General features: G+C 64.0%; 56 protein-coding genes and 1 pseudogene (2 of these 57 only partly in view). 31 read left to right on the top strand and 26 right to left on the bottom strand.

The annotated features are described in order from the left end of the window. The 10 genes from KRZ98_RS17180 to KRZ98_RS17135 form a co-directional block, all read left to right on the top strand. On the top strand, positions 1 to 264 hold the 3' portion of the coding sequence (locus tag KRZ98_RS17180) for a type-F conjugative transfer system protein TrbI (protein ID WP_217674653.1). It extends 330 nt beyond the left edge of the window; the window shows 264 of its 594 coding nt (coding positions 331-594); its start codon lies off the left edge, out of view; the stop codon is at positions 262 to 264. Further along, complete coding sequence (locus KRZ98_RS17175) at positions 245 to 769, top strand: S26 family signal peptidase (RefSeq protein ID WP_217674652.1); 525 nt, start codon at positions 245 to 247, stop codon at positions 767 to 769. Before KRZ98_RS17180 ends, KRZ98_RS17175 begins: the two co-directional genes overlap by 20 nt. Before the next feature lie 23 nt (positions 770 to 792). Then, a complete protein-coding gene (traW, locus tag KRZ98_RS17170; protein ID WP_302849129.1) occupies positions 793 to 1,410 on the top strand; it encodes a type-F conjugative transfer system protein TraW in 618 nt (205 codons plus the stop codon). Beyond that, entirely contained in the window at positions 1,410 to 1,685 is a 276-nt protein-coding gene (locus KRZ98_RS17165; RefSeq protein ID WP_217674810.1) for a hypothetical protein, read from the top strand. Before traW ends, KRZ98_RS17165 begins: the two co-directional genes overlap by 1 nt. Next, entirely contained in the window at positions 1,682 to 2,701 is a 1,020-nt protein-coding gene (gene traU / locus KRZ98_RS17160) for a conjugal transfer pilus assembly protein TraU (protein WP_217674650.1), read from the top strand. The genes KRZ98_RS17165 and traU overlap by 4 nt, the downstream gene beginning before the upstream one ends. An 8-nt stretch (positions 2,702 to 2,709) precedes the next feature. Next, on the top strand, positions 2,710 to 3,456 hold the full coding sequence (gene trbC, locus KRZ98_RS17155) for a type-F conjugative transfer system pilin assembly protein TrbC (RefSeq protein WP_217674649.1): 747 nt from the start codon (positions 2,710 to 2,712) through the stop codon (positions 3,454 to 3,456). Further along, complete coding sequence (locus KRZ98_RS17150) at positions 3,453 to 5,327, top strand: conjugal transfer protein TraN (RefSeq protein WP_217674648.1); 1,875 nt, start codon at positions 3,453 to 3,455, stop codon at positions 5,325 to 5,327. The genes trbC and KRZ98_RS17150 overlap by 4 nt, the downstream gene beginning before the upstream one ends. Before the next feature lie 135 nt (positions 5,328 to 5,462). Beyond that, positions 5,463 to 6,233 (top strand): conjugal transfer protein TraF, encoded by a 771-nt coding sequence (locus KRZ98_RS17145; RefSeq protein ID WP_254798642.1) that lies wholly within the window; start codon positions 5,463 to 5,465, stop codon positions 6,231 to 6,233. 87 nt (positions 6,234 to 6,320) lie between these two features. Then, on the top strand, positions 6,321 to 7,700 hold the full coding sequence (locus KRZ98_RS17140) for a conjugal transfer protein TraH (RefSeq protein WP_254798641.1): 1,380 nt from the start codon (positions 6,321 to 6,323) through the stop codon (positions 7,698 to 7,700). Between the two features lie 15 nt (positions 7,701 to 7,715). Continuing rightward, positions 7,716 to 10,559 (top strand): conjugal transfer protein TraG N-terminal domain-containing protein, encoded by a 2,844-nt coding sequence (locus KRZ98_RS17135; protein WP_217674646.1) that lies wholly within the window; start codon positions 7,716 to 7,718, stop codon positions 10,557 to 10,559. Positions 10,560 to 10,563: 4 nt separating this feature from the next. Here KRZ98_RS17135 and KRZ98_RS17130 read toward each other — a convergent pair whose 3' ends face one another. Then, on the bottom strand, positions 10,564 to 10,770 hold the full coding sequence (locus KRZ98_RS17130) for a hypothetical protein (protein ID WP_217674645.1): 207 nt from the start codon (positions 10,768 to 10,770) through the stop codon (positions 10,564 to 10,566). Between the two features lie 141 nt (positions 10,771 to 10,911). On the opposite strand from KRZ98_RS17130, the gene KRZ98_RS17125 reads away from it, so the two are divergent. The 5 genes from KRZ98_RS17125 to KRZ98_RS17105 all read left to right on the top strand — a co-directional run bounded on the left by KRZ98_RS17125 (position 10,912) and on the right by KRZ98_RS17105 (position 12,819). Further along, on the top strand, positions 10,912 to 11,121 hold the full coding sequence (locus KRZ98_RS17125) for a type II toxin-antitoxin system prevent-host-death family antitoxin (protein WP_217674644.1): 210 nt from the start codon (positions 10,912 to 10,914) through the stop codon (positions 11,119 to 11,121). Positions 11,122 to 11,335: 214 nt separating this feature from the next. Beyond that, a complete protein-coding gene (locus KRZ98_RS17120) occupies positions 11,336 to 11,617 on the top strand; it encodes a DUF1778 domain-containing protein (protein WP_217674643.1) in 282 nt (93 codons plus the stop codon). A 7-nt stretch (positions 11,618 to 11,624) separates the two neighbouring features. Continuing rightward, positions 11,625 to 12,158 (top strand): GNAT family N-acetyltransferase, encoded by a 534-nt coding sequence (locus KRZ98_RS17115; protein ID WP_217674642.1) that lies wholly within the window; start codon positions 11,625 to 11,627, stop codon positions 12,156 to 12,158. A gap of 110 nt (positions 12,159 to 12,268) precedes the next feature. After that, a complete protein-coding gene (locus KRZ98_RS17110) occupies positions 12,269 to 12,493 on the top strand; it encodes a type II toxin-antitoxin system ParD family antitoxin (protein WP_217674641.1) in 225 nt (74 codons plus the stop codon). After that, on the top strand, positions 12,490 to 12,819 hold the full coding sequence (locus KRZ98_RS17105; protein ID WP_217674640.1) for a type II toxin-antitoxin system RelE/ParE family toxin: 330 nt from the start codon (positions 12,490 to 12,492) through the stop codon (positions 12,817 to 12,819). The genes KRZ98_RS17110 and KRZ98_RS17105 overlap by 4 nt, the downstream gene beginning before the upstream one ends. Positions 12,820 to 12,953: 134 nt before the next feature. On the opposite strand, the gene KRZ98_RS17100 is transcribed toward KRZ98_RS17105, so the two are convergent. Continuing rightward, the gene (locus KRZ98_RS17100; RefSeq protein WP_217674639.1) at positions 12,954 to 14,153 is read right to left on the bottom strand and encodes a tyrosine-type recombinase/integrase; all 1,200 of its coding nucleotides are present in this window, start codon (positions 14,151 to 14,153) and stop codon (positions 12,954 to 12,956) included. A 231-nt stretch (positions 14,154 to 14,384) separates the two neighbouring features. Here KRZ98_RS17100 and KRZ98_RS17095 point away from each other — a divergent pair, with 231 nt between their 5' ends. Further along, positions 14,385 to 14,807 (top strand): DUF364 domain-containing protein, encoded by a 423-nt coding sequence (locus KRZ98_RS17095; protein WP_217674808.1) that lies wholly within the window; start codon positions 14,385 to 14,387, stop codon positions 14,805 to 14,807. After that, positions 14,800 to 16,011: an MFS transporter gene (locus KRZ98_RS17090; protein WP_217674638.1), complete on the top strand. Its 1,212-nt coding sequence runs from the start codon at positions 14,800 to 14,802 to the stop codon at positions 16,009 to 16,011. Before KRZ98_RS17095 ends, KRZ98_RS17090 begins: the two co-directional genes overlap by 8 nt. An 85-nt stretch (positions 16,012 to 16,096) precedes the next feature. On the opposite strand, the gene KRZ98_RS24230 is transcribed toward KRZ98_RS17090, so the two are convergent. Continuing rightward, positions 16,097 to 16,327: a helix-turn-helix domain-containing protein gene (locus KRZ98_RS24230; RefSeq protein WP_368389844.1), complete on the bottom strand. Its 231-nt coding sequence runs from the start codon at positions 16,325 to 16,327 to the stop codon at positions 16,097 to 16,099. A 422-nt stretch (positions 16,328 to 16,749) separates the two neighbouring features. Here KRZ98_RS24230 and KRZ98_RS17080 point away from each other — a divergent pair, with 422 nt between their 5' ends. The 13 genes from KRZ98_RS17080 to KRZ98_RS17020 all read left to right on the top strand — a co-directional run bounded on the left by KRZ98_RS17080 (position 16,750) and on the right by KRZ98_RS17020 (position 34,612). After that, positions 16,750 to 17,133, top strand: a complete 384-nt coding sequence (locus KRZ98_RS17080; protein WP_254798591.1) for a response regulator — start codon at positions 16,750 to 16,752, stop codon at positions 17,131 to 17,133. 202 nt (positions 17,134 to 17,335) lie between these two features. Further along, entirely contained in the window at positions 17,336 to 17,923 is a 588-nt protein-coding gene (locus tag KRZ98_RS17075; protein ID WP_217674636.1) for an RNA polymerase sigma factor, read from the top strand. After that, entirely contained in the window at positions 17,920 to 18,978 is a 1,059-nt protein-coding gene (locus tag KRZ98_RS17070; protein ID WP_217674635.1) for a FecR domain-containing protein, read from the top strand. The genes KRZ98_RS17075 and KRZ98_RS17070 overlap by 4 nt, the downstream gene beginning before the upstream one ends. A gap of 160 nt (positions 18,979 to 19,138) precedes the next feature. Next, positions 19,139 to 22,435, top strand: coding sequence for a TonB-dependent receptor (locus KRZ98_RS17065; protein ID WP_217674634.1), 3,297 nt, complete (start codon positions 19,139 to 19,141; stop codon positions 22,433 to 22,435). Between the two features lie 37 nt (positions 22,436 to 22,472). Next, positions 22,473 to 24,053: an alkaline phosphatase gene (locus tag KRZ98_RS17060; RefSeq protein ID WP_217674633.1), complete on the top strand. Its 1,581-nt coding sequence runs from the start codon at positions 22,473 to 22,475 to the stop codon at positions 24,051 to 24,053. A gap of 372 nt (positions 24,054 to 24,425) precedes the next feature. Beyond that, positions 24,426 to 24,923, top strand: a complete 498-nt coding sequence (locus KRZ98_RS17055) for a MucR family transcriptional regulator (protein WP_217674632.1) — start codon at positions 24,426 to 24,428, stop codon at positions 24,921 to 24,923. Positions 24,924 to 25,057: 134 nt separating this feature from the next. Next, a complete protein-coding gene (locus KRZ98_RS17050) occupies positions 25,058 to 26,218 on the top strand; it encodes a metallophosphoesterase (RefSeq protein ID WP_217674631.1) in 1,161 nt (386 codons plus the stop codon). A 51-nt stretch (positions 26,219 to 26,269) separates the two neighbouring features. Beyond that, positions 26,270 to 26,893: an NAD(P)H-dependent oxidoreductase gene (locus tag KRZ98_RS17045; RefSeq protein ID WP_217674630.1), complete on the top strand. Its 624-nt coding sequence runs from the start codon at positions 26,270 to 26,272 to the stop codon at positions 26,891 to 26,893. 140 nt (positions 26,894 to 27,033) lie between these two features. Next, entirely contained in the window at positions 27,034 to 28,491 is a 1,458-nt protein-coding gene (locus KRZ98_RS17040; RefSeq protein ID WP_217674629.1) for a CHAD domain-containing protein, read from the top strand. A gap of 107 nt (positions 28,492 to 28,598) precedes the next feature. Beyond that, positions 28,599 to 29,357 carry an ImuA family protein gene (locus KRZ98_RS17035; protein WP_217674628.1) on the top strand — a complete coding sequence of 253 codons (759 nt, stop codon included), beginning with the start codon at positions 28,599 to 28,601 and terminating at the stop codon, positions 29,355 to 29,357. Beyond that, positions 29,272 to 30,795, top strand: a complete 1,524-nt coding sequence (locus KRZ98_RS17030; RefSeq protein WP_217674627.1) for a DNA polymerase Y family protein — start codon at positions 29,272 to 29,274, stop codon at positions 30,793 to 30,795. Before KRZ98_RS17035 ends, KRZ98_RS17030 begins: the two co-directional genes overlap by 86 nt. Beyond that, positions 30,792 to 34,040: an error-prone DNA polymerase gene (locus KRZ98_RS17025; protein WP_217674626.1), complete on the top strand. Its 3,249-nt coding sequence runs from the start codon at positions 30,792 to 30,794 to the stop codon at positions 34,038 to 34,040. The genes KRZ98_RS17030 and KRZ98_RS17025 overlap by 4 nt, the downstream gene beginning before the upstream one ends. A 116-nt stretch (positions 34,041 to 34,156) precedes the next feature. After that, a complete protein-coding gene (locus KRZ98_RS17020; RefSeq protein ID WP_217674625.1) occupies positions 34,157 to 34,612 on the top strand; it encodes a hypothetical protein in 456 nt (151 codons plus the stop codon). Between the two features lie 43 nt (positions 34,613 to 34,655). On the opposite strand, the gene KRZ98_RS17015 is transcribed toward KRZ98_RS17020, so the two are convergent. The 5 genes and pseudogenes from KRZ98_RS17015 to KRZ98_RS17000 all read right to left on the bottom strand — a co-directional run bounded on the left by KRZ98_RS17015 (position 34,656) and on the right by KRZ98_RS17000 (position 41,554). Next, on the bottom strand, positions 34,656 to 35,168 hold the full coding sequence (locus KRZ98_RS17015) for a hypothetical protein (protein WP_254798590.1): 513 nt from the start codon (positions 35,166 to 35,168) through the stop codon (positions 34,656 to 34,658). Between the two features lie 482 nt (positions 35,169 to 35,650). Continuing rightward, positions 35,651 to 35,851: pseudogene (locus KRZ98_RS24225) on the bottom strand (hypothetical protein). A 44-nt stretch (positions 35,852 to 35,895) separates the two neighbouring features. Beyond that, on the bottom strand, positions 35,896 to 38,949 hold the full coding sequence (mobF, locus tag KRZ98_RS17010) for a MobF family relaxase (protein WP_217674624.1): 3,054 nt from the start codon (positions 38,947 to 38,949) through the stop codon (positions 35,896 to 35,898). Between the two features lie 3 nt (positions 38,950 to 38,952). Beyond that, positions 38,953 to 41,274 carry a type IV secretion system DNA-binding domain-containing protein gene (locus KRZ98_RS17005; RefSeq protein ID WP_217674623.1) on the bottom strand — a complete coding sequence of 774 codons (2,322 nt, stop codon included), beginning with the start codon at positions 41,272 to 41,274 and terminating at the stop codon, positions 38,953 to 38,955. Continuing rightward, positions 41,261 to 41,554: a ribbon-helix-helix protein, CopG family gene (locus tag KRZ98_RS17000; RefSeq protein WP_217674622.1), complete on the bottom strand. Its 294-nt coding sequence runs from the start codon at positions 41,552 to 41,554 to the stop codon at positions 41,261 to 41,263. Before KRZ98_RS17000 ends, KRZ98_RS17005 begins: the two co-directional genes overlap by 14 nt. A gap of 446 nt (positions 41,555 to 42,000) precedes the next feature. Here KRZ98_RS17000 and KRZ98_RS16995 point away from each other — a divergent pair, with 446 nt between their 5' ends. Then, positions 42,001 to 42,225 carry a DUF6437 family protein gene (locus KRZ98_RS16995; RefSeq protein ID WP_217674621.1) on the top strand — a complete coding sequence of 75 codons (225 nt, stop codon included), beginning with the start codon at positions 42,001 to 42,003 and terminating at the stop codon, positions 42,223 to 42,225. A gap of 135 nt (positions 42,226 to 42,360) precedes the next feature. Here KRZ98_RS16995 and KRZ98_RS16990 read toward each other — a convergent pair whose 3' ends face one another. The 18 genes from KRZ98_RS16990 to KRZ98_RS16905 all read right to left on the bottom strand — a co-directional run. Further along, entirely contained in the window at positions 42,361 to 42,795 is a 435-nt protein-coding gene (locus KRZ98_RS16990; protein WP_217674620.1) for a single-stranded DNA-binding protein, read from the bottom strand. Between the two features lie 65 nt (positions 42,796 to 42,860). Continuing rightward, complete coding sequence (locus KRZ98_RS16985) at positions 42,861 to 43,928, bottom strand: DUF2493 domain-containing protein (RefSeq protein ID WP_217674619.1); 1,068 nt, start codon at positions 43,926 to 43,928, stop codon at positions 42,861 to 42,863. Positions 43,929 to 43,998: 70 nt separating this feature from the next. Further along, positions 43,999 to 44,532: a DUF736 family protein gene (locus tag KRZ98_RS16980; protein ID WP_217674618.1), complete on the bottom strand. Its 534-nt coding sequence runs from the start codon at positions 44,530 to 44,532 to the stop codon at positions 43,999 to 44,001. Positions 44,533 to 45,329: 797 nt separating this feature from the next. Beyond that, complete coding sequence (locus tag KRZ98_RS16975; RefSeq protein WP_368389843.1) at positions 45,330 to 45,752, bottom strand: hypothetical protein; 423 nt, start codon at positions 45,750 to 45,752, stop codon at positions 45,330 to 45,332. 141 nt (positions 45,753 to 45,893) lie between these two features. Then, positions 45,894 to 46,136, bottom strand: coding sequence for a hypothetical protein (locus KRZ98_RS16970; protein WP_217674617.1), 243 nt, complete (start codon positions 46,134 to 46,136; stop codon positions 45,894 to 45,896). 59 nt (positions 46,137 to 46,195) lie between these two features. Continuing rightward, positions 46,196 to 47,857 carry an ATP-binding protein gene (locus KRZ98_RS16965; RefSeq protein WP_217674616.1) on the bottom strand — a complete coding sequence of 554 codons (1,662 nt, stop codon included), beginning with the start codon at positions 47,855 to 47,857 and terminating at the stop codon, positions 46,196 to 46,198. A 140-nt stretch (positions 47,858 to 47,997) separates the two neighbouring features. Further along, the gene (locus tag KRZ98_RS16960; RefSeq protein WP_217674615.1) at positions 47,998 to 48,432 is read right to left on the bottom strand and encodes a DUF4262 domain-containing protein; all 435 of its coding nucleotides are present in this window, start codon (positions 48,430 to 48,432) and stop codon (positions 47,998 to 48,000) included. A gap of 43 nt (positions 48,433 to 48,475) precedes the next feature. Continuing rightward, the gene (locus tag KRZ98_RS16955; RefSeq protein ID WP_217674614.1) at positions 48,476 to 48,973 is read right to left on the bottom strand and encodes a hypothetical protein; all 498 of its coding nucleotides are present in this window, start codon (positions 48,971 to 48,973) and stop codon (positions 48,476 to 48,478) included. Between the two features lie 63 nt (positions 48,974 to 49,036). Beyond that, a complete protein-coding gene (locus KRZ98_RS16950; RefSeq protein WP_217674613.1) occupies positions 49,037 to 50,698 on the bottom strand; it encodes an ATP-binding protein in 1,662 nt (553 codons plus the stop codon). A 140-nt stretch (positions 50,699 to 50,838) separates the two neighbouring features. Next, positions 50,839 to 51,528: a hypothetical protein gene (locus tag KRZ98_RS16945; protein ID WP_217674612.1), complete on the bottom strand. Its 690-nt coding sequence runs from the start codon at positions 51,526 to 51,528 to the stop codon at positions 50,839 to 50,841. A gap of 30 nt (positions 51,529 to 51,558) precedes the next feature. Then, positions 51,559 to 52,041 (bottom strand): hypothetical protein, encoded by a 483-nt coding sequence (locus KRZ98_RS16940; protein WP_217674611.1) that lies wholly within the window; start codon positions 52,039 to 52,041, stop codon positions 51,559 to 51,561. Between the two features lie 127 nt (positions 52,042 to 52,168). Further along, positions 52,169 to 52,738: a hypothetical protein gene (locus KRZ98_RS24220; RefSeq protein WP_254798589.1), complete on the bottom strand. Its 570-nt coding sequence runs from the start codon at positions 52,736 to 52,738 to the stop codon at positions 52,169 to 52,171. Beyond that, positions 52,735 to 53,178 (bottom strand): hypothetical protein, encoded by a 444-nt coding sequence (locus KRZ98_RS16930; protein WP_217674610.1) that lies wholly within the window; start codon positions 53,176 to 53,178, stop codon positions 52,735 to 52,737. Before KRZ98_RS16930 ends, KRZ98_RS24220 begins: the two co-directional genes overlap by 4 nt. After that, positions 53,175 to 53,420: a hypothetical protein gene (locus tag KRZ98_RS16925; protein WP_217674609.1), complete on the bottom strand. Its 246-nt coding sequence runs from the start codon at positions 53,418 to 53,420 to the stop codon at positions 53,175 to 53,177. Before KRZ98_RS16925 ends, KRZ98_RS16930 begins: the two co-directional genes overlap by 4 nt. 112 nt (positions 53,421 to 53,532) lie before the next feature. Further along, on the bottom strand, positions 53,533 to 53,766 hold the full coding sequence (locus KRZ98_RS16920) for a hypothetical protein (protein WP_217674608.1): 234 nt from the start codon (positions 53,764 to 53,766) through the stop codon (positions 53,533 to 53,535). A gap of 145 nt (positions 53,767 to 53,911) precedes the next feature. Continuing rightward, positions 53,912 to 54,517: a DUF1419 domain-containing protein gene (locus KRZ98_RS16915; RefSeq protein ID WP_217674607.1), complete on the bottom strand. Its 606-nt coding sequence runs from the start codon at positions 54,515 to 54,517 to the stop codon at positions 53,912 to 53,914. Positions 54,518 to 54,611: 94 nt separating this feature from the next. Beyond that, positions 54,612 to 55,034, bottom strand: coding sequence for a hypothetical protein (locus KRZ98_RS16910; protein WP_217674606.1), 423 nt, complete (start codon positions 55,032 to 55,034; stop codon positions 54,612 to 54,614). A gap of 253 nt (positions 55,035 to 55,287) precedes the next feature. After that, on the bottom strand, positions 55,288 to 56,375 hold the end of the coding sequence (locus tag KRZ98_RS16905) for a lactate dehydrogenase (RefSeq protein WP_217674605.1). Its footprint extends 4,060 nt past the window's final position; 1,088 of the gene's 5,148 nt are visible here — the last part of the coding sequence; the start codon falls outside the window, past its right edge — the gene reads right to left on this strand; its stop codon occupies positions 55,288 to 55,290.

Genomic DNA, 56,375 nt, shown 5'->3' with positions numbered 1-56,375 from the left:
AAAGGCCAGATCGTCCTTGTCGGCGAAGCGGTGCTGAGCCGCAACGTGCCGGACGTCACCGCAGAGCTGCGCCGGTCGGTTTACCAGTCGGGCATCGCCTTGCCGGATCGCGCCCCGGAGCCCCCGGCAACGCCCGTCGAGCCGCGGGCCGGCGCTGCGGCGGTGGTCCCGTCGCAGGCACCCGAAACGAATCTCGCATCGCCATTCGACGGCTTCGTCGGCGGCGGAGCGGAAGGAGCGGGCGATGCCGGCCCGGCCAATTGAGCGCTTCCGACCGCGGTGGCGCCTGTGGGGCATGGGAGGACTCCTTTGCGCGGCCCTGCTTGTCCTCGATGCGGTGGCGGCATGGCGCGACGATCATGCGCTCCTGATCAATGCCAGCGATTCCCTTCCGAACTGGGCGTTCTTCATCCATCGCAATAAGGCGCCGGCGCGCGGCGACTATATCTTTTTCGATCCGCCGGACTCGGACCTCGTGACGCGGCATTTCGGGAAGCGCGCCGTGCCGTTCGGCAAGCTGGTGATCGGTATGCCCGGTGAGCTGGTCGCGCATCGGGGGGCGCTCGTGCTGGTCGAGGGCAGGGCGGTCGCCCGCATGAAACCTCGAACAAAGGGTGGCGAACCACTTACGCCGGGCGCGACGGGGCGCATTCCCGAAGGCTGCTACTATCTGGGTACCGAGCATCCCGACGGTTTCGATTCACGCTACGCGGAGATCGGCTTCGTCTGTCGCGACCGAATCATCGGCACCGGGATCGCGATCCTGTGACCCGGGCCGGGCGTCTCCTTTGCCTGGGTGTCGTACTGGCGACATGCGGCTTGTCGTCGAGCGACGCGCGGGACTTCGGCGTTTTGGGCCAGACCTTTCCGATCGTCGAGCCGGACCTGCTGGCGACGATCGAGGCGCGGCTGCGCCATCTCGAGAAGAGCGGCGGGATTGATGCCGCCAATGCCGAATTCGCGCGCAGGGCGGAACAGAACATTCGGCGCCCAAAGCCTGTCGCCGGTATCGCCCGTGCGACACAGGCGCGCAGCTGGTCGTTCGATCCGACCATCACGGTCGAGAACGATGTTCGCGATCACAAAGGCAATCTGATCGCGGCGCGCGGCGCGAGGGTCAATCCGCTCGATTTCGTGACTGTCAGCCAGGATCTTGTCTTCGTCGATGGCGACGATCGCGAACAGATGGACTGGGCCACCGGCGCCTACAACGACAGCAAGGCCAAGATCATCATGGTGTCGGGCTCGCCGATCGACGCCATGACGGCACGCAAGCGGCGCTTCTATTTCGATCAGGAGGGCCGTCTAACCGAACGGTTCGGTATCCGTCATGTGCCCGCCATCGTCACCCAGGACGGCAAGGCGATGCGGGTGAGCGAGACTCCAATTAAGCCGAAGGGAGCGGGATGATGCCGCTCTGGCTCGACCTGCTGCGAACTCCAATGGCGGCGCCGGAAACTGCGGCGCTTCGTCGCTGGCGTCTCGCGTGGCTTGTCCTGTGCCTCGCGCTCGCGGCCTGCATCATGGCGCTGAGCCCTTTGCGCCGCCTGACGGGGCGGGTTGCCCCGGCGGCGGCGGGCGTTCTGCTTGTCGCGGTGCTGCTAGTCGGTCTGGTCTATTTCCGTCGGAAGAATGCCGCGGATCGCGCCTGGAACGACGGCGACGTGCGGGAGCCAGACGAATGAGCCGCCTGCGCATCCTCGCAATGGGCTTGCTTCTTGCACTTGGCGTCGCGTTGGCGTCGACGCGTGCCGAGGCGGCCGATCCGACCTGCAACGGCAAATTCGTGAACCCGATCACCGACGTCTGCTGGAGCTGCCTGTTCCCGCTGTCGATCGGAGGGTTGAAGATCTGGCCGAGCGGGCGCCCCGACACAAACAACCCCGCCTCGCCGATTTGCGCGTGCGCCGATCCCATCCCCCGGATCGGAATCTCGGCTGGTTTCTGGGAGCCGGTGCGGCTGGCTGATGTGACCATGAAACCGTGGTGCTTCGTCAATCTCGGCGGCATGCGTGTCGCGCCCGGCTTCGACATCGGCCAGGGCTATCTCGCGGGCCCCTCGATGGTCGGCGGCCGCTCGCAGTCGACGGCGAAATGGCATGTCCACTGGTATGTCTATCCGCTGCTTTACTGGATGGAGATCCTGACTGATTTCCTCTGCTTCGAGCAGGCGAGCTTCGACATCGCGTATATGACCGAGGTCGACCCCTTGTGGCAGGACGATACCCTGACCGCGCTCATCAATCCCGAGGCCGTGATCTTCGCCAACCCGCTCGCGGTTGCTGCCTGCGCGGGCGACTGCGTGGCCGCGACCGCCAATTTGCCGCTCGACAGCCTGTTTTGGTGCGCCGGCTGTCAAGGCACGATGTATCCGCTCAACGGCAATATTCCGGCCAGCATCGGGCACGTCCAGTCCTCGCGGCTCGCGCTGTCGCGCTTCGCCTACAAGATGCACCGCCAGGGTCTTGCCTGGGGAACAATGGGCTCTCGCGGCCTGTGCAACAAATATCTGATGCCGATCATGCGCAAGCAGCAATATCGCATCCAGATGGTCAACCCGATCCCCACCGTGAGCGGGCGTTTCGCCTGCTCCGGCATCGGGGCGTCCACCATGCCGCCCGATGCGGGTCGCGCCTATCCCGCCGGCGGCGAGGATATGGGCTACCTCATCTGGCGCAAGCGCAACTGTTGCGTGCTGTGAGGCGGCGTGTGCGGTTCCTTTTCGCCGGCCTGGCCGCGCTGACGGGCCTGGCGGGGCTGACCGCGTTGCTCGCGCAGACCGTGGACGGTCTCGACCTTGAAGCGGTGAAGCGCCGCGCGGCCGAAATGCAGGCCGATGCCGAGGCATTCGCCGAGCATGTTCGCAACCGCGGTGACGCTCATCGCGGCGAAGCCGAGGAGCTGCGTGTCGAGGGAATGGAAACCCTCCGCGAACTCGCGGGCACCGACCTGCCGGCGGGCGCGTCCGGTCCGATCGATTTCGACGAGCTTGTCTCCGGCGCCGGCGCCAATGCGTCCGGGCCGCGCGGGCAAGCGCCCCAGCTCATCGTCTTTGCATCCCTGTCGATGCCCGAGGCATCGCTCAAGCGCCTGATCGCCGATACGGCGCGCGCGCGGGGTGTCGTCGTCTTTCGCGGCTTTCCGGACAATTCCGCGCGGAAGTTTACCGCGGCAATCGCCAAGGTCGTCGAGGATGAAACCGCTGGCGCCTCGGTGGGGATCGATCCGCGGTTGTTTCGGGCATTCGACGTGCGCGCGGTGCCGACCTATGTCGCCGTGTCGAGCGACTTCGATCTGTGCGACGGCTTCGCTTGCAAGACGCAGGTGCCGCCCTTCGACCGGCTCGTCGGCAATGTGACGCTCGACTATGCGCTGTCGGCATTCGCGGAGGGCAGGGGCCCCGGTGCTGCCGTCGCCGGCGTGGCGCTCGCCAATCTGCGGCGGAACGAGCCATGAGGTGGTCGTCCTTCCTGGGTGCTGTGATCGCCATCATGCTCGCAATGCCGGCGGCAGGTCAGACGACGCGCGAAGAGGCGCGCGAGGAAGGGAAGGCGCTGGCCGAGGAAGCGCGGCGGAACAGCGCGCTGGTGCCGAGCGAGGAGAGCCAGGCCGAAGTCGTGCCCGGCTATGCTGGCACGACGGTCCCGCAATCATCCTATTTCGACGATCCCGACAGGCTGGTGTCCGACGCCAGCGCGGCTGCTTGGTCCAACGAAAGCTATCGCACGGTCACCGATCCCGACGGGGTCAGGCCGACTTTCAGCAATTCCGAGATTCTTGCAACAACGGCGCGGGCGACCGCGATCGAAGGCGATCCGTCCACCTATCTCGAGGGCGAGGCCTATGGCGGATCGGCGGGAAGCTGCACGCCGCTGCCCCCAGGCACCGCCACGGCCGGCTACTATGAAGCGAGCTGCAACGTCGGCGCGACTGTGGAGGAAGAACGTCGAACCTGCACCGTTACGCTCGATGTCAGGATCGAGCGCAGTGACGTATACACATATTATACGGGTCGAATGAACGGTTTGCCGGGCGATGGCGGGGTCTATCCCGCGCGCGCCGCCTTCGATGACGAGATCGCGGCAGGCATTTGCCGCGAGACGGGTTCGATAGACTATTGCGGGAATTTCGGGCCTTTCGGCTACACGCCTTCGCCCGATTGCCGGAGCCTTGGCCACACCGCCTATGAGGTCAAATGTTCGGCGCCAGCGACCGGTATCAGCCATGGCATTTATCATTCGGGCATCGTTCTAGCGACCGGCGAATATTGGCTGTCCCATGAAGAAGAAGCGGGAGCGCCGATCTTTACGCGCAACGATTCCGACTGCGCCTCGCTGGCGGCGGACAGCCAATGCACGGTGCAGACGGAGATCTGCCTCGAGAACGATCCGGTCACGCGCGACATCGACGGCGTATCAGTGTCGCAGGGCTGCTGGGCCTGGTCGCGCGCCTATATGTGTAACAGCATCGGCCATGACGATGACTGTTCGGAATTGGCGGGGAATGCGTCCTGCTCTCATGTTCGTGATGAGTGTCTCGACGAGGAATCTGATGGCGGTCCGTGCAAGGTTACGGAGAGGATTTATCGCTGCCCGGTTCCCGGCGGCGATGCCTCGACGGACCAGCAATATATTTGCGGCGATGATGTCTATTGCATCAATGGCGATTGCGAGCCGATCGTTCGGGAAGCCTCGACCGAATTCAAGGATGCCCTGGTCGCGCTCCATGCGCTCGGACAGGCAGGCGAGGAATTCAATCCCGATACATTGACCGTATTCTCCGGCGAACGTGACACATGCCACAAGCCGGTTTTCGGACTGATCAACTGCTGTGCGGGCAAGGTCAGCGGGCTGCTCACCGTCGGGGCCGGTCTTGGGGCGCTTGCCGGCGGTCCGACAGCGATCGCCGCGCTGGCAACGCCTTTCCTCACGCTGTTCGTCTGTTCGACGCAGGAGAAGATGCTCGACATCAAGGATCGGATGGGGTTCTGCCACAAGGTCGGATCCTATTGTTCGTCGAGCTTCCTGGGGATCTGCAAGACCCGACGCACAACCTATTGCTGCTTCGAAAGCAAGCTGTCGCGGATTCTTCAAGAGCAGGGGCGGACGCAGCTCGGGAGACCCTGGGGCACGCCCAAAAACGAACAATGTCGCGGTTTCTCAATCGACGAATTCGCAAGGCTCGATCTGTCGAGGATGGATTTCACCGAGGTCTATGCCGAGTTCATCGACGCTGCCCGCTTGCCGGATGAGGTCGAAACGATCGCCGACATCCAGCAGAAGATCAGCGATTACTATGAGCTGCATGGAGCGCCCGATGGTTCCTGACTTCGAGCTGACGCGATCTCCCGCGGGCGGATGGGCCGGCGAGCCAGTCCGGGCTAGCGGCGCGGCCCGCAGAAGGGAGAATCCGCGATGCGAATGATCTTCGCTCTAGTCGCCGCCTGGGCGGCCGCCTTCGCCATGACGCCCGCTTCTGGCCAGTCGGGATCGAGTTCGCGCGATGGCGTCGAGACGGAGCGGGCGGACGACGCCTTCTACTGTCGGGAACGGCGCCTCGGCACTTGGTTCTACTGCGGCACGCCGCGACCGGCGGAGACCGAGCGGTCCGCTCCGCCACCTGAGATGGCGGCGGCCGAGCGTCTGGCGGCTATCACGCGCCAGCTCGACGAATTGAAGGCGCAGGCGATCCTCGAGCCGAGTGAGGAGAATGTCATCGCCTATGTCCGCTTCCAGCGGGAGCAGCTCGATCGTGCTTCGACCTTCTCCGACACCTGGCAGCGTGCGTTGTGGCAGAATCCGGACCTTGACTACACATTGCAGCGTCCGGTCTCGACGCTTGGCAAGCGCGCCTGGCTCGACAATCGGCAGGCCGACCGATCCGCGGTGCTGACCAGGTTGGGCGAGCGTTACGGCATTTTCTATTTCTACGCGCAGTCCTGCGGGGCTTGTGACATCTTCGGTCCGATTCTGCGCTCGGTTGCGGACAGTCACAGGCTGGCGGTCATGGCCGTGTCGATGGATGGCGGACCGTCGCGCGATTTTCCCAACTATGTCGTCGACAGCGGACAGCGCGCGCGCATGGGCGTTCCCGGCAGCGAAACGCCGGCACTGGTCTTGTTCGATACCGCGACGCGCCGCACCGTGCCGATCGGCTTCGGCATCATGAGCGCCGACGAGCTGATGGACCGAATTTTCGTCCTCACCAATACCAATGTCGGGAGTGACTTCTAGATGAAAGGGAAGCCCTTTCCGCGCCTGCGCGCGCCTCTGCGTGGATCCGTCAATGTTGCGGGCATCGCCGCGGCGCTTCATCTTGCCATGGTGCCGACGGCGGCACGGGCCGACGTCGCCGGACAGATGAACAGCTTCTTCAACGATGCTGGTGGTGCGGCCAATGTGACCGGACCCACGGCATTTCAGGGGCAATCGGCGGGCTATTATTCGCTGGGCAATCTGTGGACCCGGTTTCCTCAGAAGAGCGTCTCGCCGTTCAACCTCCAATTGCCGAGCGCGCGCGCCGGCTGCGGAGGGATCGACCTGTTCTCCGGCAGCTTCTCGTTCATCAACGCGAGTGAAATCGTCGCTATGCTCAAGGCGACCGCGAACAATGCGCTCGGCTTCGCCTTCAAGCTCGCCATCGATTCTGTCAGTCCCGAGATCGGCAAGGTGATGGATGAATTCAGTCAGAAGGCGCAGCTGCTCAATCAGATGAACATCAATTCCTGCGAAACGGCGCAGGCATTGGTCGGTGGGATCTGGCCGCAGATGGACACCACCCGGGCGACGATCTGCGAGGCGGTTGGCAATAGCCAGGGCGTATTCAGCGATTGGGCGGCAGCGCGGCAGGGTTGCAATAACGGCAACCAGCGCGACAGCACGATCGCCGGCAACAGCGACGCCGCGATGGCGGACCATCTTGTCGGCGAGCCCCACAACTATACATGGGAGGCGTTGAAGAAGTCCGAGAAGTTCGGCGCGTTTGACCAGAATTTCAGCGAATATATCATGTCGCTCGTCGGCACGATCGTGACGCGCCCATCAAGTGATCCCTCGGTCGGCGGCAATGTCGTGATCTTTGGTCCCGCGGAGGATGCGGTAGTGACGGCCCTGCTCGACGGGACGGCCGATGCCCCGCCGGTGAGGATTCTGCGCTGCAATGACGATCCTTGTCTCGATATCGGCGAGCAGACGCTTGTCGTTCCCGCCTCCTCCGCGCTGCGGCCGCGGATCGCGACGATGATCCGCGACATCAGCCTCAAAATCAGGTCCGATACGGCCATCAGCCCGGCCGAGCGGCAATTGCTCAACCTGGCGACAATCCCTTTGTTCAAGATCCTCGCGGTCCAGGCGGCCGCCAAATATGCGCTGACCGATGGCGAGATCGAGACCCTCGCCGAGATTGTTTCGGTCGACATTCTGAACGCCATGCTCGACAATATGCTGGACCGCGTCGAACAGGCGAAGATCCACTTTCAGACGGCCGACCAGGCGACCGCCGATCAGTGGCGCCGGCAAATCGCAACCACGCGAGCGAGGTTCGCGCAGCGCAGCGTGCGGCTCGACCAGAAGCTGGCTGTCACGCTGCAGATAATCGACCGCAGCATCATGCTCGAATCGACGCTTCAAAACAGCATGACACCGGCGATGGGGGCCGCGCTCAACTTCTCGCGAGGGTTGAGCGCCCAGGGTCTTAACTGACGGTCGCCCGGGATCATGCTCGAGGTCTTCACGATCGGCGGCGGCGAGTATCTCGTCAATGTCTTCAACGCCGTGGCGGCGTGGTCGGGGGGCGGGGGCTATCGCGCGCTGATCCGCGTCGCGCTGGTGATGGGACTGATCTACGCGCTGCTCGTGGTCGCGTTCACGCTTAACTATCGCTCGTGGTTCAACTGGTTCTTGCAGGCGACCGCCATCTATCTGTGCCTGATGGTCCCGACGATCGACATCAAGGTGACGGACCGGCTCAACCCGGCCCTGGCGCCCGCTACAGTCGACAACGTACCGCTGGGGCTAGGCGTGCTGGCAAGTTTCACCAGCCAGGTCGGGGACTATCTGACGCGCACCGCCGAGACGGTGTTCAGCATGCCGAGCGAGCTGAACTACAGCGGCAACGGCATGGTCTATGGGTCGCGCTTGCTCGACGCGACGCGTAATTTCGAGATCCGGGATGCCGAGTTCGCGACCAATCTCGAGGAGCATTTCAAGTCCTGCACCTTCTACGACCTGATGCTCGGCTTCAAGTCGATGACCGATCTTTCGCGGGCTGCGGATCTTTGGGCGACGATCGGTCCTGGCTCGGAAGCCCGCTCGCAAAAATGGGTCGAGCGCCAATCCGACGGCTCCGTGGAAACGTCGATCCTGACCTGCCGCACCGCATACCAGGCGCTCGACGCGCAATGGACTCCGATGATCGAGGCGAACCTGCCGATATGGGGAAGGGAAGCCTTTCCACGGCTCAGCAATGCGCTCGCCGCGGACAAGCTGCGCCACGACGTGCCTGTCGTCGCGCAGGCATTTACCGGCGGGTCGCCGACCTATGCGAGTGTGCTACGGCAAAATACGGCGATCAATGCCTTCGCCCAGGCACGCAACGGCATGGCCGGCGGCAGCGGTGCGGCCGCGATCGACACCTTCGCGACGACACGCGCCGACATTCAGGCGCGCAACACCTATAACTCGATCGCGCAGCAGGCGATGGCTTGGGTACCGGTCCTGCACATCGTACTTACGGTCGTTTTCTACGCCATGTTTCCCGTCATTTTTCCGCTATTCCTCATGCCGCAGACCGGCGTCGCGGCGCTCAAGGGCTATGCGACAGGCTTCTTCTATCTGGCGGCATGGGGGCCGCTCTATGTCGTCCTCCATATGATCTGCATGACGCGCGCGGAGATGGCAGCAACTGGAATAGCGGGCGGCGGCGTCACGCTCGGCACCTTCGCCGGGATCGGGGCAGTCAACGCCGAGACGGCGACGATCGCCGGCTTCATGTTGATGTCGGTTCCGTTTCTCGCGGCAGGCCTCGCGCGCGGTGCGATGGGCATTGCCAGCCACAGCATGTCGATGTTGGCGCCAGCGCAAAATGCCGCCGAGCAAGCGGCAGCGGAGCAGACCACCGGGAATTACAGCTATGGAAATGTGAGCGCCGGAAACTGGACGTCCAACATGCGCCAGAGCAATCAGTGGCAGACGGCGGCGAGCTATATGTCGGGCGCCGCCGGGGTCAGCGTTCGCCAGGACAATGGCGCGACCGTTGGTGGGTTTGGCAACGGCAGGGACGTGATCGACACGAGCGCCGCCATTTCCAGGCTCCAGTTCACGCCGACAATGAACACAGGGACGGTCGCCGAGTGGCGCGAGCTGGCCAGCGAGGCGGAGCGCCAGGCGGAAAGCTTCCGCAATGCCGCCTCGTCGGTGCTGACCGCGCAGCATCGTAACGCGGTGTCGACGACGCTGTCGCACGAACGCACGTCGGGAAGCGAGGCGAGTGCCGGTGTTCAGTCGGGCACATCGGTCGAGCAGTTCGACCGCCGCACCACCACCGGCGGCGAGAGTATCGAGCAGCGGTCCAGCGAAAGCGAGCGGGCGGGTGTGACGGATAGCCGCGATCGGCGCGTCATTGTCTCTCGATCCGTTGGTGGATCGCTCAATGCCGGCACTGGCGCGGGCCGCGGTGGGCAGGGTCCCGCGCCACAAGCGCAGAGCGGTCAAGGAGGAGCTTCGCAAGGCCGCCCGCCCGCTCCTATCCGCGGCGCCGGCTCCGTTTCTGTAGGGGCAAACGCCGATCAACAATCAGCGCTCGGCCACCAGACCCAGAGGTCTCGCAGCGCCGAAACCCAAAACAGCTCGGGAAGCTCCGTGCGGGACGATCATGCCAGTGGGAGCGGCGCTTCGTCCTCCGAGGGCACCTATGAACGAGCAGGTTCGTTCAACCGGTCGTCGACGACAAGCTCGGATGCGAGCGTAAGCGAGGATTCGCTGGCCCTTGCGCATTCCTACACGCGATCGGCTGAGCGGCTCGATGAGATCGCTCGATCGCTCAACCGCGATGCGAGCTATGCCGAGAGCCACGGCATGCAGCTTTCCGAGAATCTGAGCCAGGACCTCGCGCAATGGTATCGCCGCGAACAGGCACGCAATCCGGGCATGGATGTTCCCGAACTGTGGGCCACGGATCTGTCCTATCATCAGCAGTCGGTCCGTGCCGAGATGATCGCACGGTGGATGGACGAACGCAGCGACGTCATCCGCGCCGAGATCGACGACTATCTGGTCCGGCCGAACATGGTCGACATCGAGCGCCCCGACGTCTCATCTTCGGCGGACGTTCGCGGACGGTATGCGCCGGCGCGTGTGGGAGGCGGCGGCGGAGCGCCGTCAGCACGGGGCATTGCGGATGCGGATGCGATCATCGACGCTGGAAGGGCCGAATTGGAGGATCGGCGGGCAGCTGCGCGTGCTGGGCGAAATCTGCATGTCGAAGCCGGGTCGCAGGTGCGCCAAGAAGTCCAGGACAATCAGGATATCGGCTTTTTCAACGATCCCGATCTAAGGAAATGACGCTTCAAAATACCAGATGATCGATCGCCAGAATCAGCCCACCGACGACACCGAGCAGTGCAATACCGATCGCTTTTCCCAGGCCCGAATATGGCGACTGAGAGCGATCGCCATATTCCAGCAGATCGCTTCCATCGTGGACGTAGCGCGAGATCGGACCGCCTTCGTGGTCGTGCGTCGCGTTGAAGGTGTTCCAGTCGAATTTTTGCATGGCGTATCTCAGCCGCAGGCTTACAGTGTTCGTGCAATGTTCGCAAATTGATTCGACGCGAGGATCCTCGGGGCGTCTCTCTTGCTCTCGCGGAGCGGTGCCGGGCGACCTTCAGGAAGCGATGTCAAAGGCTAGGGTTAAATGTCGGGATTTAGGCGAGGGCACCCTCCACTTATGATCACACAGAATGGCGAAGCCAAGGCCGTAATTCAGGGCGTGGTCAGCTATACGAGAACCCAGGAATTGCTCGCCTTGTTCAAGCTGTTGGCGATCGCGCGCGACGACGTGGCAGCAGGCCGGGTTCAGTCTCTTGCGGGGCTAAGGGAACGTATCCGCGGACGCATTCGATAAGGATACACGCCCGATCGGCAGGAAGGGAGACCCGGCTCGCGGAGCTGGACGCTTCGATCGCACGCGGCCTAGCCGACGCGGGCCGCACGGCGCCGGCGGAGGGCCTGAGCGATGCCGAGGAGGACCACAATCGCACTCGATCTGGCTCTCGATCCCTTGTCGCCCGCCCAATCCTGGCGTATATACAAATGCGTTACATAGAAGGATGACTCCAATGAACGTCACGGCTGTCCGGAAAGAGACACCGGTCTCGATGCGTTTTCGCAACGATGATCTCGCGATCATCGATCGAGGCGCTGCATCGGTCGGTCTGTCCCGTACGGAGTTTGTTCGCCGGGCAGCGCTGCATGATGCTCAACTCGCGATGCTCAACGAGCGCGTGGTTCGAGTTTCTGACGAGACGTTTACCGAGTTCCTTGCTGCGATCGATGCACCGGTGAAGCCGCTGCCGCCGAAAGCGCAGGAACGACTGACTCGCAAGGCGCCTTGGGCCTGAACATCGCGTGGCAATTTCATCAGTAGAACCACTTTCGGCTTCACATCATCTTGAGGAGTTCGAATGCGGAAAGCCTGCTTTAGACGACTGGTTGAAATCCTATGCGCAGGCCAATCAGCGCAACGATTTCACGCGTGTCATGGTTGTTCATGAGGAAGGCCGCGTAGTAGGTTATTATGGCTTGGCTCCAAGCGCGATTGATCCAGCGGCCGCCCCGCGCAGAATCCGCACAGGTCGCCCGCCGGATCCAATTCCCTGCCTTTTGATCGGTCAGCTGGCTGTGGATCAGCGGGAGCATGGTCGCGGAATCGGGTCTGCGCTCGTCACAGACGCGCTACGGCGGTGTCTAGCGGGTGCTGAAATCATCGGGGGTCGGGCAATCGTTGTACGCGCCATCGACGCCGATGCCGAGCGGTACTGGCAAAGTTGGGGGTTTGTTGCGGCCCGCGACGATGCTTCTGTGCTTATGCGAGCGATCGGAGACGTCCGTGCGGCGTTGACAGCCACAGATAGTCAGAAGGTGTCAGCGGCGGACCCGTGAAAGGACGCGCGCTGCAACATTGCTGCGCACGGCGAGCTTGCGGCCATTGCGATGGACTATCAATCTTGCCAATTTTTGCCAAAGCTACTAAATAGACAAGCATGAGCACAATGAACATCTCGCTGCCTGAGACGCTCAAGAGCTTCGTCGACGAGCAGGTCCTGGGCCGCGGCTATGGCACGAGCAGCGAATATGTGCGCGAGCTGATTCGCAAGGACCAGGAGCGGCAGCGGCTGCGCCGCCTGCTTCTGGACGGCGCGGAGTCCCCGCCTGGAGCCCCTGCTGACGGAGCATATTTTGAGCGGCTGCGCGCGCGGGCTCGCCGCACGGAATGACTGCGAGGCGGGTCGTCCCGCGCGACCAGGCTCAACGCGACATTGAGGAAGCTATCGACCATTATGCGCGCGAGGCCGGTGCGGATATCGCGCTCGGCTTTGTTGACGCGTTGGAGGCGACCTACCAGACCATCGCGGAGCATCCCGGCATCGGCTCGCCGCGCTATGCACATGAGCTGGACCTGCCGGGGCTGCGCCATCGCCGGCTCGAGCGCTATCCATGGCTTGTCTTCTATGCCGAACGGGACGACCATATCGATGTGTGGCGCGTACTCGATGCTCGTCGCGATATCCCTGCTTGGCTTGGCGAGCCCGGTGACAGCTAGCCTTCCAGGTCAAAGGCGACGGAGATGCGAGATCGCAACTGACCGTTGGGGTTTTGCGAATCTTTTGGAAAGGCGCCTATTGCAGCGACCGTCACGCACTTGAAGCAGACGAGCGCGCGCACTTTGTCACGCGGTTAACTGCGGACCCTTGAAAGGACGCGCGCTGCGACGTTGCTGCGCACGGCGAGCTTGCGGCCATAGCGTAGCGCGGTCGTCGGCGAGCTCCAGCGGAGCGCCTGCGCAATGCCGGCGCCGTCTTCCCCTGCCGCAAAGAGATCCTGGGTCAGGCCGACGCGCAGCGAGTGGGTGGACAAGGCTTGCACCGCATCGAGCAGCTTGCCTGCAGACAGCTCCACCAGTCCGATCTCATATGCCGCGATGGCTACACGGCGGTAGATGCCGTTGACGCCCTGCCGGGTGAGAGGCGCTGTCCCAATGGAATAAGTCGTTCGCGCCAGCGCGGCCTCTGGCTCCGCCTCGTGAGCGCGCCGTCGATCGACGCCGACGCGGCGAAAAAGCGGCCCCTCTTCGATGCCGCTTGCGTCACGCCACGCGCCGACCCGCCGCATGGTTTCGGCCGACAGCCACGCCCAAGCGCCCTCCTGCTCCTGATCGGTCTTGGAGAAGGGGATGAACAGGGTCGCCGAGCCATCCTTGTGCGGGTCGATATGCTTCGCTTCCACAACAGTGAGTTCGCTGACCCGTAGACCGGCATCATAGCCGAGTGATAACAGCGCCGCGTCCCGCAAACCCTGAAGATCGCCACCGCAGGCGTCGAGCAGCGCGGCAAGGGTGAACCCCTTTGCGGCATGGGGGTCCAGCGCCTTGCCCAGCCTCAATGGCGCTGCCTGGCGCTGCAATGCACCTCTACGCCGCCGGATGGCTTTAAGTGCCGCACGCACCATCGGCGCGTCGGTGGGCGCTGCATCGCTGGCCAATCCCATCAGGCGATGAACCGAGCCGAGGCTCGCGATGCGCCGCGCGAGCGTCGAGGGCTTCTTGCCCCTGGCGTCCAGCGCGTTCACGTAACGCACCATGTCCTCGGGATCGGCCGGGAGCGGGGACCGGCCTTCGTCGTCGCACCAATCGCGCCAGCAGTCGAGATCGGCAGCGATCGCCGCCTTGGTCGCATCGGCCATTGCCGTAAGCGCGGTCTCAAGCCCGAGCTGGCTGACCGGCGGGAGGTCGGTCGGAACGATGCCGCCGATCGTGCGAAGCAGCCGTATATCGACGGGTTCGGCGTCAGCGTTGCGTGATCGCATCGGAAGCGCCGCGTCATCTGTCCTGACGACGATGATCTCCGCGTCGGACCGGTCCAGAGGCTTCTCGATCATGTGCGTATTTTGCCCCTACCCTACCGTTTGCGCGACCCTATACTTACCATAATCTCCCATTATGGTAAGTGAGAAAATCAGGTGGGGAGGGGATGCTTCGTCGCATTTTTGGCGTGTGCTCAGCCCGAATCATTTTGGCCCTGAGGCTGGACCGATCCAACATGCCGACGCTGCAATGAGCCACACGCTGATCAAGATCCGCCGACGCGGGCCGTCGCACGCGACAAGGCCATTGCCAGCCTGCTCAGGATTGAACCCGGCCAGAAGGTCGGACTGATCGGCGTGGTTAATCCCCTGGTCGCCGCGATCGAGGAGCAGGGAGGGGTTTGTCTGCCCTGCGACTTCAACATGGAAACCACGCAGTTCGGTCATGCCGTGGCGTCGGATATGGAGCCGGTCCTGGCCGACGCCGACATGGTGATCGCCACCGGCATGACCATGAGCAACGGTTCGTTCGACCGGCCGCTCGCGGTTGCGCGCGAGCGCTCCATCCCGCTTTTGATCTATGCACAGACGGGCAGCGCCATCGCGCCTTGCTTCCTGGGCAACGGGATCGCGGCAATCTCCGCCGAACCCTTCCCCTTCTCGCAATTCAGCGGCGATCCCACCCCGGTCTATCTCTATCGTTCGACGGCCGAGGGTAGCGATGAGTGATGCGGCCTCCGCCGCCTATTCCGACGAAACGCGCCGGAGAGGTTTGCGCTCGCTGCTGATCTATACATTTTTCATGGTGATCGGGTTCACCATGGTCATGCCGTTGGTCGCCGTTCACTTCGTCGACCGCATCGGCATGGCGGCTGCCACCGTCGGGCTTGCCTTGGCGGTGCGGCAGCTCGCGCAGCAGGGCCTTGCGATCTTCGGCGGGCTATGGTCCTACCGGGCCGGCCCGCGCCGGATGATCGTGCTTGGGGTTCTGCTCCGCGCCGTGGGGTTTGGCGCGCTCGCCTTTGCGCACGACCTGCCCAGCCTTCTGCTGGCGATGGTCGTCTCGGCGCTGGGCGGTGCCTTGTTTGAAGCGCCTTACCAAGCTGCGATCGCGGCGCTGACGGCCGAGCAGAACCGCGCCCGATATTATTCGCTGAGCAACACGGTGAGCGGGATCGCCACGACGCTCGGACCTCTGATCGGTGTCGCCTTGCTCCGCTTCGATTTTCAGGCCGTATCACTCGCCGCCGGTGCCTGCTTCGCCTTCAATGCGCTCATCGCCATGAAGCTGCCCCATATCGAAGCGGGAGGCCCCGACAGCGGCTTCAAAGCCAGTTTCAGCCTGGTGCTGCACGACAGGCCGTTTGTGCTGATGACGCTCTTGATGATGGCATATTGGTTCGTCTCGGTCCAAATGAACATTACCTTTCCCCTCTTGGTGATGCGCCTTACCGGCTCCGAAACAGGGATCGGTATCATGTTCGCCCTGAGCGCAGGCATGTCGATCGTGCTCCAATATCCCTTGGTCCGATGGCTCGAAAAGCACCTTTCGACCGCGCAGATTCTCATTGCCGGCGTCGTCATCATGGCGGCGGGCGTCGCGGCAATGGCCCTCGTCTCCAGCTTCGCACCCTTCCTGGCCTGTGTCGCCATTTTCTCCCTGGGCGCGATCCTGACCCGACCGACACAGCAGAGTATCATCGCGAGCATGGCCAATCCCGCCGCGATGGGGACGTTCCTCGGCTTCAGTTCGCTGGCGCTCGCATTTGGCGGCGGTATCGGGAACGTGGCCGGGGGTTGGATGTTCGACCAGGCCACCACCTTGGGCGTGCCGGCGCTTCCATGGACGGTGTTTGCCGGAATGGCGGCGCCCTGCGCGCTGGGCCTTGCCATGCTGCTCAGAACAAAGAGCACGAACCAAGCCGGCGAATAGACGCCCGGCCGCTACCGACACCGACGGCATTATACTCCGTCCAAGATCGGCAGCTCCGCCACTGATGTCAATTCCGTGCCTGCACTTATGCGTCCGGCGAAGCTGCGCCGTCCTCGGCCAATCTGTCAGGCTGCATCAACAGGAGATGCGCGCTGACCTTCAGCCCGCGCGCTATTCGCTCGATATTGTCGATGGACACGTTGCGCTCACCCCGCTCAACGCCACCGAAATATGTCCGGTCCATCTCGATATCGTAGGCAAAGTCCTGCTGACTGACGCCGAGCGCCTTCCGATAGCGACGGACATTTGCCGCCACGATGCCACGTAAAAGTCCAGGGCAAGTGCGTTTCACCCTTCATAATTCGCCCGCAAGATGGTTATAAGGCGACGGGTTTTAAGTATCATTTTTTCCGTTACGATGAGAATCGGGTGTCGGCCGGAGATAGCGATATGTGCGCGCATGAATAGTCGTCTACCTGTCGACCGATCGCTCGATCGTCCTGGATTCCTGTTTAGATCTCGCGGCTTACACGATGATGCCGTCTGCCCACGCGCAAGTCGTCCTTGGACCTTTTCTGGACTGCCCTGCGGCGCTTTCTTCTCTCCTGCGGAAAGCTCCCGGCGGTTCGAGCCCGCCAGCTATAACAAAATCCGCTGGCGGGGAGGGCGGGGTCCAAGGCCCCGCCCTCATCGTTTCAACGCCAAAGGGATTGGCGCATAAATGGGAGTAAACGGTGCATGAGGACACAATCGGAAGGGATGGCCGATGACGGCGCTGCGATTCTTGTCGTCGAGGACGAGGCGCTCGTGCGTGCCATGGCGGCCGACATTCTTTTGGACGCGGGCTATCGCATCTTCCAGGCGGGCGATGCACCAGACGCGCTGGCCATCCTGGAGGAACGGGACGATATCGGAGCGGTGTTCACCGATATTGAGATGCCGGGAATGACCGGCCTCGCCCTGGCCGCGACGATACGCGATCGCTGGCCCTGCGTCGCTCTCCTCATAACCTCGGGCCGGCTGCGGCCAGGCGCTGGCGAGATGCCGACTGGAGCCGACTATCTCGCCAAGCCCTATCATCCCGACGAACTGGTCGCAGCACTGGGCAGTATGCTTCTTTAGGCTGATTGGTCGCCACTGAACCATGGACCAGCGGACCCGCCACCGACGCCGGTTGCGCGATTGACTTATGGCTCACCGGGGTCGCTGTCACAATATGGTATCATATCACTCCTAGGGAGCGAGGCCTGCACTCACAGGGTCAGGCTCGGACGCGCGACCTTCGCAAGACGGGCAATCCCGCCATGGCGAAGCGCGATCGAGAATGGATGGAGCACATCAAGGCGATGGCACGCTTGCGGCTCCTCATGCCGATAGCGTGGTCGCCTCCGGCTCTCCCAAGCAGTTCTCCCTCGAGATGCTTTATCGGGCTCATTTTCGCGACCTGGCACGCTACCTTGCCAGGCGCTTCGGCTCCGGGCCACCCGAGCCGGAGGAAGTCGCCCAGGCGGCATTTGCCAGACTGGCTGCCGCCGACAATTTCGCCAGCCTCGATGATCCACGCGGCTATCTCTATACGATCGCGTGCAATCTTGTGATCGACCATCAGCGCCGGCAGGGTCATCGCAACGCGATGCATCGCGATTTATCCTATCTCGATGCATATCTTCTGTCAGAACCCTCGCCTGAACGCGTCCTCCTTGCCAAAGAGCGATTTGCGATTTTCGAGGAGGCGCTCCGGGCCATGCCGAAGATGAGGCGGCGTATGTTCCTTCTCGTGCGTGCGGAGGGCCACGCGCCGCGAGAGGTCGCTCGCCAGTTCGGCATGTCGGAGGATGCGATCTACAAACATGTGCAGCGCGCCCTCGAAGATTGCGCGTATGCGTTCGAAAAGGCGGAACGGCGAGGGTGAGCGGCGAAGATCGGAAGCAAGAAAGGCTTCATGCCGATGCCGAGCGCGCAACTATTGCCGCGCGCCCGAACCATGTCCATCATGCGGAGATGGAAGGTGAGAAGGACGGTCCGCCGGAATCCTGGCTTAACGAAAGTCAGGCCCCGCGTCGGCATATGCATTTCGCGTGGCGGGAAGCGGCCCATCTCACGGAACACCCGGCCTATTCCGACCTGCTGGGCACGCCGACATTTCGCGAACGCCTTGTGGCACTCCGGCATGGGCTGAGCAATTCGCGGCTGCCTGCCGTCACGGCGCCCCGCCTGGCATTGGCTTGTGTGGTAGCGGTGCTCATCTTCTCCGGCGCCTGGATCTTGCGGCCGCATAGTCCCGACTATGCCACCCAGATCGCCGAGGTGCGGAACGTTCCCTTGGCCGACGGGAGTATCGTCACGCTCGGCGCACGCTCGGCGCTCGATGTGGTGTTCACGAACAGCGAGCGGCGGGTCCGCCTGACAAAAGGCGAAGCCTTCTTCTCGGTCTTTCACGACCCGTCACGTCCATTCATCGTGCTTGTCGGCGACAAGCGCATCCGGGTCGTGGGCACGAAATTCAACGTCAATTATGATGGCAGCCGCGTCCGCGTTTCCGTCCTGCAAGGGATCGTCGACGTCTTGCCCGGATCAGTCGCCTCCAACCAGTCGCCTGGCCCAGACCGAAACGCTGCGACGCAGATAGTGAGGCTCGTCAGGGGGCAGCAGCTTGTGGCGACCGAAATGGGTCCACTTGGCCTTCCGGAGTCCTTGCACGGCACGGAGCCAGGCGCGTGGCGCAATGGCCGCCTCGACTATCAGGACGCCCCACTCGCCGAGATCATCTCGGATGCGACCCGCTATTCTCCGCACCCGATCAAGATCATGTCGCCTTCGCTCGGCGACGAGCGCCTCACGACGTCCTTCCGGACCACGCAGATCGACCAGATGCTGGAGACGCTGCCGAACACTTTGCCGATCCTTGTTCGACGGGACGCGGATGGCACGATCAGATTGGAGCGTAGTTTCAGAGCCGGCGAATAGTCGTCGCGCGATCGCATTTTTTTGCGGCTGCGAAATTTTCTCTGTCCAGATCCCCAACCTCATTCGTCCGGTCGCCCGGGTGTGCATCCAGAGAGTCATCATCGCGGACGGTCGATGGATGCACCCCGCTGATGTGCAATGAGCAAGGGGGACTGGTTCCGTGAAGAAGATCGTCGGATTTGCGTTGATGGGTATGGTGTCGTTGCCGGCGCTGGTGGCGGGAAGCCCCGCATTCGCGCAGGAGGCGGCGGCCCGGCGCGACTTCGACATTCCGTCGCAGCCGCTCGCCTCGGCGCTCGTCGAGTTCTCACGTCAGGGCGATGTTGTGGTGACGGCCCAGGCGCGCCTCACGCGCGGCCGAACGTCGCGGGCTATCCGGGGGACCTATACGCCGCGGGAGGTGCTGCAGACGCTGCTGGCTGGCTCAGGCTTGCGTTTTCAAGCCAGCTCAAATGGCGCCTACACCATCGTCCAGGATACGAGGCCGAGCAAACAGGTCGGCACCGGGAGCATCGGCGGTCAGGTGATTGATCCTGCGACTGGAGACTATAAGCGCGACGCTATCATCCGTATCGTCACGGCCAGCGGCGAGCGGCGGACGGTTACTTCGGAAGAAGGCGGTGAGTATCGGATCGTCGATGTGCCGGCCGGCGTCGCTACCCTCACGGTCAGCTTCACCGGCTATGCCGAACAGAGCGCGACCGTGGACGTGGCGGCTGGCGAGACGGCAAGGCGCGATTTTGCGCTGTCAGCGCCGGGAGACGGGCAGGCAGGAGTCGAAATCGTCGTGACGGGCGTGCGGGAAGGCGATGCCCGGGCGATCATGGCTCAGCGCCGGTCGATGAACATTACCAACAATCTGTCGTCGGAATCCTTCGGGGAAGTGTCGGAAGGCAATATCGGCGAATTCCTGAAGTTCATGCCGGGGGTAGCCACGCAGAATCAGGGCGGGGCCGACGACACGGTGCGCTATGTGAGCCTGAGAGGCTTGCCCCCGGAATATACGTCCGTCACTATCAACGGCATCAGCGTAGCCGGCGCCGATGCCAATGAAGGGGCGGCAAGCTCGCGCGCCTTCAGCTTCGAGCAGGCATCGCTCAGCAGTATCGATTCCATCGAGATTTCCAAGACGATCAGCGCCGATGTCGATGCCAATGCGCCGGCCGGCACAATCGACCTGCGGACCAAGCGCGCCTTCGACCGCAGGGGCCGGCGGATCACCATGTCGCTCAACGCCACCACCCAATCGGACCTGTGGGACAGCCGCCGCGCGGGACCGACAGAAACGGGCGGCAAGGGGCGTTTCCGTCCCGGCGGCTCGATCGAATACTCCGATGTCTTCCTCGATGGCCGCCTGGGCGTGCTGGCCAGCGCCAGCCTGTCACGCACTCATACGGAACTGGAGACGGTCCAGAACGGATGGAACTATGTCCCCACCGCCGCGAGTCCCGATCCCCTCGCCTCAGCGTCGCTCCTGGGGCGTGTGACCGCTCAGGAGGTATCGAGGTTCTCGACCAACGTCACGGTCGATTTCAAGGCGAGCGATGCCCTCACGCTGTCGCTCATGTCGATCTACAACCGCTCCTACAATCTGTCGGACCAGCGCACCTTCACTTTCACGAGCGGCGCCCGGGCGCGCGGCCTTGCCGGCAACCCCTCCTTCGACTTCACGACACAGCAACTCGACACGGCAAACACCTTGACGGCCGGCTCGAACACCATCGCGAAAAAGGGCAGCGGCCTGACCTTGGTGCCGAGCTTCGAGTTCCGGCAGAACCGGGTCACGCTGGACGGCAATTTCGCCTATTCCAACTCGCGCAGTAGCTACGATCCCCTCGGCGAGGAAGGCGCGGTCTTCAATCTCGCGAACGCGCCGACCTCGCGGGGCAATTTCTCGGCGCAACGCAGCGAGAGCTATCAGGCCGCGGATTGGGCAATCAACCAGATAAGCGGCCGGGACTGGAGCGATCCGGCGAGCTTCAATGTGTCGTCGCTTGTCCTCAATACTCAGGACGGACGATCGGCGGACGTCGAACGTCTGGGTGGCGCGCTGAACCTGGCATTCGAGGCACCGTTCGCCTTTGCGCCCGTGACCTTCAAGACAGGGATCAAGCTGCAACGTAGCACCTATGAATATGAGAACCAGCGAGAAGCCCATCGCTACCAATATGTGGGGCCGCTCGGCACCGCCGAGTTCCTGTCCCGGATACAAAGCGGCACGCCGCTCTCCTTCAACAATTCGGGTTTCAGCTACTACTCGCTCTCGGGCTCGCCCAACCTGTACATGCCCAGCAATTACCTGCTCGGCCAACTCTTCCGCGAGAATCCTGAGCAGTTCACACACACTATGACGGCTGCGAACTACTACAACGCCTTCATCGCCAATAGCCGGCATTTCGAAGAGGACACGAACGCGGCCTACGCCATGGCGACCGCGCCGCTCGCCGGCTGGCTCACCGTGCGCGCCGGCCTGCGCTGGGAGCAGACGAGGACGCGATCGCTTGAGCCCGATCCGCTGTCGGCCGCTGAGATGGAGGCAGCCGGCTATACGGTCTCTCCCACGACCGGACAGGCGACGACGGTCGAGGGCATCCAACATCAATATGAATCGCGCCCGCGGGTCGCGCGCAAGGGCAGCTACGACTATTTCTTCCCCAGCGCCTCGACGAAAATCTCCATTTTCCGCAATACCGATCTCCAGCTTGGCTATAGCCGCACCATTCGCAGGCCCGAGGTCAATGTGCTTGCCGGCGTGTGGTCGGTCAATGAAACGACGCAAACCGTCACCGCGCCCAACCCGGGCCTGACGCCCGAGCTTTCGGACAATTTCTCGGTGAGGCTGGCGCAGTATTTCGAGCCTGTGGGCCTCATCGCGGTCAACTATTTCCGCAACAAGCTCAAGGGCGCCTTCCAGGTCCAGGAAATGACCGCGCAGGAATTTGGCTACACCGGCACTGAATATGCCGATTATTTGTTCCGCACTACGACCACGGTCGGCGATGGCACGATCGACATCCAGGGCGTCGAGCTCGAATTCAACTATTCGCTGGAGCGCCTCCTCCCCTCGCCCTTCAACGGCCTGACGCTTCGCGGCTCTTACACCTATACCCACCCCGATGAGCCGATCTCGCTCACGCCCGAAAACATGGTGACGCTTGCGCTCGCCTACCGGACAGGTCCCGTTCGGCTCTATCTCAACACGGTCTGGACCGATGACCGGCCTGGAACGCTCTCGAGCGGCACCTACGACCGGGCGCGCTGGGATGTCAATCTGTCCGGCAGCTACCAGATCAAGCCCGGCTTCCAAGCCTATTTCGCGGTGCGTAACCTGCTCAACAAGCCCATGTATCGTATGGCGCCGGGAGTGGAGAATGCCTTCGGCTCGGCTCCCGGTCATGTCGCCAACTACAACCATGCGGGCGTCAACGGCACCGTCGGTCTACGCGCGACCTTCTGATCACCCTGCCCCATCCATCGCTCTCAACAGGTGCTCCATGCCGACCTTTGATCGCCGAACCGTCCTCATGTCCGCAGGCGGGCTGGCACTGTTTGCCGGCCTCGACCCATTCACGCGGGCGTGGGCAGCACCGAAATTCTCCTACGACCCCTTTGCTCTCGGAGTTGCCTCGGGCGATCCCTGGCCGGACGGCTTCATAATCTGGACGCGCCTCGCACCCAAACCTCTGGAGCTGCATGCTGGCATGCCGGCGCTCGCGGTGCCCGTGCGCTGGGAAGTGGCGGAGGACGAGCGTTTTGCCCGCATCGTCCGTGCTGGCGAGGAGATCGCCCGACCTGAGCTGGCCCATAGCGTCCATGTCGAAGTCGGGGGCCTGCAGCCTTCGCGGCCCTATTGGTACCGTTTCCTGGTCGAGGGCGGCGAGGCGAGCCCCGTGGGCAGGGTCCGCACCGCGCCGGCCGGGGGCACGTTGCCGAATCGCGTGCGGCTCGGGCTTGCCGGCTGCCAATCCTATCCGCAAGGCTGGTACGATGCTTGGCGCCATTTGAGCGAGGAGCCGAATCTCGACGCCGTCTTCCACTATGGCGACTACATCTACGAAAACGGGCGTACCAGCTCCTACGTAATCAAGGATGCCGCCGGACAGGTCGCCGATCGCACTCACGCGAGCGACGAAATCTATAGCCTGGATGACTATCGTGGGCGCTATGCCCAGTACAAGGCCGATCCCGATCTCAAGGCTGCCCATCATGCCGCTGCCTTCATCATGTCCTTCGACGATCATGAAGTGGACAATAACTGGGCATCCGTCTTCGATCAGGACGGCACCGCGCCCGAGCTTTTCCTCCTGCGCCGCTTCGCCGCCATGCAGGCTTGGTATGAACATATGCCCGTGCGAAAGGCGCAGTTCCCGCGCCCCGATGGCCTGACCATGTATCGTCGTCTCGACTATGGTCGGCTGCTGCGTATGCATGTCCTCGACACCCGTAGCTATCGCAGCGACCAGCTTTGCGACAGACCGGAGGAGCAAGCCTGCCGGCGCGAGGCCGGACCGGATTCGACCATGCTGGGCACGGCGCAAGAAGCCTGGCTCGGCGAAGGGCTTCGCAACGATGCCTGCTGGAACCTCATCGCCCAGCAGGTGCGTACCATGCCGCTGGTCCGGCGCCAGCCGGATGGCAGTCCCGGACCGATCGCCACCGACTCCTGGGATGGCTACCCGGCAGCGCGCGCCCGGCTGGTGCGGACGATCGTGGAGCGCAACCTTACGAATGTCGTTATCGCCACAGGCGATGCCCACATCCACAATGTCGGGGTCGTTCCCGCTCGGGATGACGAACTGGATGGGCCAGCGGCCGCGACGGAGTTCCTCGGCACGTCGATCTCTTCCGGCGGCGACGGGGTGGCGGACAGCGCAGCCAGACAGGCATATCTGCGCTACAATCCCCATTTCGCGCTGATGAACCAGCAGCGTGGCTACCAGACCTTCGACATAACGCCGGCGGAATGGCGCGCCGACATCAAGGCACTGGATCAGGTCCAGTCGCCGGGAGGACAGCTCAACACGCTCGCCCGCTATGTCGTATCTCCTGATAAGCCAAAACTGCATATCGGATAGGATGTCGGCGCTGCCTGCCCCATAGCATCCCGCCACTTCCGTCGTGCGAACTCGCCGTTTGCACTCAGTAGAATGGCTAGCGCCTTCAGGCCTGGTGGGCCGAGCAACGATCCTAACCCTTCGCGTCCCGCCCCCGCCGTTCGCGCGAGACTATGCCCACGCCGAGGCGGCTATCAGCGCCATGTCGAAAACGGTCACGGATGGCTGGACCCAATTTCACGGATCGGCCTGATCCAGGCCGACTGGCCGCCGAAGATCTGTCAGGCAACGAATGATTCTCGATTTCACGCCACCTGTTGCGAACGTCTTCACTTACGGCTAGCCAGAATAACCTGCCTGTCCCCTCCGAACAGACCGAGAAGCTCACAAAGCATGACCGAAGCAACCGAACGCGACAGCACACTCATCAACCTCGCCGCCGACATCGTGGCTGCGCATGTGACGAACAACAGCGTCGCGATCGCCGATCTGCCGTTGCTGATCCGCAATGTTTACGATGCGCTGAGCGATCTCGGCAACGCAGAAACCGCGCAGGAGGTGAAACAGGAGCCTGCAGTGTCGATCCGCGCGTCGGTCAAACCGGACTATGTCGTGTGTCTCGAGGACGGCAAGAAACTGAAGATGCTCAAGCGTCATCTGATGACGCATTATCAGATGACGCCGGCCGACTACCGCGCAAAGTGGAATCTGCCGCCCGACTATCCCATGGTCGCTCCCAACTATGCAGAGCAGCGCCGCACGCTGGCTAAGAAGATCGGACTCGGCCGCAAGCCCAAGGCAGTCGAGCCGGCGCAGGCGCCCAAGGCGAGAAAGGCGCCGGTAGCACGGAAGCCGCGCAAGAGGGCGGTCGAGGCCCCGCAGCCCGCATAGGGCACCGGCGCCGGTGGAGGCCTTTCGGCATCCCCGGCTCTCGACGGTGTCTGGAACAGCATCGTCCGTGGAGCGTCACGATCGCGCAACGGCACAGGTGCAAGTGGGGCATCACCACTTCGAATGAGGTAGCGATGCTAGCGTTCAGCCGTCTCCAGCTTGCCTTGGTCCTTTGCGCAGCGCTCTTCATGGCCTCCGCCCCTGCCTGGGCTGAGAAATTCACCGTCGCGGTTGTGCCGGATACGCAGAACTACGCCGACGCCACCCTCCCCCAGCCTCGCGGAGCGGACACCTTCGCCCAGCAGATGAAATATCTGGTGGACCAACGCGAAGAGAAGAATCTGGTGTTCGCCACCTTCGTCGGCGACATCGTGCAGCATGGCGACGGCCAGTTTCGCCAGAAGGTCGAGGGCGGCGCCGAAGATCAGTTCCGCACTTGGGACACCCGCGCCGAATGGGACAATGCCAATCGCGCCGTTTCGATCCTCAGCCGCTCGCCGATTCCTTTCGGGATGGTCCCCGGCAATCACGACTATGACAATTACAGCTGGTGGGAGGGGCCGGACAGCCCCGGCGCGGCACGGCCGCTTTCCGGCGGCCGGACATGGGAATATTATTTCGGCCCACAATCCCGACATTTCGCGGGCAGGCCCTGGTTTGGCGGCGCCTACAATCAGGGGCTGAACAGCTATCAGCGCTTCCCGGGCGGCGGAAAGCGCTTCTTGCACTTGGCGCTGGAGATGCAGCCGACTCCGGCCATCCTCGCGTGGGCGCAAGGCGTGATCGACGCCAATCCCGGTCTTCCGGTCATCGTCACCACGCACGAATGGCTGCTTCCCGCCCTAAGCGGCAAAACCGAGCGATCCAACGGCTATGAGAGCTATTTCGCGGGCAGCGACCATCTGCCGCCCGACGAGGTCTGGGATCGTTTCATCCGTAAGAATCCAGCGATCTTCCTGGTCCTCAGCGGCCATATGTGGACGCCGACCCTGGACGGCGTTTCGCAGGGCGAGAATCTGCGGATCGACCGCAACGATGCCGGCTATCCGGTCTATCAGGTGTTGCAGGACTATCAGGGCAATACGATCGGCCCGGATGGAACACCGGGTTCGGCCAATGGCGGTGCGGGCTGGCTGCGCTTCATCGAGTTCGACACCGAAAGACGCAAGATCCACTTCTACACCTATTCGCCACTGCTCGGCCGCTTTGCGGGCCGGAACGGCGAAGAGACGTTCGGGGTCCCCGCGCGCTACTCGGACTTCGAGCTGGATTTCCCGCCTCAGCTGCTGAATTGACGCTATGGGCTATCGGCTGGACCTGATCCAGGACTCGAAACGGAGGTGGCGATGCGCGTTCTCATCCTCGACGGCCATCCCGACGATGGCCGGCTCGTTAGCCATCTGCTCGACCACTATCAGGCCGCACTGGGCGACGACGCGGACATCGAGAGGATCGCGGTGCGCGATCTCGCCTTCGAGCCGAACCTTCGTCGGGGCTACAAGGAAGTTCAGCCTTGGGAGCCGGACCTCGAACGCGTCAGCGCAGCCATCGCGGCCTGCGATCATCTGGTCGTCGGCTTCCCGATGTGGTGGGGGGGCGAGCCGGCTCAGCTCAAGGGCTTGATTGACCGCGTGCTCCTGCCGGGGTTCGCGTTCCGTTACCACCGCGACAATCCGTTCTGGGACCGGTTGCTGGCGGGCCGCTCAGCCGATGCGATCATCACCACGGACACGCCGTCCTGGTATCTGCGGTGGGTTTACGGCAATCCGGTCGTGCGCCGCTGGCGCGGCCAGATATTCGGCTTTTGCGGTTTCAAGCCAGTCCGCATCCTCAAGCTCGGCCCGACGCGACAGGGCGGCGCCGAAAAGCAACTCCCGGCCTGGCGCAGCAAGGTCGAACGGCTCGCGGCCTCCACCACGTCGCTGCGGCGGGCCGCCAAGGTCGATCACGCGGGCGACCCGGTCGTCTAACGGTCCTTCGATCGCCTCGATGCCTTGTTCCTTCAAGATGGTCCTTCATTTCCTCCAGCTATAAAGGTCGATGTTGCCGTCTCAGAATGTCAAAGCAATCGCTATAGAGGGCTGGTTGCTTATTGAGAGGGCACAAGAAAATGACGGCAGGCGAAATCGAGGAAGTTGAAATGAAGCTGGAGCTGTCGGCCGAGGCGGCTGATGCCGTGGAAACCTCCGGCCTGTTCAGTGTCGAACCTGTCATCGTCCGCCAGCACGCTATCTATTTCGACACGCCCGACCACGCCTTGTTCGAGGCCGGCCTTTCCTTGCGCATCCGGCGCAATGGCGACCGCCGAATTCAGACTATCAAGGTCGACGGCGGCGCGGCGACGGGCTTGTTCGTGCGCCCGGAATGGGAATGGGACGTCGAGGATGACCGTCCCATGCTCGACGATACGACTCCGATCCCGGCGCTGATCGGGAAGAAGGTGGCCGAGATCGCGCCGCTGTTCACCGTCGAGAATGAGCGCCGCATCTGGGAGCATGACAGCATCGAAATCGCGCTCGATCGCGGCCGGATCGTCGCGGGCGAGCGCGAGACGCCGGTGCGCGAGATCGAGCTGGAGCAGAAGGGCGGCGACTTAGCAGCGTTGTTCGCTCTCGCGCGTCGGATCGACGCCGTGGCCCCGGCGCATCTGGGCGTGCTCAGCAAGGCGCAGCGCGGCTATCGGCTGCTGGGGCCGGCGCCGACCGCCGCCAAGGCGGGACCGATCGCACTAGCCGTAACGATGACGGCGGCCGACGCCTTTCTGACCATCGCCCGCGCCTGCCTCAAGCAATTCCGCCTCAACGAACCGCTGGTCCTCGACCATGATGATCCGGACGCGCTGCATCAGGCCCGTGTGGCGCTGCGCCGCCTGCGCTCAGCCCTGTCGATCCACAAGCCGATGCTTGGCGACGGGCGCGCGAAGACGTTGAACGGCGAACTACGCTGGCTGGCGGGTGAGTTGGGCAAGGCCCGCGATCTCGATGTGCTGGTCGAACGCGCCACGGATGGACCGCTACGCGACCGGCTCGGCCAGGCGCGCGTCGTCGCCTACGCTAACGCCGCCGTGGTGCTGCGGTCCGATCGGGCGAGGACGCTGATGATCGATCTCGCCGAATGGATCGCCATCGGGGAATGGCGCTCAGCGCCGGATGGCCAAGAAACCCGCGATCTGCCCGCGCGCGAGTTCGCGGCGAAGGCGCTCGACCGCTTCCGCCGCAAGGTCAAAAAGGGCGGCCGCGATCTAGAGGATCTGGACGATGAAGCGCGGCACGAGGTTCGCAAGGCCGCCAAGAAGCTGCGCTATGCGGCGGAGTTCTTCGCCGCCCTGTATGAGCGCAAGCGCGAGCGCCGCCGGCATAAGCAGTTCGTCGGCGCGCTCGAGGCGCTTCAGGACCAGCTCGGTGCGCTGAACGATCTCGCCACCGCCCCCGACGTTCTGAATGGCTTGGGGCTCGCAGATGATCCGCAGGCGGTCGCCTTGCTCGGAGCGGACAAGAAGGCCGATCTCCTCGAAACCGCTGCCGAAGCGCACGATGCGCTGGTGGATGCCAGACGCTTCTGGCGGTGAAATTCGGGCCAAGCAGAGGCCGTGCCCGCTGGCAAGTTCGATTGACTCTCTGCATCGATAGGAACAATTAGTGAACATTTGACCGTTTACGAGTGTTCTGTAAGTGCATGTCCGAGTCCGCAAACCCGCAATTAGCCGCGCTCCGCGCCCAAATCGCCCGCTTCGAATCGGGCAGCCGGGCGCGGTGCGGCGCGCTGCCCTTCGGCCTCGAGACGATCGACCGGAAGATTCCGGGCGGCGGCTTGGCGCTGGGCGCGCTGCACGAAGTGGCCGGCGGCGGCAACGGCGCGGTGCATGGCGCCGCTGCGGCGCTGTTCGCGGCCGGGATCGCCGCGCGCACGTCGGGCCAGGTGCTGTGGTGCGTGACGCGGCGCGACCTGTTCGCCCCGGCGCTGGCGCACGCAGGCTTGCATCCCGACCGAGTGCTCTACGCCGAGGTGGGCGACGAAAAGGCGGTGCTGGCCTGCATGGAGGAAGGTTTGCGCCATGGCGGCCTGTCGGCCGTGGTCGGCGAACTAGCCCGCCTGCCGATGGTCGCCTCGCGCCGTCTTCAACTCTGCGCGGAGGAATCCGGTACGATCGCGCTCGCTATCCGGCGATGGCGCCGCATGACCGAAGCGGCGGATTTCGGCCAGCCCACGGCCAGCGTCACGCGCTGGCGGGTGACAGCCCTGCCCTCCACGCCGTTGCCGGTGCCCGGCGTCGGACGGCCGCGCTGGCTGGTCGAGCTGCTCCGGGCGCGCGCCGGGGAGTGCGCGGACTTCACGCTGGATGCTTGCGATGACCAGGGCCGTCTCGCTCTACCTGCCGACCTGGCCCACGGACAGGCTGACACGGAGCCTGGGCGCCTCGGCGCCGTCGCCTGACGCGCCGCTGGTGCTGGTCGGCCGCGACGGGCGCAAGCGCGCCATCCTCGCCGCCAATGCCACCGCGCTGGCCGAAGGCGCAGCTCCCGGCATGGCGGTGGCCAAAGCGCAGGCGCTCATCACCGGCCTGATCGTGCGCGACGCCGATCCGGCGCGCGACGGTGCCGCGCTCGAACGCCTCGCGATCTGGGCGCTGCGCCGCTATTCGCCCGTGGTCGCGGTTGATCCGCCGGACGGCCTGCGTTTCGACATTGCGGGCGCGGCGCACCTGCTGGGCGGAGAGCCGGGCTTCGTCGCCGATCTCGCCCGGCGCTGCGCCGACAGCGGCCTGGCCGCGCGCATCGCCATCGCCCCGACCCACGGCGCTGCCCACGCGCTGGCGCGGTTCGGCTCCTCGCCGGCGATCATGGTGGCGCCGGCCGATTTGGACGCGGCGCTGGCGCCCTTGCCGATCGCGGCTCTCAGGCTCGACGCCACCGCCATCGACAGCCTGCGCCGGCTCGGCGTCGACACGGTGGGCGAACTGGAAGCCCTGCCGCGCGGCGCGGTCGCCCTGCGCTTCGGCCCCGCGATCCGCCGGCGGCTCGATCAAGCCTATGGCCGCGCGAGCGAGCCCTTCGAGCTGGTCGAGGCGCCCGAGCTGGTGCGCGTGCGCCGCGCCTTCGCCGAACCGATTGGCGCGCCCGAGACGCTGGCGCGTTATACCGGCAAGCTGGTGGTCCAGCTTTGCGAGGCGCTGGAGCAAAAGGGTCTGGGCGCGCGCCGGCTCGATCTGCTGTTCCATCGCGTCGATAATCGCATCGAGGCGATCCGCGCCGGGACCGCAAAGCCGCTGCGCGACGGCAAGCGGATGACCCGGCTGCTGTGCGACAAGATCGAGACCGTGGCGCCGGGGTTCGGGATCGAGCTGATGACGCTGACCGCAACCATCGCCGAGCCGCTCGACTATCGCGCCAGTGTGTCGAGCCTGATTGAGCCAGTGGCGCCCGATCTGTCCGATCTGGTCGACACGCTGGCGAATAGGATGGCGCACGGCAGGCTCTATCGCTGCGCGCCGACGCAAAGCGAGGTGCCCGAGCGCGGGGTCTGCCGCATCGAGGCGCTGGCCCCGCCGGTCGGCGTCACCTGGCCGGTGGACTGGCCGCGTCCGTCGCGTCTGCTCGATCCGCCGGCGCCAATCGAGGCCCTGGCGCTGCTGCCCGATCATCCCCCCGCGAGCTTCACCTGGGGCGGCGTCCGGCGCCGTGTGAAGCGCGCCGATGGCCCTGAACGCATCTTTGGGGAATGGTGGGTGCGCGACGGCGAGCTGGCGGCGGTCAGGGACTATTTCCAGGTCGAGGATGAAGCTGGGGAGCGGTTCTGGCTCTTCCGGCGCGGCGATGGCGAGGACACCGCCACCGGCGATCATCGCTGGTATCTGCATGGGATCTTCGCATGACGCGCTATGCGGAACTGCAATGCGCGTCGCACTTCTCGTTCCTGCGCGGGGCCAGTAGCGCGGAAGAGCTGTTCGCCGCAGCCGCGGTCCTCGGCATCGAGGCGCTAGCGGTCACTGATCGCAACAGCCTCGCAGGGATCGTCCGCGCTCATGAAGCGGCAAAGGCGACCGGCGTGCGCCTCGTCGTCGGCTGCCGCCTCGTGCTTGCCGACGGCACAGACTTGCTGGTCTATCCGACCGACCGGCCCGCCTATGCACGGCTGTGCCGGTTGCTGTCGATCGGCAAGGCGCGGGCCGGCAAGGCGAAGTGCGAGCTGCATTGGGACGATGTGCGCGACTGGAGCGAAGGGCTTCTCGCCGTCCTTGTCCCCGACGCCGCCGACGATCTGACGGTGCTCAAGCTGCGGCGCGTGGCGGACATATTCCCGGGTCGCGCCTGGCTGGCGCTGACGCTGCGCCGCCGCCCGCGCGATTTCCTGCGGCTGCACGCGCTGGTCAACATGGCGGCGCAGGCGGGCGTGCCGACCGTCGCCACCAACGATGTGCTGTTCCACCATCCCGACCGGCGGATGCTCCAGGACGTGATGACCTGCATCCGTGAGGGCGTCGCCATCGACGATGCCGGCTTCGCCAAGAACCGCCACGCTGACCGTTATCTGAAGCCCCCCGAGGAGATGGCTCGCCTGTTCCGGCTATGGCCGGAGGCGGTGGCGCGCTCGGCCGACATCGCCAATCGCTGCCACTTCAGCCTGAGCGAGTTGGCCTATCAATATCCGCACGAGGTGGTCGACGCTGGCCTGACCGCACAGGCCACGCTGGAGAGACGCACCTGGGAGGGCGCGGCCGAGCGCTATCCCGAAGGCGTGCCCGACGAAGTAGCCGCGACGCTGCGCCATGAGCTGGGGCTGATCGCCAGCCTCGACTATGCGCCATATTTCCTCACGGTCGACGCGATCGTGCGGCAGGCCCGCAAGCTGGGCATTCTCTGCCAGGGGCGCGGGAGCGCAGCCAATAGCGCCGTCTGCTATGTGCTGGGCGTCACCTCGATCGACCCGAGCCGCAACAGCTTGCTATTCGAGCGGTTCGTCTCGGCCGAACGGCGCGAGCCGCCCGACATCGATGTGGATTTCGAGCATCAACGTCGGGAAGAGGTGATCCAGTGGGTCTTTAATACCTATGGTCGGCATCGCGCGGCGCTGTGCTCGACCGTGATCCGCTATCGCGCCAAGGGGGCGCTGCGCGACGTCGGCAAGGCGATGGGCCTGCCCGAGGACATGATCGCGTTGCTGTCCTCGCAAATCTGGGGCTGGTCTACCGAAAGCGCCGAACCCAAGCATGCGGAGGAACTGAACCTCAATCTCGGCGATCGCCGCCTGCGGCTGACGCTCGACCTCGCGCGCCAGCTCATCGGTACGCCGCGCCATCTCAGCCAGCATCCCGGCGGCTTCGTCCTCACCGAAGATCGCCTGGACGAACTGGTGCCGATCGAACCGGCGGCGATGGAGGATCGCCAGGTGATCGAATGGGACAAGGATGACGTCGACGCCTTGAAGATGATGAAGGTCGACGTGCTGGCGCTGGGGATGCTGTCCTGTATGCGGCGCGGGTTCGACTTGCTGCGCGAGCACAAGGGCGTCGATCTCGATCTCGCGACCATCCCGGCGGAAGATCCACGCACCTATGCGATGATCCGCAAGGCGGACACCTTGGGCACCTTCCAGATCGAGAGCCGGGCGCAGATGGCCATGCTGCCTCGGATCAAGCCGCGGACCTATTACGACCTGGTCATTCAGGTGGCGATTGTCCGCCCCGGTCCGATCCAGGGCGACATGGTCCACCCCTATCTCCGGCGGCGCGAGGGGCTGGAGCCGGTCGACTATCCGACGCCCGAGCTGGAACGCGTGCTGGGCAAGACGCTCGGCGTGCCGCTCTTTCAGGAGCAGGCCATGCAGGTAGCGATGGTCTGCGCGGGCTTCTCCGCCAGCGAGGCCGATCAGCTTCGGCGCGCGATGGCCACCTTTAAACATACCGGCGGCGTGGTGAATTTCCGCGAACGCCTGCTCACCGGCATGGCCGAGCGCGGCTATGCCGAGGAATTCGCCGAGCGCACCGTGAACCAGCTCGAAGGGTTCGGCAGCTATGGCTTCCCGGAATCCCATGCCGCCAGCTTCGCCCTCATCGCCTATGCGTCGAGCTGGCTCAAATGCTGGCATCCCGATATCTTCTGCATCGCGCTCTTGAATAGCCAACCCATGGGATTCTACGCACCCGCGCAAATTGTCCGCGACGCGCGGGATCACGGCGTCGAGGTGCGGCCGGTTTGCGTCAACGCCTCGCGCTGGGACTGCACGCTGGAGCCGGTCGGCGAGGATCGGTTCGCCGTGCGTCTGGGTTTCAACCGGATCGCGGGCCTCGCCAACGACAACGCCGCCGCGATCGTCACGGCGCGCGCCGAGCGGCCGTTCGCCGATGTCGATGACGTCTGGCGCCGCGCCGGCGTGCCCGCCGCCGCGCTGGTCCAGCTCGCCGAGGCCGACGCCTTCCGTCCCGCGTTCGGCCTCGCCCGGCGCGAAGCTTTGTGGGCGATAAAGGCGCTGCGCGACGAACCCCTGCCGCTGTTCGCGGCGGCCAACGAGGATGGCCGTCCCGCGCCCGAGATCGTGGAAGAAGCTGTGCGCCTCAAGGCCATGACGGTGGGCCGGGAAGTGGTCGAGGATTATCGCCATGTCGGCCTGACGCTGCGCAAGCATCCGCTCGCCTTCCTGCGCGGAGAACTGGAGCGCGAGCGGTTCGTGTCCTGCGCTGCCGCAAATGGGCTGCGCGATGGCCGCGCAGTCCGCACCGCCGGCCTGGTACTGGTCCGCCAGCGGCCCGGATCGGCAAAGAACGTCACCTTCATTACCATCGAGGATGAGACCGGTATCGCCAATCTGGTCGTCTGGCCGGACCTTTACGAAAAGCAGCGCCGCATCGTGCTGACGGCCGCGATGCTCGGCATTCAGGGACGGGTCCAGCGCGAGGGCGACGTGATCCATCTGATCTGCGCGCGCCTGTTCGACCTGACGCCGCTGCTTTCCAGCCTGGGCGAGCGCGATGGTGTGTTCCCGAAGCCGGGCGGTCGGAGCGACGGCGCCCGGTTCGGCGCAACCGACGATCCGCGCGAGCGGCCGCCGCCGATGGCGAGCCTGCAGGGTCCAAACCGGGATGAGGGCGCGCTCCGGCTCAAGTCCCGGAATTTCCATTGAGGGCAGAATCATGAATGCCGCGTGCGGCTCGCCGGACGCGGAGCTGTAATTGTCGTTGAACATTCCTCGACGATTGCCGATTGGCCGGGTGCTGTAGCTATGGAAGGTCTGGGATTATGGATATTCGCGCTATGCTTGCGGGATGGGCCGAAAGCGCACTCGCCAGGGCGCAGACCGCAGAGCTGGCAACGGCAACGGACTTGGCGGGCGAAGCGCTCGCGATCCTGAACGGATTTCGGTTCACCGCCGAACAGGTCGATGACGCGCACATCCTCCTCGGGATCGTGCGCGAGGAGTTCGAGAGGAATCCGCTGCTTGAGGTCGCATTCCTGGCTGAATATGCGGCCGACGAGAGGCTGGAGCCCATTGAGCACGCCGCAGCCGCGTTGCACGCGCGCGCAGGCGCGCTCGCAGCCTGGAGCGCGCAACATGACCGGCCGGAGCGTTATCATGTTCGGGCCATTTTCGATGCCGCCGCGCGCTGCGAACTGATCGAAACCAGCGGCCGCCTCGTGTTCAACCACGATCGATTTACGGGGCTGATCCCGATCCCCGACGACGACGATGACTAGGCGCCAGGATCGTGCCCCCTGCCCTACCCGCTCAATGCCGATCTCAAAACGGTAGTTGGCGCTGGGCCCCCAGAGGCGGTGTCAACATCGCCAATTCCCGGCTGAAAAGCCGCCGGGTGACGGGCGCCAGCGTATAGACGGCCTGCCGCTGCGCGCCGCGGTTATGATGATCGACACGATAGCCCTGATAGTGCCGGCGCAGCAGGCCCGCCCGAACCAGGTCGGAGACCGCCCGGCTGAGATTTGACTTCCCCGCTGCCCGCACCCGGTCGCGCACTTCGTCGTCGATGGCCCGGGTGGCATCTTCGCTTGACGCGGGAAGCGTTCCGGCACGCTCGAACGCCGACCGGACGCGCTCGCACAAGGCGATCCGGCGCGGATCCCGGTGGCCCATCGGAACCAGTGCATCGCAGAGCCAATCCCGCAGCAAGACGCTCCGGCCGTCCTGTTTGACCCATGGGCCGGCGCTGCCATCGGGCCGCGCGACTTCCGCGATCAGGTTGAGCACCATGAACGCATAGCGGGGCCGCGAGGAACTGTGTGCGATCATCGCCATCAACCCCCGCATGTCGAGGGGTGCGACCCCGTGGTCGACAAGGTTTGGGGCATGCAACATAGCGGAACGAATCAAGCACATCCGTTCCGAAAAGGGAATCCCTTAGTTGAAGATTTTGCGGCGATTCGAGCAGTTTGTCACCTATGACACTTTACCGGACGCTCGCGCGATAAAGTGTCACGAACTCGCCCGGTCACCACGCATATTGTCGTTGTTGGGAGATGACCGGCCCCTCCGTTTCGATAGCAATTTACTGCCAAAACCCCAGGACCAAGACACACTCCTCGCCAGTACGCAATGATGGAACCAGTACACAATGATGGCGCAATGACATCCGACCCGTGCCCCCGCTCTGCCAGTCGCCGCCGATCGGTAAAGTGTCACTACCGACAATCTACACAATATCTGCGTGGCCCGCGTCGACCTGAACCGATTGGCGATCTATCAACTCTGGCCGCAGTCCTGCGGCCGGACTGACAAGATCAGCTCCATCCGTTCCGACGCCCCTCGCCGCGATCCCGCAGCCGCCGACCATCGAGAGCAGATTCCCGGATTTCCAGCTCGATCCTTTCGCCTTTCTGGCGAGTGCGAACATCGCTGGGATCGATCCCATTGCGCTCCGCGAAGTCCCGCGCATCGCGCTCGCTTCCGAAGCTGCCCGAACCCCTAAATTCTCATCCCATCGTCACCTCCATAGCCGCGCGGACCCTGCCCACTGCAACGTCACTCACAAATCAAGCCCGAGGGTTCGCTCCGGCAGCGGCAACGGCGGCGCGGGCGCCTTCTCCTTGTCAGTCGGCTCCGGCGCCTTGAGGCTGCCCGGGTCCGACACCATCGGCTTGATCTTGATGTACGGGAGCGGTTCGTCGGCCGGCCACTCGCCGCCGTCGGGTGGGCGATCGAGCTCCGGCGGCAACACCGGCGCGGGTGTCGTTACGCCGGTGTTGCTTACGGGATTGCTGGACCAACCGTCGAACCGCACTTCCCCGGTCGTTTCGAGCGACGACGTCTTGTCGCCCGGATTGCGCGCGATCTGACGCGCGAGCTTCTCACGATCATCGACCACCAGCTGCAGGTCAAATTGCACGCGGGTCACCACGACATTGAACAGGCGTTGGTTCGACAGATTGAACTCGTACGAGGACATCACCGCGATCGCCTTCTCGATCGTAATCCCCTGAGCCATATGCATGTTGAGGCTGTAAGCGAGATCGATCCTGCTCAACATCGGATCGCCGATCGGAAGCGTGACCTGCTTCTTGTTCGCCGTCTCGACCTGGACCGCGGTGCCGTCGACGGAAATGATCCGGGCGAGCGCGCTGTTGACAAGCGCGCGGTCAGGGTCGGTCGCAGTCCAGCGAATACGGTCTCCGGCATGGATCTCGACCTGCTTCTTTTCGGCCAGACCAAGCCGATCCTCGTCCAGGCGAGGCGGGATCTGCTTCGGATCGAAGCGATGCTTTCGCGCTCCGGCCGATACCTCGACCTTCCCATTCGCGAAGACCCTGGTCACCTCGTAGAGACCGCGACCAAGGCCGATGGCGGGCACCGACAGCGCGACATCCAAGGTCAGGCCGGGCCGGTAGTTGTGCGCGTAACGCAGTTCCTCGCGCGTCAGGTTCACGCGCTCGAGCACGGTGAGGTTGAGGCTCGTTCCGCCGATCGTTCCTTCGGACTTGAGACCATCCTGGACCAGCCGATTGAGTTCGGCACGCGCTTCGCGCCCCGATGCAAACAGCGCGGTACGCTCGCGCTCTTCGGCGGGAAGCTCGAGCCACATTGCGGCCGCGCGCCCCACATGGTCCTTGTCTTCGATCACTTTGTCGCCGAGCACTTCCATCGCGCGGGCCGCTTGTCCGCGATTGGCGAGTGCCGCGACGATTTTCAGCTGCCCGGTTTTCTGGCGAAGATTGCCGACCATCCGCGCGATCGTCGCGCCGGCTGCCTGAACAAGGGCGAACGACTTGCCGGCATCGATCGAGGAAATCTGCTTGCGATCGCCGACCAGTACGAGCTTGTCGACCCCGAGAAGATTCGCGAGCTGATGGAGGCGTACCATCTGGTTGTTGGATACCATCGATCCCTCATCAAGGAAGAGCAGCTTGCCCTTCATCGCTGCCTGCGCGGCGTCGAACGCATCGCCCCGGGGCTGGCGCAGGTGGCGCCCATGTTCGACCAGGAAGGAGGCGACGGTCCGCGCTTCAATGCCGGCGTCAGCTCCCAGATCCTGGACGATCCTGGTCTGGAAGGCGAGGCCAAGCACAGTCCGCCCCTCTGCCTCGGCGACGCGCGCGACCGCGTTCAACATTGTCGATTTGCCGGCACCGGCGCCGCCCTGGATCGTCACCATCCGATCCTCGCTCGACAGCATGAGGGTGGCGGCCGCGATCTGTTCGGCTTTGAGGGGCTTCAGCGCCACCGCCTGCAGCCGCGCTGGCGCATCGGCGGCGGGAATGATCGCCTGGCTCGCCCCGCGGCCCAACTCCATCTCGGCGATAATCCGGCGCTCGGTGGCAAGTGCCTCGGCGGTCGTCACCGCGACGATCGTGCCGTCATGCCGTGCGACACCGGGGATCAACGCGCCTCGCTCCGTTAGCTGATCGATCCGCTGTTCCACCGCATCGATGCCGACGCCCTTCAATCCGAGATCGAGCGCGGTCTTCGACAGTTGGTGTCGGTCGAACGCGGCCTCCCGCTGCGAGAGGATCCGAACTGCGGAAGCAACCGCATATTGCGCGCGCGCGGTGGCGGGCGATGTGATGAGACGGGCAAGGCCGCGATCAACAAGAGGATCGTCGGGGCGCAAGAATTCGCCGACCTTGGCAATCGCGCCGCTGATCGCCCCGGACACCGCTTCATAGCCGCGTGCCATGACACCCCGCTCGCGGTGTGCACCGGCGCGCTGGAGGGCCTCGGTGAGAAGCGCCTGTCCCGTGAACCCGAGGGCCTTGGCCTTATCTTTCCATTCTTCCCGCAGCGCCCCACGATCGGTGACCTCGAGCTTGGGGTCGCGGGTATTGATCGTGACGGCGTTGCGGCCTTCGGGCGTGCGGATTCCCAGTTCGGCCACCTTGGCAAGGATGGTGGCGCGGCGCTGGCTGAACGCCTCGATCACGTCCCTGGCGACGCCGGCGATTTCAAACATGCCATGTTTGCCGACCGTCTCGATCCGGTAGCCGAGCTGCTCGATACGGTCGCGCAGATTGGCGCGATAGATCGAGCCAATGACGGTGTTGTGCTTCCAGATGGCGCCATTGTGCAGGGCCTGCCAGATGCCGTCGGGCATGCGGGTGAGGTTCATGATCACGGCGTGGATGTGGCCCTGGGGATCGAGCGCGCGGCTCGTGTCATGGGCGAAGAGGGCATAGATAAGATTGCCGGTCCTGATCGGGACCTTGCGCCCTTCGACATCCTTGCGGCCTTCGGCGAGATTCTTCTCGACCCAGCGCATCGTGTCGCGAACGGCGGCCATGTTGGCGTCGAGGATCCGGCGGTCCCCGCCCACATAGGCCATCACCGACAGGGATTTCGGCATGGAGAAGGTAAGGTCCATGCCGGGCTGCCGGTTTTCGACCTGGCCGACCTTCTCGCCGTCGGGCAGTTCCCCGTTCAGCAGCTTCTCGAAGACATCCTTCTCAACTTCGCCGGAAAGGTCGAGCGCCTCGGCCCCCTCCCCGCCCCACGCGCTGGCCTCGGCCGAACCCTCGGACGTATAATAGTCGTCCTTCGTGAAATATTCGGCGCTCCCTGCGGCCGACCGGATCGGGCTCATCGACAGCACGGGTCACAACCCCAGATCGAGGTCGTCACGGTCAGGAGCGGACGGCGTGGAGAAGTTCTCGCGCAACTCGCGGAGCGTCTGATCCTCGACCTGGGCGGCACGATCGCCTGGCCGGGGCGCGCCCTTGTCTCCGCGATCGCGCAGCGGATCGGCGCCCCGCTCTCCCGTGCGCTCGGGCGGTCGCGGCCGTTCCGCGCCGGGGTTCGCAGCCGGATGCTGCTCAGCCCCTTGGGACCGATCGGCGCCCCGGCGTTCCGCTTCCGACCTCCCTTCCTCATCCGGGTCTGTGAGCAGGATCCGCGCAGCCAGTTCCCTGGCGACGTTGACCGGTTCGGCCGTTGCCTCATCCATCTGAATCGCGCCGTCCCTACCCCCCGCTTCGCCTTGGTTCGCGAATGTCTCTTCGCCGCGGCGTGAGCTTACCGGCGCGATATTGGGACGCAGGATGAACCCCTCCGCCACGGCCGGATAATCACGCCACTGGAGCTCGATCCTGGCAGCTGGGAAGCCGTCCGGAAACTTCACATAGCCGGTCATCGACGGCAGGTTCGTGATGTCGTCGGGAAGGACGAGCGGCTCTACCTGCTTGCGCGGCGTCAGCGTCGAGGCGTCACGGGTGTTGTTGTAGCCGTAGCTATAGGCCTCATCCATCTGACGGACCTCGCGGTTGCCGATATATTGCGAGCATTCTTCCGCGGTTTTGAACTCACTGGTGGCGAGGATCAGTTTGGTTCGGGCAAGCGAGGCAAGGTTGCGGGCGCCCTCCTCGCCATATACCTCGACCAGCTTCTGAAAACTGTGGAGCCCAAGGATCATCGCACCCCCGAAGTTGCGGGCCGTCTGAAGGCCCTTCTCGATGGCTGGCAGACGGTGGAGAGCGCCGACCTCGTCGAACATGAACCAGGTGCGAAGCGAGCGCGTGCGCGAAAGCGTCATGAGGCTGGTGATGGCCAGGTTCATCCATAGCGTCAGGAGCGGCCTGTTCATCTCGAGATCGTCATAGTCGGACGTGACGAACAGGATCGCGCCGGGGCGAGGGTCGGCTGCGGTGATCCAGCTGCGGATCGAGAAGGGCGGACCCTGGTCAGGCAGGAACCGGAGCACCTGCGCATTGGTGTTGAAGACCGCACGGATCGACTCCGCCATGCGCGCGGCTTCGGGCGCGGTCAGGGGGTCGGCGATGGTATTGGCGAGGAAGCGATGCACGCGCTTGAGATCCGCGGTCATCAGGTTCTCGGACAGCGCAAGATTGCTGGTCTGCCCGCGCTCCTGAAGACGGATGCACATCTCGATGAACAGGGTGCGCGCGGCGAGCGCCCAGAACGGTTCGGAAGAGCCGCCGTCGGAGGGTATAAGCGCAGCGGCGGCGGAGGTGAAGTTGCTGTAGCTCGAGCAGTCGTTGAAGATCGACCAGGCCGGGCAGCGCGCGTCCATCGCATTGAGAATGGTGTCTCGTTCGGGATCGTAGAACGCCTCGACATAGGCGCCGGTCAGGTCGAAGATGACGGCCCGATCCTGACGCTCGCGCATTTGCCGCACGAGGTTTCTGAGCTCGGTTGTCTTGCCCGATCCGGTGGTGCCTATGAGCATCGTATGGGACTGCTCAAGGCGATGCGGATAGGGGATGCCGGCGAGGCTATAGGGGTGGTGGATGCCCCCCGATTTGCGCGCTGTAAAAGGAAGGGCGAGCACCTGGCGCGGGGCCAGTGCCGGGAAGAGATCGCGCGCCTCGGCCTCGAACCGGGCGCGATTATGCTCGATCACTTCCTCATGCAAGAGGTCGCGATCGACGAGCATCGCGCCGCGCTCATGGCGTTCCTGAAGGATCGATTTGCCTCGCCTGCGGGAAAGATCGACGAACCAGATGCTCAAGGGGATCGCGGCGAAGCTCGCGACCAGCAGGGCACCGAGCAATCCCCTCAACGCCTTGGCCCACGCCGCTTCGACATGGGGGACAGTTTGGACCATCGCCATGACGGTGCGGCGGACGCTGCCGTCCGGCAGCCTGAGGTTGACGATCTTCATCGGACCGAGGTCCATCCAGTCCCAGAGAAGCGAGTAGAGCTTCATCACTATGAGCTGGATTTCGTGCTCATCGAGCATGATGGCGAGGATCAGCGAATAGGCAACAAGGAGAACGAATGCCCAGACGATGAAGGGGAGCTTGGCGCCCGCCAGGAACATCAGGACTTCATGCGTGAGGAGCTGGGATCCGCGGGTGAAGTTCCCGGAATTGCGCTGTACCTTGCCGCGAGCGGAATGGTGCGTCAGCGGTATCGGCCGGCCGTCGCTGCGGATGTCGGACCGGGTGTCACGCCGCGCCATGATAGCGCTCCACGCGACGGGGCGTTTCTTCGACCAGGCGATCGCGATATTCGGGATACTGCTCCCGGATGATCACGTCGATCGCCATCTGCATATATTCGGCGATGTGAGCCAGGCGCCGCTGGCTCGAGCCGATCTGCTCGGCGGCTTCCGCATAGGTCCGAAGCGCCAAGCGCATTGCAGCGGCGCGCGTGATGCCTTCCTCGGCCGCGATGCGGTCGAAGCGCCCGGTCAGCTCCGGCTCTAGGCGGAGCGAGGTTTGAACGAAGGTCGGTCGCATATCAGCCCCTTGCGATTGGGGCTGATGGGGTCTCAGGAACGGTGCCATCCTAGCGTTTTCGGCCGTCCGCGGCAATCGGATTGCATCCCGGAACGCGCATCCCAATGCATCCCGCATAAATGGCGCAAATCCGCCGATCCTGCCTCGACCTGACCGTGCATCCCGTTGGGATGCACCGGGCGCTCCCGCTAAGCGCTTGCAAAGCAAGCCAAAACTCGTGCACCTTGGTGCATAAGGTGTACCAAAGCTGCTCAGTCGGCGGGTGGTGCATGATGGGTGCCCGTTCCGGGCTGGTGGGGGAGCGTTGCCGCCTCCGGCGGGGCGCTGTGCGGGCCGTTGGCCCGGTGCGAAGCGGTCGCGCTGGGCGCGCCGCGTTGCGCCGATGCGGTGGGGCGCTATGCTGCCGGTCGGCAAACGGGAATGGTCGATGCAAGAAGGAGTCGAACATGCCCAAAAAGGGACCGAGCAATTCGCAAGCGCTGGCGCGTCTGGCAAGTGAACGCGCGAAGCTGGAGGAGCGGGAAAGGGAGGTTACGCGGCGCGTGGGCGAGGAGCTGGGCGCGGTAATCGTCGCGGCTGGTCTGGCCGACATGACGCGCGCGGAGTTCGCGCCGATCGCGCAGCGGATCGCGGCGCTTGGGGCAGCGGAAGCGGCGCGGCGGCTCGCCTGATCGCTGCGGCCCCCGCAAAAAAAGGGCCGAGCGGCGCAAGCCGCTCGGCCCCTTCATTTCAACACGCTCGATCCTGGGCGCGACGGCGCGGGCAAGCGCGATGCGAGCGCCGCCAACGGCGGCGCTCGCTGCCGATCAAGGGAAGTCCGGGAGGGCTTCCCTGCCTCTCGCGATAAATTGCGCTTGAAACTCCTTTGAGGCGCGGCGCTGTCCGTCGCGGTCGTCCCATTCGCGCGTTTTCCAGTATCCTTTGAGAACGACGGTCACGCCCTTGCGAAGGGAACGCGCCAGCACCTCGCGGACCTCCGGCTTGTGCGGAGGCAGCCAATAGCTTGCGGTATAGTCTCCCTCACCTCCGTAGCAACGCAGCGTTGCCACGTCGTCGCCGCTTCGCGTCGAGCGCCATTCGACATCTTCGGTGAGCTGCGCGATGACTGTCTTTTTCGACCATTCGGCACGGCGGGCGGCGTCGGCCTCGATCTCGGCTTTCTGCCGTTCGGCTTCGCGCTCGGCGGCGCGCGCGGCGCGTTCTTCGGGGGTTTCATTGGCGAGGCGTTTGAAGTCGATCATGTCAGTAGTCTCCTTGGCCGGAGGGAGCGGCCAGCGTTAGCTGGCCGCTCTGCGGTGCGGGCCTATCAGGCCCAACGGCGGGGTTCGTCGGGGACGATAAGGGGTTCGCGGTCGCGGTCGGTGAAGTGCCGCCCTTCTTCGCGAAGTTCGGACACTTTGAGGGGGCCGCGTCCGCCGTTCTGCTCACGCTGGCGCATGATGTGGAGGGGCACGCCCTTCCTGCGGAGTTTCTGGGACAGGTCCACCTGAATATGCGAGTTCTCGCCAATGAGGGCTTCGGCAAGGTCGAGACGTTCCCAACGCTCGTTGCGGTAGTAGCCTGCGCGCCGCCCCATGCTCTTGTTGAGCCGCCAAAGGACAACGTCAACGCCCCTCTCCGCCGCCCATTTGCTGGCGATCTGCTCGAAGCCGGAAATCTTCGCGCCGGTCTTTAGAACCATGTTGGGATAGCGCGCCTTGATGTCGTCAAGCCGCTGATAGAGCATATCCTCATCTTCCCAAGGTCCGCCCGAAACGAGGATGTGAACCCCCTTGGGGTTGTGGGCGAAATGCTGCTCGGCTTCGCGGGCTTTGAGCCAGTCGATAGCCTCGATCTGCGATGCGGAAAGGGGGCCGTTGGTGCGGCTGCCGCGCGTGGTATTGAAGGGTCGTCCGGTTTCGACGCGATAGACTTCGCCCGCATGACTGCCCATCGTTTGGATGGCCGCGCGCGCTTCTGCGAGCGACTGGCAAAGCTGCTGCTTTTCCTCGACCTGCGATTGATAGACTTCGCTCGGATCGAAGGCGCGGGCAAGCTCGCCAAGCTCCTGTGCGGCGCGATCTTCGGCGCGGTCGATGCGCCCCGCGACGACATGGAAGGAATTGACGAAACCCCATGCGAGCGATTGGGCGTATTCCTCCAGCCGCGTATCATAGGTGAGGCGGAAGATGGCGGCGATAATATCCTCGACGCATCCTTGCGCCAGTTCCGGGTCGGGCATTTCCGCTTCGGTCGGTTCCGACGCGATGGAAAGGCGGGACTCGATGATGGTTTCCGTGAAGCTCGGCGCGAAGTTCTCGGCGCTGGTGAGCGAGTCATAGACTTCTTTGAAGTCGGTAAAGCTGCTAAAGCTCTGTGGTTTCGTTCGTGCCATGGGTTCTACTCCGAATGTCTGGCAGGGACGGAAAGGGGCGGGGCGCTTCCATCGCCCCGCCCCAAACCTGTTAAGCTACGGCTGCCGGTTCCTCCGTGCTGGACTTGCCCGGCTTGCCACGCCCCTTGGCGGGGTCGGCGATCCCGCCAAGCTCGGCGGGCGCATCGGCCGGAATGGGCGGGAGGCCATTGGTCGGCGCAGTGCTTTCGCCAAGGCCATCGCTGGCGGGTTCGCTCCGGTCGCTGTCGTCCATATTGGCGCTGCCAACGGGCGCGCGGCGGGCGTTCGGCTCGTCAACCGCGACATTGAAACTACCATCATCCTGCCGGAACAGTTTGATATAGTAACGCTTGCCGCCCGTGTTCGGCGGGGTGATCGAGCCTTGATAGAAGACCGTCCCGTTTTCTTTGCCGACCTGCTCGAACAGGGCACCGAGCCGCGCCCAATCGCGGGCAGGATTGAGGCCCATCACTTCGCAGACCGGCGAGCGTTCCTTGGTGCGCTGGACCGCCGCCAGATAGACGGAGACGGAAAAGTCAGGGTGAATGAGCCGCCCGATGTGGACGCCCTGTTCATTGCGCTTCAAGTTACCGATATTAGCCATGGTTCATACTCCGATTGTCCGGCGCTTCCATCGCCGGGGTTTGGTGCCGTCCGGGGCGCTTCCCCTTCCGGCATCCCCCTTATACAAGTGCCCCGAAATACGGTCTATCTCATTGTTTTCTTGACAGATTTTCATCGTGCATGGTGAACCTGAGCCTGAACCGGGAGCGCCAGCGACCCACAAAAAAACGCATTGCGAAGCAATTCCCAATTGATCGCCCGAAGACGAAGCGGGGCGTGTCGATCATCGCGCCCGGAGCCACCTTCGCCTGGGGCGCAAGTGTCGGGTGTGGGCCGGGAGCACAAGGGACGTCGCGCTGCGGCCTTTAGCGAAGGTTGAAAAAAATGGGCCTGACGACACCTTTGGGACAAGAAATCCCGTCGTCAGGCCCATTTTTTTCTACCGTAGCTTGGCCGGAGGCAGCCCTTGTGCTCCCGGCCCACACCCGATACGCCGCGACACTGGCGAGGGTGGCGCAGCGTGCGATGATCGACTTGGTCGGAGGGCGATGCGGACCGCGGCGTCCCGACGCGGTCCGCCTCAACGAACGACGCGCGGTCCCCTGGGGACCGCCTGCATGATCGAAGGCCTCTGGCCTTCGCACGTCAGTCGATCGTCACCCGAAGGGCGGAAACTCGCATCGCGAGGTTCCGTGGAGCTTGGTGCGTGCGGCCGCGTAGCGGTCGTGGGCGCCTAGCGAAATAGAGCGCGGTCCCGAAGGGAGACGCCAAGACCTCCCTTTTCTGCATCAGCAGGCCCGAAGTCTATGGCACTACGGAACGCTGCGGTGCTTCCTTTCACTCGTCGCTGAATTTGCGCCAGCGCCGAAGGATGGCGATAATTTGCGCCTCTCCGACGAAGGCATCGGGATAGATGCCGCTCGGATATTGGCCGAGGAACGCAAACACTGTCGCCATATCGGCTGCGATGGCACGGTCGAGCCCAAACAGGTCGGCAATGTCGAAACCACCCCAGTCCATGCCGTTGTGCCAGGCGAGAAGGAAGTTGGCGACCCGACCGGCCTGCCCGGTGTCGCTCTGGGCGAGATCGAACAGGCGGTCTACCGCAGCGCGGATTTCAGGACGGATCATTGGGGCGACGCTCATGGCTATGGGAAGGTCGGCGAAGTCATCGGTCGAGTCAATCGGATGCTCGGGCGGCGCGCGGACGATCCGGAAGGGCGGAATCGGCTTGTTGGCCGCTGTCAGAAACTTAGACACTGTGTCCAGACCGCCGTGCCGCTCGATTTCAGCTTGGGTGAAGGCGACCTCGTTCCGGTCGGTCGCAAGGAAATGAAGCGGCGCGCCCTCCCCGTCATAAACGACGCGCTCGGCATCCCATTCCGTGGGAAATGCTTCGCATCAGCGTGCGAACGGGAGCGTGTGCGCAACGCAGAATGACTCGATGGCATCGAACCGGCCGCCCGGGACTTCGCGAGCGAAGAGGTCGAGGGGCTGGCCGGCACGCATGGCTTCCTCGCTGAAATGCTCGCCGTCCCAATCGAGACGGGCGCGGTCGCTGGCGACGGCGGTTTCAAACGCCGACAGCACCGCGGCGGGCAGTTGGCCTCCGATCCGGATGGTGGCCGATGCGCTGGATATCATGTGAGGCTCCTTGATATTGGCGGAGAATGAAGCGTGCAAACGGTGCGAAGCCGGGCGCGTCAGGAAGTCGCGTCGACAGCGAATGTCATGTCGCCGGAGGTGGCGGTGAGTTCGAGACGGCGGCCCGCCGGGATCATCCAGAGCAGCTCGTCGCGAATTGTTGTTCGAAGGCGCTCGATCAAGGCCGCTTCCTCACCCAGCAGGAGTCTCGCGGCGACATGTCGGGCCTCCGAGATGAAACCCTCGTAGGCGCAGTCCCAGCCGTCTTCGTCGCCGCGATAGGAGAAGCAGCATGCTTCGAGGAGGGAAACAAGCGCGTCCGGCGCGATGCCGGCGTCCTCGCGCACGAAGATCATCGCCTCTTCGGGATAATTGTCCTCCTGGCAGTGCACCAACATGTCGAGCGGGAAGCTGTGGACGACAAGGGCGTCTGCGGCTTCGTCCGGACAGTCGATGGTGACGTTCATCGTGATCGTCGACACGCGCCCCGATTTCCAGTCGTGCGGATCGAAACCGTCGGCATCGAAGCGACGCGATACGCCATTGCGAACGATGTCGAACACGACGTCGGCGACGCGCGGGAGGGTATCATACCAACGATAGCCTTCGAACGCGGGCAACGGGCGCACGGGACGGAAGCCGAGGGCGCTGCCCGCTCGCAGAACCTGCGCGGCCGCCCGTTCGATGTCGCAAGGGAATCCGTCGATGATCCCCATGGGTGTGTTGGAGACTGGCTCGCCGCGTATCGGGCTTTCGCGCTCGGCGGAGCGCGCGACCCACGCGTAGAGCCAGGACGTGGCCTCCGGCAGATCGATGCCGATCTCCTTAGCCCGGTGCCAATGCCTGAACGGCAAGCGATGCTCGCTCTCCTGAGCGATCGCCCGGTAGAGTGTGCCTTCGACGGCTGCCCGCAATTCCTTCAGCGCGGAATTCTCCACCATCTCCTTGCGCGCGGGCAGCACCAGCTGGAGGTTGGGTGCGTCGATGATGTCGACCCGCGCGGTCCAGTGGTGGCCGGGATGGTCAACCTCGCGCACATCGGGGAGCGTGCATCGGACCGAGACGCCGTGGAAATTCACGGTGGTGTAGCGCGACGTAGAGCGGTCGCCCCGGTAGATGCCGATGCGGCAACCGTTCCAGATCTCGACATGGTCAGCTTCGGCGAGGAAATCCTCCGATGCCATGATCTGACCGCGGAAGCGAACCGGCAGCGGAAAATAGCGCGTTGCCCGCGTGACCGCGCCGAGCAGCTGGTTCTGCCAGTCGTCGTCCAGCTCGATGGCGAATTCGGTGCCGTAGGCGATCGCATCATCCTCGACGGGGAGCGGGATGCCGCCCTCCCATGCATCGGCAGGGATTGCGACGCGCCAGCCCCGACTGTTGCCGCGCGCGCAGGAGCGGACGGCGACATTCTGGCCGGCCAGGCTGAACACGCCCATGCCGGCCGGATCCTCGCGGGCCATGATGGCGCTGTTCCAGCCGGAGTCACCGAGCGCGAGCAGGGATGCCGGATCGGCGATGCCGACGCCGTCGTCGCGGATGGAGAGCACATAGGTTCCGCCGCGACTGGCGGTGTCGACGATAATCTGCGTCGCTCCGGCGCGGCGCGCGTTCTGGAACAGTTCGTTGAGGACGTCGGTGACGGTGCCGTTGAACAGGCGCGTGACCTTGCCGATCAGGGCTTGGCTGATCGAGGGCTGTATGGAGGCTGGGAGGGTCATGTGCGATCTCCGGACGGACGGCGGACCATTCCACTGTCCCGCAAATGCCCTCCCCCTCCCCTATTCGGCATCACGGCCGTCGATGCCGTAGCCCGCCGTGAGGCGGGCTGGACGTTATGTGGATCGGAGATCAGTCCTCGTCAGACGAGGGGCGCGTCATAGACGGGGTCGCAAGCGGGCTCGCCCGGATAGCGGCCATCGAGATCGCACAGCAACACTTGCAGGACCGTGTAGCGTTCGTGACCGAGATAGCGGTTCGCGAGGAGGGTATAGCGCCATTTGGCGGCCGGACCCGTCAGCCGAATGCGGACAGGGTAGCGCCCGCCGAGGCTGACGTCGCCTTCGAGTGGCGCGCGCGCGGCGCGCATCCGCCGGCCGAGTTCGTTCAGGATCGGCCCCATGATGCGCGGCATGAAATTGCCGACGATCAGCAGTTCGGGCAGCCCGAGGTTGGCGTTGCCGATCGTATAGGCAAAGCCCGGGTTTTCGTCGTCGGGAAAGATTGCAAAGAGATGCTGGCCATCGCGGTCGATATTGTTCTGGATGGCACGCATCATTTCGTGGTCGGAGAGCATGGCGAACTCCTCATCGTCTGGTGGATTGAACCGAGCGGCGCGCTCAGGCGGCGCAGCTCAGCGCCTCGTCGAGCAGCTGATCGGTCGTTTCGATCTCGATCATGTTTGCATGGATGAGGCACCATCCGCCGCCGAACGCGCCGTCGCGCGCCCGATCGCAAAGCGTCGCCCACGCGAAGCCAATAGGGTGGGAGGCGAGCGACGCAATGCAGCAGCGCTGGATGAGATTTGCGACCGCATCGGGCTGGAAGTTCGAAAGTCCGGCGATCCGCGCGTTGCAGAAGCCTGATTCATCGGGCTGGTCGGTGATTAGGTGGGCGCCCGAGGCCGGGAAGCGTGGGTCGGCGAAGGTGGCGCGAAAGCCGCTCCACAGATCGCGCTCCGTCGGAGGAAAGGCAGCAAGAAACGCGGCAGAGGGTTCCCTGGGTGGGATGCGATAGAGGTATAGATCGTCGCTCGCTTCGAAGGCTTCCCGCAACAGGGACAGTTCGGCCTCGGTGCAGCGGAATGTGAAACAAGCTTTGGTGAAGTGGTTGGCCATGATGGTCTCCATCGGCAGGCGGTCGAAGTTCGCTGGGGTGGATGAGTGCTGAAGAGGGCGGAATCAGTCCGCGGGTTCCGGCACGAACTGGACCTCGATCTCGTTCCGGCGCAGTTGGACCGAGACGGCGCGGCCGTCTGGAACGATCCACGCGACGTTGTCGGCGAGAACGCAACGCAGCCTCGCGAGCACGGCTTCGTCGTCGCCGAGCAGGAAGCGGGTCGCTTGTTCGAGCGCATCGACGCGAAACCGATCGAACTGGGTCTGCCAGCTATCGAGGTTGCGATCGTCCGAAGAGCAGAAGCAGCAGTCGGTGAGGAGATCGGCAAGATCGTCGGGCGTGATCTGCGAACTCGCCGATACATAGATGTCGGCTTCCTCGAAGTCATATTGCTCCCAGGCGTCATAGTGGATCGCGACATCGGCGGGGATTGTGACGACATGCTCGCGGCCATCTTCGTGCAACGTGACGGCGAGCTGGATAGAGTCGACCTGGCCCTCATCCATCTCGGGCCCCGCATGGAGGGACAGCAGTGCAACTTCATCGCCACGCGTAAGGCGAAAGGAGAGATCGGCGACGCGCGGCAGGGCGTCATACCAATCATACCCCTCGAAGGCGGGTTTCTCATCGGCGAGACGGCCGGCAAATCGCCCGTCCGCTTGAAACGCCCGGTCCGCGCAGGGTGCGATCGCAGGACGAAAGTCGGGCATGAGGATTGCGTTGGATGCCTGCGCGATGATGTGCGTGCCCCTGCCCGTATCGGGATCCGCCGTCGCTGGTGTCCAGGCGGTAAGACGGGCCTCCGCCGCCGGTAGCGCGATCCCTGCATCCCGCGCTTCGGCCCAGTCGGAAAATGCGAGGGTGTGCGGTCCGCTCGCGGCGATCGCCCGGAAGATGACGTGGCGGCAGGCCAGTTTGAGCGCGTCCAGCGCGCTGTTCTGGACCATCTCCTTGCGCGCCGGGAGCACGAGCTGAAGTTGCGGCGCATCGACGATGTCGACCAGTGCTTCCCAGCTGCGGTTGCCGTCGGCTTCCGCGACCCGCGCGAGGACGCAAGGAACGGTCAGTCCGTGGAAGTTGATCGTGCGGCTCACTTGACGGTGGAAGCCCCCCTCGACGATGCCGATGCGGACGCCCTGCCATTCCTCGACATATATGGCGTCCGCAAGCCAGTTGACGCGGCTCAGCTCTTCGCCGTCCAGATGCAACGGCAGGGGATAGAATCGCGCGACGTTGCGCGCGACAGGCAGGAGACTCTTGTTCCATGCGTCCGGCAGATCGATCAGAATCTCGGTCCCGCGATCAATAGCGAACGGCTCGACGGACAGCGCGCGCCTTCCCTCCCAGGCATCGGCGGGAATGGTCAATCGCCAGCCTGCGTCGGCGCCGTGGGAATAGGATCGGATTTCGACATGGTGACCGGCAAGCGAGAAAACGCCCATGCCCGCCGGATCCTCGCGGGCGGCGATCTCGCTCGACCAGCCGGACCGCCCGAGCGTCACGAGGGTCCCGGGATCGTCGATGCCGCATCCATCGTCGCGCACGGCAAGCACGGGCTGGCCAGCGCGATCCCGGTTCTCGAGAAAGACGCAGGTTGCGCCGGCCCGGCGGGCATTTTGCACAAGCTCGTTGAGAATGTCGTCGATAGAGCCGTTGAAAAGCCGGCCCACACGTTGGATCGCATCAGGGCTGACGGAGGGACGGACGGAAGTTGGAAGCATCATGGCTGTTATCCTGCTGATCAACGGTGAAGCGCGTCACAACGCCACTCCCCCCTCTTCTGTCGGGCGCGCGGGCAGCGACTGGACCGCCCGCCCGTGAGGGCGGGGGGCGCAATCGGGCAAGCTCGTCACCATGTTGTCGGCTAGTAGAAGACCGGCAGTGCGTCGGTGATGTCGCCATCAGGTCCGGGGAGCAGATAGGCTGCGTCGTGCTCGCGGGCGAAGCGCAGGACTGCATCAAGATCGTCGGGCAGGTCGCCGGAAACGAACGACCGGGCGGTCGGGACGAACCAGCCGAGTGGCGTGTCCGTCACCATCAGCGGACGGGCTTGCGCATCTGTTTCGGTCCATTCGAGAAGATTGTGGCAGGTGCCCGGGCTGAGGTGGCGGTTGCTCAAGGGCAAGACCCGTCCGGCCATCAGCAATGCCCGATCAGCCAGTCGCTCGGGGGCGAGCGGTTCCACCTGCGTCGAGAGATACGTGTCGGGGTGGCGGTTGAAATATTCGCGGACGACGGTCTCGTCGTCGAGCGAGGCGTGATCCTGCTGGTGGTTGATCTCCGGCCAATGCTCGCGGCAGAATTCGGCCAACTGGCCCGTGAGCGAGGGGCGGCTCGGTGCAAGAAAGTAGTCCACGCCGTCGCAGTGGTCGATCGACGCGAAATGAACGTCGATCGACCAGGGGACCGGCCAGGCCATGAAGTGCTCCGCGGCGGCGTCGATTTCGTCGATGAGGGCATGGCGCGTCTGGTTGTCGAGATCGCCCGGTGATTCGAGGGCCGTGACGACGCGGGCAAGAAGGGCGAGATGGCGCGTGGATGTGAGCTGGGTCATGACAGTGCTCCATTCGGATGGGGTCGTGGATCAAGCCGGGAGGTTGGCGGCCTCGGCGGGGAAGGCGGCGAGCAGGTTCGCGCGCATGGCGGCGTGGCATTCCGTGTCCGGAAATTGCCCGAGCGTGAGAATTGCTGCGCGGATCGCGGCTGCGATCGACGAATGCACCGTGTGGACGATTGAGCTGCGGTCGCCATAGACGAACGGTTCGGTGAACCCTGCCTCGTGCCAGCGCCCAGGCCCTTCGTCTTCGAGACGCAGGACATAGGCGGTGGCCTCCGGGTTGGCGGGATCGAAGCGGGCTTCAAGGTCGTAGTAGCAGCCGAAGTCGTGCGGATTGGATCGCACCTTGATCGCGACGCTATCGGGCGGTGGTCCGAACATCGCGACAAGCGCGGCGCGATGGATTGCACACTCTAGCCGTGCGATCCGGTCGAAGTCGGGCGTTTGCCCCAACTGCGCGCAATTCTCTTCGTGCGGGACGGGTCCGATGCTGATGCTGGTCCAGTTCATGGGAAACTCCTTGCCGGTCGCGTCATTGCGACCGCCAATCCCTCACCCCCTCCCCTCTCGAATATGCGCGGGCGCTTTGCGCCCTGACGAGGGCGAGGAGAGGATCCTGCGCAAAGAGGTGGGAGGATCAGCGCTGCTGCATGTGTGGGTGCAATCTGGCCTCCACGACGCCGCGATTGGCGGGGTGGTGCTCGGACGGCGATACGCGATTGTCATAGATGGGCTGCGTGTCCGGACCCCACGAGCCGAGTGGCCAGATGCGGCCATTGTAGCTGATGCGGGCGACCGGCACGTCGTCCAGGTGAATTGCGGCTTCGGGAAATCCACTGGCGCCAAGACCTGACGCCTCTCGCCGCGATGAGTAGCGCCGCGAGGCGTCTGCCCAGTCCCTCGCGGAGAGGTCGGGATGGCCACACTGCTTGATGATCATCGGGAGCTTTGTCCTGCTTCGCCGGTTCGGTCTTAGACATCTGGCGATATGGCCAGCATAGACAGCGACGGCCGCCCAATAGGCAGCCAGCGGCGGTTTGCGCGTGTCCCAGGATTTCTCGGCTCGTGCGCGCGCATCGCGTTGCAAGTCGTATAGCAGGACGGCCAGAACCGCCCGGCTGTTCGGATCGAGTGCCTGCATGGCGCGGATCGACGGCAAAGTGAGGATCGGATTGCGGACCTCGGCGCGCGTGGACCGCGCGCTCATGTTGCGGGTGTCCGCGATCGCGCATTCTCGTCCAGCAACCGCTTATTGTCCTCATCGAGCATCGTGATCGCTTCGGCGGGCGATACGCCGACGATGCCGGCTCCATCGCGTGCATGGCATGCGGCCTCCACGATGGCTGACAGCCGGTCACGCTCTTGCATGAGGGAGAAGTGGGTCGTGCGACCCTCAGCCTTATGGTTCGCGTCATAGCTGCACCAGTGGCTAAATTCGGGATCGTCGGCCTCGTCGACCAGATAACCGATTACCTCTTTGGCATAGTCGGCGCCCATCACGGCGTCCGAGTTGGGAATCAGGCGAACAGCGAAGCCATTCTCGAAGAGCACGCCATCGGCCTTCTTCATCGCATCCCGATGATCTTCGGCATCAACGGCGATCTGGACGCAAACGGTGGCGTAGATGTGAACATGGCGGGGTCTCATCGCGCGGTCTCCTCCACTCGCACCCGAAACGATGAACCATCGTCGAGGGTCAGGAGGATCTCGTAGCCGTCATCGTCTCCGGCACAGGAGAGCCGCTCGATGTCGGCTCGCGTCCCATGCTGTTCGGAGGTGATATGCGGGGGTCGATCGTGTGGCTGGCCGGGGCCGGACTCGCACGCGAGCATGTGTGTTTCGATCAGTTCGCAGATCATCGCGGCGATCGAGCCAAGCTGTGTCGTCATGCATGCCTCCCGCTCGTATCGGCGCGCGCGGCGAGGAACGCGGCCAGGCATGTGGTGTCGTCGAGGGCGTCCGCGCCAGAAAGGCAGGCGCGCGCGAGCCGGCTCCAGGCGGTCAGTTCGAGATGTGTGCCCGGGAGCCGATAGTGCGGTATCTCGGCAGTGGTGAGGCCCCCACTGGGGGCACGGCCAGGGCCCCCGCGGCGAGCTGCGCGTCGGGATCGAATGAGAAAATGGTAGCGGCATCATATTCCGCCTCGCTGAGCATGACGACGAGATCGGGCAGATGGGGAATGAGGCGGTATCCCTCGTCGATATTCGGGTGCGGTGAGATCGTTGGAACAGGCATGTGGGGAGAGCCTTTCTTGGAAGGCAGTCGAGCAAGAGCGCGCCCGCTGCCGGTGGGCAGGTCTGTCGTTCGGAGGTTGGCGAAAGGGGGTGCCGCTTTGCGATCGCAGCAGTGGGGTGCGATCCGGGCTGCGGACCGGACGAGGTCAGGCAGGGTTGATGATGTTCACGATGAGCGGGAGTTTGGCGTCGATCTCCTCGTCGGTCAGGTCATCGAGAAGCTTGAGGACGGTGCCGGCGCCTCGCTGATGAACCAGGATCGTGCGTTTGCCGCGCTGTTCCCTCGGCCAAGCATCGGGGTTCGCCTCCCCGGCAATACCGCGATAGTCGGGATGTGTTCGTTCCCAGATCGCCTCCAGCTTCGCGTCGCGCGTCAAAATCCCGATCGGGGCATGCTCTTGCTCGACGATCGCGGCACGCATCGCTTCTGTGCTGCCGTGAATGCTCAGGTCGCAGTATCCGTGAAAACATCGGCGCGTGCCGCGAACGACGATTTCGAAGAGGACGGAGGCGATCGAACCGGCCTTGGGTTCGGACATGACGAACATGCCCGGCTGCATATATGCCGGCGGCATGAGGTCGAGCATCGCATCATGTTCGGCTTGCGGAAGCTCGAACCAGCGCCCGGCATAGGCTCTGCCGGATGCGAGGTCTTCCGTCGAGCAATCGGGCGGGGCCTTGAGCAGCTCGTGGATTTCGTCGCGGATGGCGACGCGGTCGAGTATTTTCCGGAATCGCGGATGTTCGGGCATGGCTGGGACTCCCGGCGGACATGCTCGCATCGCTCCAATTGGCGGAGCGATGGTCGGCGATGAAGGGATGATTGGAGACCGCTGAACTCGCGGGTCAGCTGCAAGTTCGAAGGGCGATGATTTCCTCATATTCGCGCGGGCTTTCGCGGCGCAGGAATTCGAGGGCGAGCTTGTGCAGAGCGTAACCTTGTCCCGCCCGCTTGAGCACATGGAGCTGCGCGTCCTGGTCGGTTTCGAAAGACGACGCATCGAATGGGCTTCGACCGATGCCGCCCGCATTGTCGATTTTCTGCAGCTGAAAGGGGCGGTCGCCCTCCTTGTTCAGGATCGAGCTGGCTACCTCGAAGATATTCCATCCATCCCCGTCGGCGGTCAGGCTGAGTTCCGATGGCCAATGGGTGGTCTCGGGTGGCTTGTTTCTCATGGGGGTAGCTCCTTTCTGCGAGCAGGTGTGGGGCGCGATGGATCGCGATGACCTGGGTGATTGGCCGCGCCAGCGCTGGCTGGGGGTGAGCATGGTGACGATCTCCCCGGGATCGCCGCATCCCTCCCCCTCCCCTTTTCGTGGCCCGACCGGGCCTGGCGCACGGTCGGCTGCCGCGGAAAGAGCGGAAAGAGCAGCGCCTGATGGTTTGATGGCCTCAGCGGCCGCCTGGCTGCGGACAGGTGAGAATTTGTTCAGGCCAAGGCCCGAAGCTCGGCCAGGGCTAGGAACGCCGAAGCGTCTTCTCGGCCGGGTCTCGATATGGGGAGAGCGCTTCTGAGGCCGATTAAGCCGCTTGCGGCAACAGCTTGCCTTCGTTGCTTTCACGCTCGGCCAAGGGCGCTTCCTGGTCGTTTCCCGCTTCGAATTCGCCCTTGGTCATCGCCAACTCGGCGTCGAGTTCGGCGAGTTCCCGGAGCTTGTCTTCAAGGGTTGCCGCGTCGGGGAATTCTTGCCCGAGACGCGCTTCGAAGGCCGGGAGGCGTCGTTCATTGGCTTCCAGATCGGCCCTGACGTTGGCGAGATCAGTGTCGAGATTGCGAATGGAGGTCTCGACCCGACCGACCACAGTGCTCCCTCGCGTCTTCTCGGTAATTCTGAACTCGCGGTTTTCGCCATTGTGAAGCATGGTGATGATGGTCGAGATGCAGCGGTCGCCTTCGTCATCCCTTCCGTCGTGGCCCGAGAGTTCGAGGTCGATGCCGTTGAAGCTGCCGAGCAACAGGCGAGCCGGCGTCCCGCGCGCGCGTATCTGTTCGGCCTGTCGGAGGATGCGTTCGCCGACGGCTTTGCGATCGGTGATGATCGCGCTCCCCGAATTGAACATCACCTCATCGCCGTGCGAGGAAATACGCCGAGCTATGTCGGATTCCAGCCAGGTAATCTGCCTGTGGCAGCTCTCGATTGCCTCCGACGTTCGCCTGATCGTCCTGCGGATATTATACTGATCGTCGGTGTGGGCGTCGCGAAGGCGCTGGAGCCTTGCAACCTCGGCATCTAGGCCAGCTTTCTTCATCAGGCGTTCGTCACCCGATGCGAGTGCCTTGGCCAAGGCGAACTGATTGACGTTGGAGCCGACGTCCTCAATCCGCCGGATGGAGCGGTCGCCGGACATGGCCATATTGATAAAGCGCGCCTTGCGCTCGAGCATCTGCCAGTTGGTCGCATCCATCGAGCCGCTGGTGGCGTAGCCGTAAAGTTCGATTTCGTTGTTCTGGTTGCCCTGACGTTCGATGCGCCCTTCGCGCTGCTCGATATCGGAAGGCAGCCAGGGGACATCGAGATGATGCATGGCGATCAGGCGCTGCTGCGCGTTGGCCCCCGTGCCCATCATGGCGGTCGAGCCGACAGCGAAGCTCTTGCGCCCCTGATTGA

It is taken from the genome of Sphingobium sp. AS12 (genome assembly GCF_019097845.1).
Taxonomy (GTDB): Bacteria; Pseudomonadota; Alphaproteobacteria; order Sphingomonadales; family Sphingomonadaceae; genus Sphingobium.
Note: the sequence above shows the minus strand (reverse complement) of the source record. Positions and strands in the feature narration are given on the sequence as shown.

Bases quoted from the DNA above. Each gene is read 5' to 3' on its own strand.
- KRZ98_RS17175 (WP_217674652.1), top strand. From the start codon at position 245: ATGCCGGCCCGGCCAATTGAGCGCTTCCGACCGCGGTGGCGCCTGTGG.
- KRZ98_RS17165 (WP_217674810.1), top strand. From the start codon at position 1,410: ATGCCGCTCTGGCTCGACCTGCTGCGAACTCCAATGGCGGCGCCGGAA.
- traU (WP_217674650.1), top strand. From the start codon at position 1,682: ATGAGCCGCCTGCGCATCCTCGCAATGGGCTTGCTTCTTGCACTTGGC.
- KRZ98_RS17150 (WP_217674648.1), top strand. From the start codon at position 3,453: ATGAGGTGGTCGTCCTTCCTGGGTGCTGTGATCGCCATCATGCTCGCA.
- KRZ98_RS17145 (WP_254798642.1), top strand. From the start codon at position 5,463: ATGACGCCCGCTTCTGGCCAGTCGGGATCGAGTTCGCGCGATGGCGTC.
- KRZ98_RS17140 (WP_254798641.1), top strand. From the start codon at position 6,321: ATGGTGCCGACGGCGGCACGGGCCGACGTCGCCGGACAGATGAACAGC.
- KRZ98_RS17135 (WP_217674646.1), top strand. From the start codon at position 7,716: ATGCTCGAGGTCTTCACGATCGGCGGCGGCGAGTATCTCGTCAATGTC.
- KRZ98_RS17130 (WP_217674645.1), bottom strand. From the start codon at position 10,770: ATGCAAAAATTCGACTGGAACACCTTCAACGCGACGCACGACCACGAA.
- KRZ98_RS17125 (WP_217674644.1), top strand. From the start codon at position 10,912: ATGTCGGGATTTAGGCGAGGGCACCCTCCACTTATGATCACACAGAAT.
- KRZ98_RS17120 (WP_217674643.1), top strand. From the start codon at position 11,336: ATGAACGTCACGGCTGTCCGGAAAGAGACACCGGTCTCGATGCGTTTT.
- KRZ98_RS17110 (WP_217674641.1), top strand. From the start codon at position 12,269: ATGAACATCTCGCTGCCTGAGACGCTCAAGAGCTTCGTCGACGAGCAG.
- KRZ98_RS17105 (WP_217674640.1), top strand. From the start codon at position 12,490: ATGACTGCGAGGCGGGTCGTCCCGCGCGACCAGGCTCAACGCGACATT.
- KRZ98_RS17100 (WP_217674639.1), bottom strand. From the start codon at position 14,153: ATGATCGAGAAGCCTCTGGACCGGTCCGACGCGGAGATCATCGTCGTC.
- KRZ98_RS17090 (WP_217674638.1), top strand. From the start codon at position 14,800: ATGAGTGATGCGGCCTCCGCCGCCTATTCCGACGAAACGCGCCGGAGA.
- KRZ98_RS17080 (WP_254798591.1), top strand. From the start codon at position 16,750: ATGAGGACACAATCGGAAGGGATGGCCGATGACGGCGCTGCGATTCTT.
- KRZ98_RS17075 (WP_217674636.1), top strand. From the start codon at position 17,336: ATGGATGGAGCACATCAAGGCGATGGCACGCTTGCGGCTCCTCATGCC.
- KRZ98_RS17060 (WP_217674633.1), top strand. From the start codon at position 22,473: ATGCCGACCTTTGATCGCCGAACCGTCCTCATGTCCGCAGGCGGGCTG.
- KRZ98_RS17055 (WP_217674632.1), top strand. From the start codon at position 24,426: ATGACCGAAGCAACCGAACGCGACAGCACACTCATCAACCTCGCCGCC.
- KRZ98_RS17050 (WP_217674631.1), top strand. From the start codon at position 25,058: ATGCTAGCGTTCAGCCGTCTCCAGCTTGCCTTGGTCCTTTGCGCAGCG.
- KRZ98_RS17045 (WP_217674630.1), top strand. From the start codon at position 26,270: ATGCGCGTTCTCATCCTCGACGGCCATCCCGACGATGGCCGGCTCGTT.
- KRZ98_RS17040 (WP_217674629.1), top strand. From the start codon at position 27,034: ATGACGGCAGGCGAAATCGAGGAAGTTGAAATGAAGCTGGAGCTGTCG.
- KRZ98_RS17035 (WP_217674628.1), top strand. From the start codon at position 28,599: ATGTCCGAGTCCGCAAACCCGCAATTAGCCGCGCTCCGCGCCCAAATC.
- KRZ98_RS17030 (WP_217674627.1), top strand. From the start codon at position 29,272: ATGACCAGGGCCGTCTCGCTCTACCTGCCGACCTGGCCCACGGACAGG.
- KRZ98_RS17025 (WP_217674626.1), top strand. From the start codon at position 30,792: ATGACGCGCTATGCGGAACTGCAATGCGCGTCGCACTTCTCGTTCCTG.
- KRZ98_RS17020 (WP_217674625.1), top strand. From the start codon at position 34,157: ATGGATATTCGCGCTATGCTTGCGGGATGGGCCGAAAGCGCACTCGCC.
- KRZ98_RS17015 (WP_254798590.1), bottom strand. From the start codon at position 35,168: ATGGCGATGATCGCACACAGTTCCTCGCGGCCCCGCTATGCGTTCATG.
- KRZ98_RS17005 (WP_217674623.1), bottom strand. From the start codon at position 41,274: ATGGCGCGGCGTGACACCCGGTCCGACATCCGCAGCGACGGCCGGCCG.
- KRZ98_RS17000 (WP_217674622.1), bottom strand. From the start codon at position 41,554: ATGCGACCGACCTTCGTTCAAACCTCGCTCCGCCTAGAGCCGGAGCTG.
- KRZ98_RS16995 (WP_217674621.1), top strand. From the start codon at position 42,001: ATGCCCAAAAAGGGACCGAGCAATTCGCAAGCGCTGGCGCGTCTGGCA.
- KRZ98_RS16990 (WP_217674620.1), bottom strand. From the start codon at position 42,795: ATGATCGACTTCAAACGCCTCGCCAATGAAACCCCCGAAGAACGCGCC.
- KRZ98_RS16985 (WP_217674619.1), bottom strand. From the start codon at position 43,928: ATGGCACGAACGAAACCACAGAGCTTTAGCAGCTTTACCGACTTCAAA.
- KRZ98_RS16980 (WP_217674618.1), bottom strand. From the start codon at position 44,532: ATGGCTAATATCGGTAACTTGAAGCGCAATGAACAGGGCGTCCACATC.
- KRZ98_RS16970 (WP_217674617.1), bottom strand. From the start codon at position 46,136: ATGATATCCAGCGCATCGGCCACCATCCGGATCGGAGGCCAACTGCCC.
- KRZ98_RS16965 (WP_217674616.1), bottom strand. From the start codon at position 47,857: ATGACCCTCCCAGCCTCCATACAGCCCTCGATCAGCCAAGCCCTGATC.
- KRZ98_RS16960 (WP_217674615.1), bottom strand. From the start codon at position 48,432: ATGCTCTCCGACCACGAAATGATGCGTGCCATCCAGAACAATATCGAC.
- KRZ98_RS16955 (WP_217674614.1), bottom strand. From the start codon at position 48,973: ATGGCCAACCACTTCACCAAAGCTTGTTTCACATTCCGCTGCACCGAG.
- KRZ98_RS16950 (WP_217674613.1), bottom strand. From the start codon at position 50,698: ATGATGCTTCCAACTTCCGTCCGTCCCTCCGTCAGCCCTGATGCGATC.
- KRZ98_RS16945 (WP_217674612.1), bottom strand. From the start codon at position 51,528: ATGACCCAGCTCACATCCACGCGCCATCTCGCCCTTCTTGCCCGCGTC.
- KRZ98_RS16940 (WP_217674611.1), bottom strand. From the start codon at position 52,041: ATGAACTGGACCAGCATCAGCATCGGACCCGTCCCGCACGAAGAGAAT.
- KRZ98_RS24220 (WP_254798589.1), bottom strand. From the start codon at position 52,738: ATGAGCGCGCGGTCCACGCGCGCCGAGGTCCGCAATCCGATCCTCACT.
- KRZ98_RS16930 (WP_217674610.1), bottom strand. From the start codon at position 53,178: ATGAGACCCCGCCATGTTCACATCTACGCCACCGTTTGCGTCCAGATC.
- KRZ98_RS16925 (WP_217674609.1), bottom strand. From the start codon at position 53,420: ATGACGACACAGCTTGGCTCGATCGCCGCGATGATCTGCGAACTGATC.
- KRZ98_RS16920 (WP_217674608.1), bottom strand. From the start codon at position 53,766: ATGCCTGTTCCAACGATCTCACCGCACCCGAATATCGACGAGGGATAC.
- KRZ98_RS16915 (WP_217674607.1), bottom strand. From the start codon at position 54,517: ATGCCCGAACATCCGCGATTCCGGAAAATACTCGACCGCGTCGCCATC.
- KRZ98_RS16910 (WP_217674606.1), bottom strand. From the start codon at position 55,034: ATGCTCACCCCCAGCCAGCGCTGGCGCGGCCAATCACCCAGGTCATCG.